This window comes from Pseudomonas sp. RIT411, assembly GCF_003057735.2.
Lineage (GTDB): Bacteria > Pseudomonadota > Gammaproteobacteria > Pseudomonadales > Pseudomonadaceae > Chryseomonas > Chryseomonas oryzihabitans.
This window is the reverse complement of the sequence record NZ_QBIZ02000017.1, coordinates 1-55,199: the sequence shown is the minus strand read 5'-3', so window position 1 is coordinate 55,199 and position 55,199 is coordinate 1. Positions and strand designations below refer to the sequence as shown.

The window sequence follows — 55,199 nt, the reverse complement described above, 5'->3', positions numbered from 1 at the left end:
CTGTAGCTGGCCAATGGGCCCTGCGCCGGCCACCAGCACGCTGTCGCCCGGCTTCACCCCGCCCCTGTGGGTGGCGTAGACGGTCACCGCCGTGGGCTCGATCAGCGCCGCATGCTCGGTGCTGAGGTTGTCCGGCATGGGAATGGCGTTGTAGTCCTCCACCAGGGAGTACTCGGCCATGCCGCCCCAGGGGTGTGACAGGCCGATGATGGCCAGTTGTTCGCTAAGCTGGTACTGGCCGCGACGACCGTAGTAGTCGTCCCGCGGCGAGACCATGGGCTGGATGGACACCCGGTCGCCGGGTTTCACCGCGGTCACCTGGCTGCCCACGGCCTCCACCACGCCCGAATACTCGTGGCCGAGGATCTGCGGCACCTGGCCGCCGGTGTAGCTGTGCGGCGCGGTGGGAATGAAGATAGGCCCGCCCAGGTATTCGTGCAGGTCGGTGCCGCAGATGCCGCAGAACTGGTTCCTGACCAGCACCTGGGTGGGGCCCGGCGCGCCGGGTGGCGGGACGTCTTCCACCCGGATGTCGCGGGCGGCATGGAAACGGGCTGCTTTCATGACGAGGCTCCTTTAGTGTTCGCAACGGGGCAGAAAGGCCTGGATCAGGGCGTTGACCCGGTCGGCGGCTTCCATCTGCACCATATGGCCCTGGCCCTCCAGGATCTCGACCTGGACGGCCGCGGGCAGGCCATCGGCATGCTGGACCGGAATGATGGCGTCGGCCTTGCCCCAGATCAGCAGCGCGGGAATTTCACCGCCCAGTACCTGGCGCATTACCTGGGCCTGCTGGCCATTGGGGAAGAGGTTGCCCGCCAGCTGGTGCAGCGCCTGGTCCACGCCTTCCAAGCGCTTGTACTTCAGCAGGTCCTCCAGCAACGGCCGGGTGACCAGGCCCGGATCGCTGAACAACAGGCTGACCGGGCCCTTTAGCTGGTTGCGGCTGGTGGCGGCGACGAAGCCTTCGAGGTAGTCACCGTTGATCTCCGCACCCAGCCCGGCACTGCCGATCAGCACCAGGCCGGCGACCCGCTGGGGCGCCGCCTGCGCCAGGTGCAGGGCCACGGCGCCCCCCATGGAGTGGCCGACCAGTACGGCGCGGGGGATGTCCAGGTGGTCGAGCAGCGCCAGCACCGCGGCGCCCAGCTCGGCGAGGTCGCCCGTGGCCAGCGTCTTGCCGGACTGGCCATGGCCGGGCAGGTCCAGGGCGATCACCCGGCGCTCGGCGGCCAGGGCTTCGTGGTTGAACAGCCAGTTGTCCAGATCACCGGAGAAGCCGTGGATCAGCACCACGGGCAGGCCGCCTTCACCGCGCTCCAGGTAGCGTAGCGGGCGACCATCGAGCTCGATGCGTTGGGCCTGGGGGCCGGCCTCGGCGGCGTCTTCGCCACCGGGCACGAAGTCTTCCTCGAACCGTGCGATCACGGCGTCGATCTCTTCGTCGCTGGCCTCGCCTTCCACCACGATGGCCAGCAGGGCGCCCACCGCCAGGGTCTCGTCCTCGCGCGCCAGGCAGCGGCGCAGGGTGCCGGAGAAGGGCGCCTCGACGCTGCTGCTGATCTTGTCGGTCTCGACGTCGAGCACCTCGTCGCCCTTGGCGATGGGGTCGCCTTCGGCCTTGAGCCAGGCGTTGACCCGGCCCTCGCTCATGGACAGCCCCCACTTGGGCATGGTCAGGGTATGGATCTGGCTCATGCGGCCTGCCTCCCTTGGGTGATCTTCAGCACGGCGCGCTCGATCTTGGCCGCGTCGGGGATATAGAGGTCTTCCAGGGCGTCGGAGAAAGGCACCGGAGTGTGCGGCGCGGTCACCAGCTGCACCGGGGCGCGCAGGTCGTCGAAGGCCTGTTCGGCGAGCAGGGCGGCGATGTCGGTGGCCACCGAGCAGCGCGGATTGGCTTCGTCGATGACCACCGCGCGACCGGTCTTTTCCACGCTTTCCAGGATGCTGTCGCGATCCAGCGGGCTGGTGGTGCGCAGGTCGAGCACCTCGCAGGACACGCCGTGGCGCGCCAGGTTGGCGGCGGCGTCCATGGCCAGGTGCACCATCCGGCCATAGGTGATGAGGCTGACGTCGTCGCCCTCGCGCAGGAAGCTGGCCTCGCCGAAGGGGATGGCATAGGACTCTTCCGGCACCTCGCCCTGCATGCCATAGAGCAGCTTGTGCTCGCAGAAGATCACCGGGTCGTTGTCGCGGATGGCCTGGATCAGCAGGCCCTTGGCGTCGTAGGGGGTGGCCGGGCAGACCACCTTGAGCCCGGGGATGTGGGTCCACCAGGAGGTGAGCATCTGCGAATGCTGGGCCGCGGCCCGCAGGCCCGCGCCGACCATGGTCCGCAGGACCAGGGGGGTGACCGCCTTGCCGCCGAACATGTAGCGGAATTTGGCCGCCTGGTTGAGGATCTGGTCCAGGCAGCAGCCGGCGAAGTCGACGAACATCAGTTCGCACACCGGGCGGGTGCCACGGGCGGCGGCGCCCACCGCCGCGCCGACATAGCCGATCTCCGACAGCGGGGTGTCCAGCACCCGCCCGGGAAACTTGTGATAGAGACCCTTGGTGACGCCGAGCACGCCGCCCCAGGCGTCCTGTTCGCCGGGTGCCCCGGCGCCGCCGGCGTTATCCTCGCCCATGAGGAAGACGGTGGGATCGCGGCGCATCTCCTGTTCCAGGGCTTCGTTGATGGCTTGCTGGTAGCTGATCTTTCTGGCCATGGTGGCGCTCCTTGTTGTTTTCCGATCAGGCGTAGGTGACGTAGACGTCGGTGAGCAGGTCTTCCGGGCCGGGCTTGGGATCGGCCTTGGCCTTGCGCACGGCGTCCTCGATGAGCTGCTCCACTTCTTGGTCGATGCTGTCGAGCAGGGCGGGCTGCAGCTGGCCGGAGCGCGTCACCCGCTCGCGGAATTGCATGAGGCAGTCGCGCTGCTCGCGGGCCTGCTTGACCTCATTGGGATCGCGATAGGTCTGGGCGTCGCCTTCGAAGTGGCCGAAGTAGCGGGTGAACTTCACCTCGATCAGCGAGGGGCCTTCGCCGGCCCGGGCGCGGGCCACGGCTGCCGCGGCGGCTTCATGGACGGCGAAGAAGTCGAAGCCGTCCACCGTCACCCCGGGCATGCCGAAGCCGGCGGCGCGGTCGGCGATGTGGTCGCAGGCCACCGACCAGTTGGAGGCGGTGGCCTCGGCATAGCCGTTGTTCTCGGCGACGAAGATGCAGGGGAGATTCCACACCGAGGCCAGGTTCATGGCCTCGAACACCGCGCCCTCGTTGGAGCCGCCATCACCGAAGAAGGCCACGGCCACGGCGTCGCTGCCCTTGAGCTTGGCCGCCAGGGCGGCGCCGGCGGCCAGGGGCGCGCCGGCGCCGACGATGCCATTGGCGCCGAGCATGCCCTTTTCCAGATCGGCGATGTGCATGGAGCCGCCCTTGCCCTGGCAGACCCCGGTCTTCTTGCCATAGATCTCGGCCATCATGCCGTAGACGTCCACGCCCTTGGCGATGCAGTGGCCATGGCCACGGTGGGTGGAGGCGATGCTGTCCTCGTGGCCCAGGTGCGCCATGACGCCGGCGGCCGAGGCTTCCTCACCGGCATAGAGGTGGACGAAGCCGGGAATCTCGCCGGTGGCGAATTCCACGTGCAGCCGCTCCTCGAAGGCGCGGATGGTGCGCATCACCCGGTAGGCATGGCTCAGGTTTTCGACGCTTGGGGTCTCGCTCATCTTATTGTTCTCCAGGATTGCCGAGGGCCGACGTGGGCCGGCGGCGGACCAGCAGGCGCTGCTGCGCCGCCAGCTCCAGCACCCGCTCCACGTCGATGCTCAGGGGGCCGTCGAGGTCCAGCGTCACCTGCGGACGCGCCTCGGGGCCGAATTCGATTTCCCGCTCGCCGTCCAGCGCCAGGGTGCCGGCGGCCAGCGACAGGGTGCGTGGCTCGCCTGGCAGCAGCAGGCCGCTGGCGGCGATCCCGGCCTGGGCCAGCACGCCGGGGGAGAGGGGGACGGTCAGTTGCGCCGGCGCCTCGGGCTGCAGCCGCACCCAGCCGCCATGGGGGGCGCTGCGGGCGACCGGATGCCAGAGGCCGCAGAGGGCCGACAGGCCGATGGCCCAAGGCTCGGCGAAGGTGGTGAAGACCTCGGCCAGATCCTCCACCCGGGTCACCGCCCGGGCGCCGAGATAGGCCTGGCGACAGACCGCCACGTCCACCAGCGCCCAGTCACGGATGCCGCGCTCCGGCACCTCCACCCGCAGTCGCTTGTTGCGCCGCAGCGCCAGCGCCGGATCGACCCGACCACTCGCCACCAGGCCGCCGGCCAGGCCCGCGCTGGTGGCCTCGCGCAATTCGGGAAAGGCGTTGTTGGTGCCGGTGGAAAGGGTCAAGAGCGGCAGGTCGCCCACCTCGGCGGCCACCGCCTTGTGGGTGCCGTCGCCGCCGAGCACGGCGATCACCGCCGCGCCCTGGGCCAGCAACAGCCGCGCGGCGCGGCGGGTGTCGTCCACGGTCTGGGTCAGCGGCAGATTGAGAAACACCAGCTCCGGCCAGCGCTGCTCGCGGGCCTGGCGACTGCCGCTGGCCTTGAGCACGGCGGCGGCGATACCGGTCATGTCCGGCGGCAGCAGTACCCGCTCCACCCCGGTGGCACCAAAGGCCGCCAGCAGGCGCATCACCACCCCGGCCTTGTCGGTGCTGGAGGTGAGGGCGGCATTGCCGGTCAGCCGGCGCAGGTCACGCCCCGAGGCGGGGTTGGGCAGGATGCCGACGGTTATGGGCATGGCTGACTCCCGAGGCCTGGACCATCGGTCAGGGCAGCCGTGCGGCGATGCCGGGGTGCGCTCATGGGTCTGGCCCTCTTGTCGTTGTCTTGGGAGCGTCGCAGAGCCCTGAGCAAGGCGGGTGCCAGGTCGCTATAGTTTCGCTGCAGGCCAGGCTGGGTGCGGCTTTGCGGGGGATGGCCAGGTCCGGCGGGAAGGCCGCGTCGCGCCGGGGCGTCTCAGGGCTGCGACGGCAGGGCGAGACGCTGAGACGATTCGTCTCAGGCCGCGGCGGACTTGAAGGCCGGGGCCAGGGGGCGCTAAATGAAGGGCAGAACAATGACCGGCCTTCCATGCCATGACCGGAATTCAGGGAGAGACGCCCATGTTGTCTACCCAGGCCCGCTATCACGCCCGCGCCATCGACCAGGCCCTGCGCGCGCCCTTGCGCACGGCCAGTCCGCCCGGGCGCATCCTCGATTCCTGGCGTCGTTCCTTCGAGCAGTATCAACTCGACCCGGGCAGCCTGCGCGGTCCGCGCATCCTCTCGCGCTACGAATTGCGCCAGCACCAGCAGGCGGCGGAAGACTTCCTGCGCGTCGCCGACGGCGAACTGGGCGCCCTGCATGCGCGGGTCGAGGCGGCCGACTACTGCGTGCTGCTGGCCGACGCCCAGGGCCATACCCTGGATTACCGGGTCAGCGATCGGCTGGACGACGAATGCCGCCGCGCCGGGCTCTACCTGGGCACCTGCTGGTCCGAGCAGGAGGAGGGCACCTGCGGGGTCGCCGCGGTGCTCACCGACCGGGCGCCGGTGACGGTGCACAAGGCCGATCACTTCCGCGTGGCCTTTACCGGCCTGACCTGCACCGCCGCGCCGGTGTTCGCGCCGAGCGGCGAGTTGCTCGGGGTACTGGACGTCTCGGCGCCGCGTTCGCCGGACGACCGCCGCAGCCAGCTGCTGATCCAGCAGTTCACCCGCGACAGCGCCCAGCGCATCGAGAATGCCTACTTCATGCACAGCGCCCGGGGTGACTGGGTGCTCTGCGGCCATGCCCAGGCCAGCTATCTCGACACCCAGCCGGAATTGCTGCTGGCCTGGGATCAGAGCGGACGCCTGACCGGTCTGAATCGCCCAGCCCGGCAACTCTGCCTCGCTCAGCTGGGCTATCTGCCGCAGCGCCTGGACGAGCTCTTCGGTCGCGATGCCCCGGCGCGGTTGCAGGAGGACCATGGCGAACCCCTGCGCCTGGGCGATGCGCATTTCCACGCCCGGGTACGGGCGCCGCGTCAGCGTCTTGGGATGGTGATCCCGCTGGTTCGCGAGCCGCGTGCGGCGGACCCCGAGGAAGAGCCCCGGGTCAGCCAGGCGCTCGCGACCGCCCTGCGGCTCTATCGCCATGGCCTGCCGATCCTGGTGACCGGCGAGACCGGCACCGGCAAGGAGGTCTTTGCCCGCGGCCTGCACCAGGGTGGCGATCGTGCCGGGCGGCCCTTCGTCGCCCTCAATTGCGCGGCGCTGCCGGAAAGCCTGATCGAGAGCGAATTGTTCGGCCATGCCGCGGGGGCCTTTACCGGCGCCCAGCGCCAGGGTCGCGATGGTCTGATCGTGGCGGCCGATGGCGGCACCCTGTTTCTCGACGAGATCGGCGACATGCCCCTGGCGCTGCAGACCCGGCTGCTGCGGGTGCTGGCCGAAGGCGAGGTGCTGCCGGTGGGCAGCGCCCAGCCGCGGCGAGTGGATGTGCGGCTGGTCTGCGCCACCCACCGCGACCTCCAGGTGCAGGTCGCCGCCGGGCTGTTTCGCGAAGACCTGCTCTATCGCCTCAATGGTGCCGTCTTCCAGCTGCCACCGCTGCGCACGCGTGCCGACCGCCTGGCGCTGGCGCGGCGGCTGCTCGAAGAAGAGTGCGGCAAGCGTCCGGCGCCAGAGCTGGCGCCCCAGGTGCAGGAGGCCATCCTGGCCCATGACTGGCCGGGCAATGTGCGCGAATTGCGCAATGTGCTGCGCTACGCCTGCGCCCTGTGCGATGGCGCCCTTATCACCCTCGATCATCTGCCGGTCAGTCTGCGGATGGGTGACGCGCCGGCCGCCGAGCCGCCACCCGAGATCGACAGCCCCGAGCGGCGGGCGATCCTGGCGGCCCTTGTCCGCCATCGCTGGAAGGCGATTCCGACCGCCCGGGCGCTGGGGATGTCCCGGGCCACCCTCTACCGGCGGCTCAAGTTGCACGGCATCGCGATGCCGCATCGCCAGTCCGAGGACTGAGGCGTTCCGCCGAACGGTCATGGCCAGCAGGGGCTGCCCTGGCACGGTGGTTACCGCAGACAACCGAAACGGCGGGCGCCGGCATCGCTGGCCCCGGTCGTCTCGCTGCGGGACGTCAGCGCGGTCGCCCAGGAGTCACACCTCAGACACAGACCCTGAGGAAGCCCCCCTGATGCGTACCCTGCCGCTGTTGCTTGCCCTGCCTGCCGCCCTGGCTCTGCTGAATCGCACCTCGTCCCGGCGTTCGCCGCAGATCGATCACCAGCAGCTGAATGGCCGGACTATCGTCGTGACCGGCGCCTCCAGTGGCGTCGGCCGCGGCGTGGCCCTGGCGCTGGCCCGGCACGGTGCCAACCTGGTGCTGGCCGCGCGGCGCAGCGAGGCGCTGGAAGCCCTGGCGGTCGAGGTCCAGGCCTTGGGCGTGGCCGCCCTGGCAGTGCCCACCGACGTGGCCGACGTGGCGCAGATGACCGCCCTGGCCGAGCAGGCCGAGCAGCGCTTCGGCCGCATCGACGGCTGGATCAACAATGCCGGCGTGGTCGCGGTCGGGCGTTTCGAAGAGGTGCCCCTGGAAGACCACCTGCGCCTACTGGATACCAATGTGAAGGGTGTGGTGATAGGTACCCACCTGGCCCTGCAGCGTTTCCGCCGCCAGGGCTACGGCCGGCTGGTCAACGTGGCCTCGGTGGACGGCGAGATTCCCCACGCCTACCAGGCGTCCTATTCGGCATCCAAGGCCGCGGTGCTCAGTCTCGGTCGGGTGCTGCAGCAGGAATTGCGCCGTGGCCGCCAGCCGAACATCCAGTTGTCGACGGTGCTGCCCTGGGCGCTGGATACGCCGATCTGGGGCCATGCCGCCACCTACACCGGCCACCGCGCCGACCTGCCCACCAAGGATTCGCCGGACAAGGCGGTGCAGGCCATCGTCGGCGCGCTGCTGCAGCCACAAAAGGAAATCACCGTGGGCTACAAGGCCAAGCTGGCCTACTGGGGGCATCGCCTGGCGCCGGAGCTCAACGAGCGCTTCACCGCGGCCGCGGTCCAGCGCGCCGAGATCGACTGGAATCCGGCCAAGGCCGCCACCTCGGGCAATCTGCAGCAGCCCGATCAGGCGGGACGGACTATCCGGGGTTCGAATTTCTAAGGCATGGACGTCCCAGCTAGTGCCAGGACGCGCTATGTGCTCCGGTACGCGCTTCGGGACCGGTGATGGTCAGCGAGGGTAGCGCGCCAGGGTATAGGGCGGTCTGGAGTGTCTGGGCCAGGATAGCCCGGGTGCAGAGCAGGGCGGTCGGAGCAGCGCCTTGCAGGCGGGTGGCGAGCTCGGGCCAGCACAGGATGGCTGCCGGATCGAGCTCCAGGCAGGGCAGCAGGGGCAACCCCTCCGCCAGCATGATCTGACTGTGAGCCTGCAAGTCGGCGATTGGCGGCTCCCCGGCGGTGACCAGCAGGATTCGCCGATGCCCGAGCACGATCAGCCGCTGGGTGGCCAGCGCGATGCACTGGCCGTGCGCCTCGGCGGAGCGGCAGTGGTCAAGGTCGTTAGCCAGCGCCAGCCTTTGCGATGGCGTGGCGAAAGGATCGAGCGGACGGATGGCGGGACGAGTATCCATGGATGGGCCTCTGCCACGGCGTGGTGGTCAAGAGGTCCAGCGTGCCGGTAGTGGATGGCAGCTTCGTGACAGCCTCGCATCCGTTGATGCCCCCGTGCCCAAGTGAACGGAGGGCACTTCCCGTCGGCGGACAGGTCCCGAGTAGAGGCCTTGCGTTCTCCACCGAGGCGGCTAGCCTGAACAGGGTGACGTTCCTCCGGGAGCCCTGCTGATGGACAGGTTGCATGAACGCTTGGCCCAACTCGATCCGCCCGTGCGCCACGAGCTGGAGCGGCGTAGCGACGGCTTGCTGATCACCCTCATCGAGGCCGATCACAATGTGCGGGTGTCGCGCCTGCTGAAGGCGGACGACATGCGTGAGGTGGAACAGGTCAATCTGATCCTGCTACACGCCATCAACGAACTCAGACGCAAGGGTGCCCAAGTGCCCCTCGACAAGGATACCGTTCTGCTGACGCGGCTGCCCTGCGCGGGGGTCGGTACTCCGGGTTGAGCGGCGTTTCTAGTCCTCCAGCTCCAGATCCAGCAGCGCCGCACCCAGGCCCTTGCCGTGGGCGTCCAGCGCCAGCGAGCGGGTGACGCCGCCGCGCAGGGCACCGGGCAGCACGAAGTTCAGCGCGCCCAGGGCCGGCAATTCGTAGCGGCGCACCGGCGCGGCATCGGCCGGGCGACTGTCGGCGAACCAGGCGGCGACCCGTTCCGCGGTAAGCGCCTGGCGCAGGCGGTCGAAGTCTTCGTGGCGATAGGCGATCACCGCCATGTTCGAAATGTCCCCCTTGTCGCCGGTACGGACGTGGGCGATCTCGCGCAATTTCATGGCAGCGTCTCCAGCTCCAGGGTAGGGGTGACGGCCGCACGCGGCCACAGCAGCGAGGCCACGGCGATCACCTCGCGGACCGCCTTGGTGGCGCCGCCGCCGCCGGCCGGACCATTGGTGTACAGGGTTTCCACCTCGTTGCCGATCTGCACCGCCGCCGCCCGGTTGGCGCAGCGGCCGACGACGCGCAGGCGCACCTCCCAGGGTTCGCCGCTGGCCCGGGCCGCTAAGGTGGCGCCGTGCAGGGCGTCGCAGCCGATCAGTTCGCAGCGCAGCTCTTCCACCGGTACCCCACAGAGTTGCAGGCGTTCGCGCACCACGTCAGCCGCCAGCCTGGCCCGGCCCACGGCGCCCGGGCCGGCGTAGGAGATCTGGCCTTCGCCATGCCAGCCGTCGCGATAGCCCACCGAGACCTTGAGCTGTTCCGGGCGCGGCTTGCCCCGGGCCCCGCTGACCGCGACCCGGTCGGGTGCGGACTGCTCCAGGGCGACGCCGGAAAAGTCGGCGGTCACGTCCGGCGTCAGGTAGGCCGCCGGGTCGTGGACCTCATAAAGCAATTGTTCGGTGCAGGTCGCCGGGGTCACGCAGCCGCCGGAGCCGGCGACCTTGGTCAGGGTCGCCTGGCCGTCGGCGTCCACCTCGGCCAGGGGAAAGCCCAGACGGGCGAGGTCGGGGACGTCCTTGTAGCCGGGATCGGCGAAGTAGCCGCCGGTGACCTGGCCGGCGCATTCCAGCAGATGGCCGACCAGGGTGCCGCGTCCGCGACGCTCCCAGTCATCTGCCGCCCAGCCGAATTCATGCACCAGCGGCGCCAGGAACAGCGAGGGATCGGCCACCCGCCCGGTGATGATGACATCGGCGTCCGCCTGCAGGGCCTGGACGATGCCTTCCACGCCCAGGTAGGCGTTGGCCGAGATCAATCGGTCGCCCAGTTCGGCCAGGGTCTGGCCGTTGTCCAGCCGGGCGTCGGCGGGCAACTGGGCCAGCACGTCGTCGCCGGCCACGGCGGCGATCTTCAGACCGGTTACGCCCAGCTCCCGCGCCAGGGCCGCGACCTTGCGCGCCGCGGCGGAGGGATGGGCGGCGCCCATGTTGGTGACTACCCGCAGGCGCGGCCGTCCGGCCTTATTCAGCAGCGGCAGGATACGGCGCATCCTGGCTTCCAGCAGCGGATCGAAACCGGCCTCGGGATCGGCCAGCCGCGCCTGTTGCGCCAGGGCGATGGTGCGTTCGGCCAGGCATTCGAAGACCAGGTAGTCGAGCCGGCCATGCTCGGCCAGTTCCACGGCGGGTTCGATGCGATCGCCGGAATAGCCGGCGCCGCAGCCGATGCGAAGAAGACGGCTCATCTAGAAGACTCCCAGGAGCAGGGCGGTCAGGGTCATCAGTACCGAGGCCGCGAACAGGAAGGGGATGGTGAAGCGCTGATGATCGGCCAGGTCCAGCTTGCACAGGCCCACCAGCAGGAAGGTCGCCGGGGTCAGGGGGCTGACCGGGAAGCCGGTGGTGTGCACCCCGAGCAGCGAGGCCTGGGCCACCTGCAGCGGATCGACTCCCAGGTTGCGGCCAACCTCGGCGATCACCGGCATGACGCCAAAGTAGAAGGAATCAGGATCGAACAGCAGGCTCAGCGGCATGGACAAAAAGCCAACCACCGCCGGGATCAGCTGGCCATGCCCGGCCGGGATGCCGGCCACCGCCACCTGGGCCATGGCCTTGAGCATGCCGCTGCCCTGCATGATGCCGGTGAAGACGCCGGCGGCAAAGAGGATGCTGGCCATGGTCAGGGCGGTCTTGGCGTGGGCGTCGATGCGCGCCTTCTGGGCGTCCACCGAGGGGTAGTTCAGACACAGCGCGGCCACGGTGCCGAGCATGAACATCACCACCGGATCGACCCAGCCGGCGATCATCACGCCCATCACCACCAGGGTCAGCAGCAGGTTGATCCAGAAGCGCTGCGGGCGACGCAGGGCACGCTCGGCGTCGCTGAGCACCCGCTCCGGCGCGGCACCGGCGCCACCGCCGGCCAGCCAGGGCGCCTGGCCGGCCAGGGTCAGGCGCTTCTCCTCGCGCCGCCCGAGCCACCAGGCGCTGGCGAAGACGAAGGCCAGGCCCACCAGCTGCACCGGGATCAGCGGCTGGAACAGATCGGCCACCGGCACGTGCAGGGCGGCCGACGAGCGCAGCACCGGCCCGGTCCAGGGCAGGAAGTTGACCCCGGCGGCCATGGCCGCCACGCAGGCGAGGATGCGCCGGTCCAGGCCCAGGCGGGTATAGAGCGGCAGCATGGCGGGAATGGTCACCAGGAAGGTCACCGCGCCGGAGCCGTCCAGGTGCACCAGCAGGGCGAGCAGGGCGCTACCGCAGACGATGCGCGTCGGCCGGGTGCCGACGGTGCGCAGGATGCGGTCGATGATGGGATCGAGCATCCCGGCGTCGGTCATGATGCCGAAGAACAGGATGGCGAAGACGAACATGCCGATCACCGGGGCGACACCCTTGATGCCGGCGATGATGAAGGCGCTGGTGCCCAGGCCGAAGCCACCGATCAGGGCCGCGGCGATGGGGATGACGATCAGGGCGACCAAGGGCGAGACGCGTTTGCTCATGACCGCGACGAGCAACGCGAGAATGGTGACGACACCGAGCAGGGCGAGCATGGCGGACTCCTTGGACCGTGGCGCGGCAGGCGGGCGCACGGGAGGTTTTGTTGTTGTGGGTCCAGTATTCGAAGACGTCCGATGTCCTGTAAATTGGAATCTTCCGAAGCAGCGTTCAGAAAAACAAAATGAAGAATCTGCTCCAGCACGTGCAGGCCTTTCTCGCCGTGGCCCGCCAGGGCTCCTTCGCCCGGGCGGCGGAGGAATTGCACCTGTCACCCCCGGCGCTCACCGTGCAGATCCAGCAACTCGAAGCCTGGCTGGAGGTGCAACTGCTGGAGCGCACCCCGCGGCGGGTCCAGCTGACCACCGCCGGGGAAGAATTGCGCGGCCCCCTGGAGCGCATCCTGGTGGACCTGGGCGATGTCCAGACCCACGCCCGGGACCTGGCCGGCCTGCGCCGCGGGCGGATCACCCTGGCGGCCTTGCCGTCCTTTTTCATGGGACCCTTTCCCGAGTTGCTGAAGACCTTCCAGGCGCGTCATCCGGCCATCGAGGTCCGCCTGCAGGACGTGGTGGCCGGCCGGGTCGAGGCGCTGGTCAGGGAAGGGCAGGTGGACCTGGGCATCGGCGTCCGCCCACGGGCCGTAGGCCTGGACTTCCAGCCGCTGTACGTCGATCACCTGCAGCTGTTCGTCCCCCGCGACCATCGCTGGGCAGGCCGCACCGAGATCACCCTGGCCGAACTCGACGCCGTGCCCCTGCTGCTCACGGGGCGTGACAGCAGCGTGCGCGAGTGCCTGGACTTCGCCTTCGCCGCCACCGGCCTGCGCCTGGTGGCGGCGCTGGAGGCCAACTACATGAGCACCCTGCTGGCCCTGGTGGCGGCCGGGCAGGGCCTGGCCCTGCTGCCGGAATCGGCGGGTGGCGAGGCCCCGGTGGTGGCCCTGCCGGTCCGCGGCGAGAGCCTGGCCCGGCCGCTGGGCATCCTGACCCCCACCGGCCGCAGCCTCACCCCGGCGGCTCAGGCCTTCGTCGCCTTGCTCCGGGAGCGGCTGCAGGCCGGCTAGTACTCGAAGGGCTGGCCCAGCTCCTGTTGCAGCCAGTCCAGAAAGCGCCGCACCCGGGCGTAGCGCGAGTGCGCCCGGGGAAACACCAGGTGGTGAGCGGCCACCGGCAGGTCGTCATCCTGGGGCAGCACCCGCACCAGATCACCGCGGGCCAGATAGTCCGCTGCCAGCACCGTGCTCTCCAGGGCGAAGCCCAGGCCATGGCGGGCGGCTTCCAGGGTCATGTACGAACGATCGAAACTCAGGGTGTAGGGGCGCTCCGGCAGCGCCAGGCCCTGCTGGGCGAACCAGTTGGGCCACTTCATCAGGGTGGCCTCGGACAGGATCAGCTCGCTGTGCAGCAGATCCGCCGGCGACTGGATCGGGCGTTTTTCCAGCAACTGCGGCGCGGCCAGGACCGCCAGGCGTTCGCGCTGCAGGGTGCGGATCTCCAGGTTCGGCCAGCTGGGCAGGCCGTGGCGGATGTCGATGTCGACCTTGTCGCGGCTGAAATGCAGGGATTCGTAGGAGCAGGAAAGATTGATCTGCAGGTCGGGATGGCTCTGGCGGAACTGTTCCAGCCGTGGCATCAGCCAGAGCAGGCCGAAGCTCGGCGCCGAGTGCAGGCGCAGGCATTCCAGGCCGGCATCGCTGGCGGCGCGATCCGTGGCCATGGCCAGCCGGTGCAGCACCTCGCTGACCTCTTCGAGGTATTGCTCCCCGGCCGGGGTCAGGGTCATGCCGCGCGCGCCACGGACGAAGAGGGCGCGCCCCACCAGGGCTTCGAGCTTGGCCAGCTGATGGCTGACCGCCGAGGGCGTCAGCGCCAGTTGCTCGGCCGCGCGGGCGACTTTGGCGAAGCGGGCGGTCTGCTCGAAGGCTTGAAGGGCTTTCAGGGGTGGCAGGGAAAGCGTCTTGCCGGAATCCATGAGTTACGGGTCCTGTGGCCAGTTCGAGATCGATTCTCAAGCTGTCAGACCCAGCTGCCAAGCCGCAGGCATGAATTTTATTCAGCACGGTCTGACGCAGGCTGCGTTGCTGGGGCCCTGGTGCGGGGGCACTCTGGCCCTCAGCGACAGCCCTCCACAACAACAAGAAGGATAGCGTCATGCCACTGCATTCCCTGCTGCTGCAAGACAAGATCGCCCTCGTCACCGGCGCCGCCTCCGCGCGCGGTATTGGCCGCGCCACCGCTCAGGCCTTCGCCGCCCAGGGCGCGCGGGTCATCATCCTCGACCTCGATGCCAGCGCCGCGCGGGATGCCGCTGCCAGCCTCGGCGAAGGTCACCTGGGCCTGGCGGCCAACGTGGCCGACGAGGCCCAGGTCAGGGCCGCGGTCGACCAGGCGCTCGCCCACTACGGTCGCCTCGACGTGCTGGTCAACAATGCCGGCATCACCCAGCCGGTGAAGACCCTGGAGATCGTTCGCGCCGACTACGACCGCATCCTCGACGTCAACCTGCGCGGCACCCTGCTGATGTCCCAGGCGGTGATCCCGGCCATGCGCGCGCAGGGCGGTGGCAGCATCGTCTGCCTGTCCTCGGTGTCCGCCCAGCGCGGCGGTGGCATCTTCGGCGGTCCCCACTACAGCGCTGCCAAGGCCGGGGTGCTGGGCCTGACCAGGGCCATGGCCCGTGAATTCGGGCCGGACGGCATCCGCGTGAATGCCCTGACTCCCGGCCTGATCCAGACCGATATCACCGGCGGGCTGATGCACGACGAGCGCCGCCAGTCGATCATCGACGGCATCCCCCTGGGTCGCCTCGGTGAGCCCAGGGACGTGGCCAATGCCGCGCTGTTCCTGGCCAGCGATCTCTCCGGCTACCTGACCGGCGTCACCCTGGACGTCAACGGCGGCATGCTGATCCACTGATCGCCCCCTCGTTTTCAACGCTCTGCATCGACAAGGGCGCCGCGTCTGCGGCGTCCATAACAACAAGAGATCAGACCATGACTACGCTCACCCTGGCAGCGGCCACCTCGGCGCGCGCCAACGCCTATCGCAAGACCGCCTGGCGGCTGATGCCCTTCCTCATGCTGTGCTACTTCTGCGCCTATCTGGACCGGGTCAACGTCGGCTTCGCCAAGCTGCAGATGATGAACGACCTGGCCCTGAGCGAAGCCGTCTACGGCCTCGGCGCCGGCATGTTCTTCATCGGCTACTTCCTTTGCGAGGTACCCAGCAACATCATCCTGCACAAGGTCGGCGCCCGCCGCTGGATCGCCCGCATCATGATCACCTGGGGCATCCTTTCCGGGATGTTCGCCTTCGTCGAGACGGCCTGGCAGTTCTACCTGCTGCGCTTCCTGCTCGGCGTAGCCGAGGCCGGCCTGGCGCCGGGCCTGCTGCTCTATCTCACCTACTGGTTTCCTTCCTACCGCCGCGCCCGCATGACGGTGCTCTGGTTCGTCGCCATCCCGCTGTCGGGCATGATCGGCGGACCGCTGTCGGGCTGGATCATGAATCAGTTCGCCGGGGTCCATGGCTGGGCCGGCTGGCAGTGGATGTTCGTCATCGAAGCCATCCCCACGGTGGTGGTGGGGCTGATGGTGCTCGGCTACCTCAAGGATGGCGTGCACCAGGCGACCTGGCTGGACGACGACGAAAAGGCGCTGATCCAGAAGGAGCTGGCCGAGGACAACCAGCACAAGACCGAGCACGCCAGCGTGCGCGACTTCATCCGTGATCGCCGGCTGTGGCTGCTGGCCGCCATCTACTTCTGCGTGGTCATGGGCCAGTACGCCATCACCTTCTGGCTGCCGACCCTGGTGCGCAATTCGGGGGTCGCCGATCCGCTGCACATCGGCCTGCTCACCAGCCTGCCCTATATGTGCGCCATCGTCGCCATGCTGCTGGCCGGGCGCAGTGGGGACAGGCACCGCGAGCGCCGCTGGCACCTGGTGATTCCCATGCTGCTGGGCGCCTGCGGCCTCAGCCTCGCGGCGGTGTTCGGCCACAACGTCACCCTGTCGATCCTCAGCCTGTGCCTGGCCGCGGCCGGCATCCTCTCCGCGTCCTCGCTGTTCTGGATGCTGCCCACCACGCTGCTGGGCGGGGTCACCGCCGCCGCCGGCATCGCCGCGGTGAACAGCTTCGCCAACCTGGCCGGCTTCTGCTCGCCCTACCTGATCGGCTGGATCACCACCAGCACCGGCTCCAGCGCCATCGGCATGTTCCTCATCACCGGGGTGCTGGTGATCGGCGCCACGCTGGTCCTGCGCATTCCCGCCGCCCTGGTCAATCGCTAATCGAGGTACAGATCATGACCGCTTCTTCGCCACAACCCACAACGCTCTCGTTGGCCGAGCGCGCCCACAACATCCGCCGCCATGCCCTGCGCATGGGCCAGATCCAGGGCCAAGGTTATGTCGGCCAGGCCCTGGGCGTCGCCGACGTCCTGGCGGTCGCCTACTTCCATGCTCTGAGCTACCAGCCGCAGGCGCCCGAATGGGAAGGGCGCGATCGCTTCTACCTGTCCATCGGCCACTACGCCATCGCCCTCTATGCCGCGCTGATCGAGGCCGGGATCGTGCCGCAGGAAGAACTGGAGACCTATGGCTGCGACGACAGCCGCCTGCCCATGTCGGGCATGGCCGCCTACACCCCCGGCATGGAGATCACCGGCGGTTCCCTCGGCCAGGGCCTGGGCATCGCCGTGGGCGCCTGCCTCGGCCTCAAGCGCAAGCAGTCGAAATCCTTCGTCTACAACCTGCTGTCCGATGGCGAACTCAACGAAGGCGCCACCTGGGAAGCGGCCATGTCGGCTTCCCACTGGCAACTGGACAATCTCATCGCCCTGGTGGACGTGAACAACCAGCAGGCCGACGGCCACTGCCGCGAGATCCTCGCCTTCGAGCCCCTCGCCGAGCGCTGGCAGGCCTTCGGCTGGTTCGTCCAGCGCGTCGACGGCAACGACCGCGCGGCGCTGGTCGCCGCCTTCGACCGGGCTCGCCAGCACCCGGGCGCGCAGCCCCGGATCATTCTCTGCGATACCCGCATGGGCAAGGGCGTGCCCTTCCTGGAAACCCGCGACAAGACTCACTTCATCCGCGTCGAGGCGCACGAATGGGCCCTGGCCCTCGACGCCCTGGATGCCGGGAGGGACTTCTGATGACTACCACCGCCACCAAGCCACGCCTGACCACCTCGGCGATGATCGCCAGCATCGCCGCCGAGGGCCAGCCCACGCGACCGGCTCCCTTCGGTCATGCCCTGGCGGCCCTGGCCGAACAGCGCCAGGACATCGTCGGCCTCACCGCGGACCTCGCCAAGTACACCGACCTGCACATCTTCGCCAAGGCCCATCCCGAGCGCTTCTACCAGATGGGCATGGCCGAGCAGCTGCTGATGAGCGCCGCCGCCGGTATGGCCCGCGAAGGCTGCGTGCCCTTCGCCACCACCTATGCGGTGTTCGCCTCGCGCCGCGCCTACGACTTCATCTGCATGGCCATCGCCGAGGAGAATCTCAACGTCAAGATCGTCTGCGGCCTGCCCGGGCTGACCACCGGCTACGGCCCCAGCCACCAGGCCACCGACGACCTGGCGATCTTTCGCGCCATGCCCAACCTCATGGTGATCGACCCCTGCGACGCCCTGGAGATCGAGCAGGCGGTGCCGGCCATCGCCGCCCACCAGGGACCGGTCTATATGCGCCTGCTGCGCGGCAACGTGCCCCTGGTGCTGGATCGCTACGACTACCGCTTCCAGCTGGGCAAGGCCCAGGTGGTGCGCCCCGGACGCGACGTGCTGGTGGTGTCCACCGGCCTGATGACCATGCGCGCCCTGGAGGCCGCCGAGGCCCTGGCCGCGGATGGCGTGGACGTCTCGGTGCTGCACGTACCGACCATCAAGCCACTGGACGAAGCCACCCTCCTGGCGGAAGCCCGCAAGCCGGGACGACTGGTGGTGGCGGCGGAGAACCATTCGCTGATCGGTGGCCTGGGCGAGGCCGTCGCGACCACCCTGTTGCGCAACGGCGTGACGCCCACCTTCCGCCAGATCGCGCTGCCCGACGCCTTCCTCGACGCCGGGGCGCTGCCAACGCTGCACGACCGCTACGGCATCTCCACCACGGCGGTCTGCCAGCAGATCAAGGGTTGGTTGTAGGGCGGGGAAAGGGCGCCTGGTTACCTCAGGGAGTGCACTGAGGAAGCCAGGCGCCGCCAGGGCGATTCGAAGACTCGACGCCGCCCGCCCATCCGGGCAAGGTGAGCAGCTGTCTCTCATCGCCCGCTGGCCGCCATGTCCGATACCGATGAACTCACCCTGCGCAAGCTGGAGATCTTTCTGGCCTTCATGCGCAGTCGCAATCTGGCGCGGGCCGCCGCCGAGCTGGGCACCAGCCATGTCAGCGTGCACCGCGCCATCCATTCACTGGAAAACGCCCTGCGCTGTCCGCTGTTCAAGCATGAGGGGCGTACCCTGACGCCGCTGGACGGCGCCTTCGTGCTGGAGGCGCGCGCCGAGCGACTGCTGCAGGACCTGGCGGAGACGGTGCGGCTCACCCGGCAGGCGGCGGGTTTTTCCGCCGATCGCTTTCGCCTGGGCGCGCTCTATTCGCTGACGGTCAAGACCGTGCCCCAGCTGATCATGGGCCTCAAGCTCAGGCGCAGCGAACTCAACATCGACCTGGTGCTGGGTTCCAACGCCGATCTCGCCGAGCAGCTACGCGACTTCAAGCTGGACGCCATGCTGGTGGCCCTGGACGACGCCGTGGTGGATGCCGATTGCGAGAGCGTCGAGCTGTTCAGCGACGACATCTTCCTGGCCGCGCCCAGCGACTCGCCCTTCGCCGACCAGGCCGAGGTGGACCTGCGCGACCTCGCCGGGGTGCCCTTCGTGACCCTGACCCAGGGCTTCGCCACCTTTCGCGACGGCCGGCAGGTGTTCGCCCAGGCCGGCTTCGAGCCGGAGGTGATCATGCAGGTCAACGACATCTTCTCGCTGATGAGCATGGTCAGCTCCGGGGTGGGCTATGCGCTGCTGCCGGGGCGGGTCGAGGCGGTCTACCAGAACCGCCTCAAGCTGCTGCCCCTGGCCCCGCGCTACCGCCTGCAGCAGCGCATCGGCGCGGTCTTTCTGCGCAGCCGCGAGCGCGATCCCAATCTGCTGGCCTTCGTCGCCGAGTGCCGGATGTACGCGCGCAACTAACCCACCAGCGCCCGCACGCAGAAAAACAGCAGCGACGGCCCCAACAGGCAGCCCAGACCCGTGTGGAAGGTGGCGGTGAGGGCGCCATAGGGCACCAGGCGGCGGTCGGTGGCGGCGAGCCCCGCGGTGACGCCGCTGACGGTGCCGGCCAGACCGCCGAAGACCATCGCCGAGCGCGGGTTGTCCAGCGCCAGCAGGCGCGCCGACGCGGGCGTCGCCACCATGACGATGATCGCCTTGATCAGGCCAGTGGCGATGGACAGCGCCATGACGTCGGAGCTGGCGCCCAGGGCGGCGCCGGTCACCGGGCCGACGATGTAGGTCACCGCGCCCGCGCCGATGGTTGTCATGCTCACCGCGTCGCGGTAGCCGAAGGCCCAGGCCACGGCGGCGCCGACGATGAAAGGCAGCACGGTGCCGAGCAGCAGGGCCACGGCGCCGATCATTCCGGCCTTGCGCGCCTCGGTGGCCTGGACCTCGAAGGCGGTGGCGACGATGGCGAAGTCGCGCAGCATGGCGCCGCCCATCAGGCCGATACCGGAAAACAGCGCGAGGTCGGCCAGGCCTTTCTGGCCCCCGGTGACGGTCCCGCCGACCCAGGCCAGCACCAGGCCGATGACGATGGCGATGGCCGAGCCGTGCACCCGGCCAAAGGTCAGCCGGCGCGAAAGGATCACCGAGATCCACATGATCAGGCCGATCAGCGCGAAGGCGGCGACCAGGCCGTTGTGTTGCAGGGCTTTGGTGACGATGTCGTTCATCCTAGCGACCTCCGACCGGTGCGGCATGAGTGACCGCTGTCGCGGGGGCCACGGCGGCGTCCGGCAGTGGCGGTAGCGGTTCGCCGCGATGGCTGCGGCTGATAAGAGCGATGGTCAAGCCGCAGATCCCCACGGCGCCCACGGCGGCCAGCACCGCCACCGGTCCGCCGTGCAGGGCGGTGACCACGTTCTGCTGGGCCGCCATGGCCACCACCACCGGGATGTACAGCGCGCCCCAGAAGCCGACGCCGAATTCGCATTCCTTGCTCATGCCGCCATGCCGCTCCATGTAGAGCCGGGCGCAGATCAGCAGGAGCATGGCGATGCCCACCCCGCCGACATTGGACCTGACCCCGAGCAGGACGCCCAGGAAGTCGCCGATGATGACGCCTGCAAGCATGCAGACGGCCAGGAGCGCTACACCGTAGATGATCATTGTTGTTGTCCTCGGTTGTGCTTGGGGTGGGGTGAAGCCTGGGGCAGCGCTCCCGCTCTTGCCCCCTCTCCCTGAGGGAGAGGGCTGGGGTGGGGGCAGCCGCCCTGTCTGAAGGTCTCCGTTGTTCCTGTAGGTTGGGTGTAAGCCTGGCACGGCTCCCGCTCTTACCCCCTCTCCCTCGGGGAGAGGGCCGGGGTGAGGGCGGCCGACTCGTGCGAAAAGCTCAGTCCAGTCGCGCCGCCTCCTCGCGCCGCAGCGCGTCCAGGGTGTCGGGGTGGGTATCCTGCCAGGCCAGAACGCCGCTGGCGGGTAGCACGCGCCTGGCCAGCTGGGTGAGCACGCTGCCCGGCGCCAGCTCGATGGCCAGGCGCACGCCGCGCTCGCGGGCGGCTTCCAGGGTGGCGTGCCATTCGATGGGCCGCGCCATGTTGAAGGCCAGGTCGTCGCGCAGCTGTTCGGCGCGCACCAGCCGCCGTGCCGAGGTACCGCTCAGATAGGCCAGGCGCGGCGCGCGCAGCTCGACGCCGGCGAAGGCCTGGGCAAGAGTTTTGGCGGCCTCCGCCAGCAGCGGGCAGTGGGACGGCACGCTCATGGCCAGGCGCTTGGCCGCCGCCGCGCCCTCGGTGCGCGCCGCCTCGGCCAGCATGACCAGGCCCGCGTCGCTCCCCGCCACCACGTATTGCTGCTCGGCATTGGCGTTGGCCAGGTACAACGGCGCGTCAGGACGCTGGTGGTCAGAGACCAGCTTCTCGACCGCGCCGCGCCCCAGGCCAAGGATCGCCAGCATGCCGTAGCCGGACGGGTAGGCCGCCTGCATCAATTCACCGCGGCGGGCCACCAGGCGCAGGGCATCGGCGAAGTCCAGGGCCTCGGCCACCACCGCGGCGGCATAGGCGCCGATGGACAGCCCGGCCACCAGTTGCGGCACCGGGCCGCGACTCAAGAGCAGGCGCGCCGTGGCGACGCCGGCGATCAGCAGGCAGAGCTGCACGGCGCGGGTGTGTTCCAGGGCCTGGGCTGAGTCCAGGCTCAGGGGGTCGGTGTCCAGCACCTCGGCGGCTTCCGCCAGCGTCCGCCGGATCTCGGCGTCGTCGGGCAGAGCGTGCAGCATGTCGGGCCGCTGGGCGCCCTGGCCGGGAAACTGGAAGAGGGTGCTCATGCGGCGCGCGCCTCCGGCCAGGGATCGCCTACCAGCCGGGGGCCGGCAGTGGTCTTGAGCAGCACGCGTGAGGCGTCTCCGGCCCAATCGGCCAGGGCCACGCCGCCGAGCGGAGTTTCCAGCAGGATGTCCAGACGACACAGCGCTTGCCCCTGCAGGGACGTCAGCAAGGCCCGGGCCTGGTCGCGCGACAGTGGAGCGGCGCAGCGGATCAGCAGATCCAGATCGCTCCCGGCATGCAGCGCCGGCCAGCCGGAGGCCAATTCATAACCCGCAGCGCCGGTGGGCCCCCAGGGCAGCCCCAGGTCATCCAATAGCGGTTCGATAAAGGCCAGGGTCGAGAAGACGGGCAGGTCACGGCAATCACTGGAGACTCTCAGCGCCTCGGGTGAGAGCTGGCGTCTCACGGCAGCAGGCTCCAGCCAGGCCGCCAGCCGTTCGGCGCGGGTGGTGCCGCGCAGGCCGACCGGGATGAGGTCTGTTTCGGGTACCGCACGGCGGACTACCACCGGCAGCCCGGCCTGGACAACCTCTGCCGCCCAGGCCGGGGCTTCCGGCGAGAGGCCATCCGGCGTCAGGCCCCAGAGCAGGTCGTGGGGTCTGTATTGGGCTCCCATCGACCGCCCGCCCATTACGCGCTCCATTCCGCTCTCAGGCGTTCGCGCACCTCGCGAGAGGCCGCGCGATTGGCGCCATCCAGCCGCAGCCTGAGATCGGTGGCTCCGCTGGCCAGGACATCCGCCTGGGCGTCGGCCAGGGCCTGGCGCACCTGCTGCACATCTTCGGCCGAGGGCTGGTCGGGCTGAGCCACTTCCAGCTGGCGCCAGAGCAGGCCCAGGGAGGCATAGCTGTCCAGATCATAGGCCATGGGTGGAATGTCGGCCGCCAGGCGTTCCAACTCCTCGACGCTACGCAAGGTGACCCGCGCCGCCGAGGCCTTGCCCATGGCATGCACCTGCACCTGGGGATCGCGCAGGGCCAGCAGGCGATTGGCCTGGTAGCCATGGGCGAGAAAGCCGCCGGACATGGCCTTGCCCACCAGCAGGCCCAGCACCGGGTGCCCGGCCAGACGCGCCTCGGCATAGGCCCCGGCGGCCCCGGCCAGGGCCTGGTGGATGCCAAAGGCTTCCTCGCGGCGCCCATAGGCCTGGCTGGGCACGTCCACCAGGGCGATCAGGGTGCGTTTCACCGCGGCGTCACGATCTTCGGCGATGGCCTGCTGGATGGCCCGGGCCAGGCCCCAGCCCTCCAGCAGGCCCACCTCGCCCTGGCGGGCGCGGGGAAAGGGATTTTCGGCATCCGCTACCACCGCCAGCCAGCGCGCGGGGCGTCCGGCCAGTTCGAGGTCGGCGACGCGCAGGGAGGCAGGCAGGCCGTTGACGGCCTCGCCCTGACCGGCCAGGGCCTGGAACCAGGTCAGGCCGCGTTGCGAAGGCTGGGTGCTCATGGCTGGTCTCCGGCATAGAGGTCACGGACCGCGGCGGCGTCCGCTTGGGGACGGGTGTCGAGATCGGCAAGACGCGTCAGATAGTGTTCGGCCTGCTGGCTGCGCAAGGCGCCGGCAACGCCCCGGGTGAAGCCCTGGCGGATGGCGGCGGTCACGGCGGCGCTGTCGTCGGCGACGAAGACATCGGCCAGGCCTGTGGCGACCCGTTGCTCGCCGCCGGTCAGGCTCCAGATGAACGGGCGGTCGCGGGAATCGTATTCCTCGATCCCGGCTTCCTGCTCGATCACCTGGGGCCCGTTGAGGCCCAGGCGGGCCTCGCGGGTGACGATCAGCTGACTGCACAGCCCCGCGACGATGGACATGCCACCAAAGCAGCCGACGCTGCCGGCGATGACACCGATCACCGGCTGGTGGCTGCGCAAGGCGACGATGGCCGCCTGGATCTCGGCGATGGCCGCCAGCCCCAGGTTGGCTTCCTGCAGCCGTACACCGCCGGTTTCCAGCAGCAGCACGGCGCGGGTCGGGGTGCCGGCGAGGTTGTCTTCCAGGGCCAATTCCAGCGCCCCGGCGATCTTGGCGCCGCCCACTTCGCCCATGCTGCCGCCCTGGAAGGCGCCTTCGATGGCGCACACTACAGCCGGCTGGCCGTCGATCAGCCCCTTGGCCAGCACCACGCCGTCATCGGCCTGGCAAACGATGCCCTGCCTGGGCAGCCAGGGCGACATCAGCCGCTCGAAGGGCCCGACCAGCTCGCGAAAGCTGCCGGCATCGAGCACCGTGCGCGCCCGTTCGCGGGCACCGAGTTCGACGAAGCTGCGGCTGTGCAGCAATTCCTGCACGTCGGGAAGGGTGGCTTCAGCCATGGGTGCTGTCCTCCAGGTCTAGGGTTTCCAGACCCTGCTCCAGGCGCAGGCGTACCACGCCCGGGGTGGCGCCGAAGTCGTGGATATCCAGGGTCAGGGCCGGCAGATCCTCGCGCGCGGCAAACAGCCGGTCGAAGAGGGCACGCCAGCGCGGTTCGCTGCCATTGACCGAGGTGGTCACCTTGAGGGTGAAGTCGGCGTTGGCGGGTTCGAGGAGGACTTCGAGATCCCCCGAGCCGACGCAACCCACCAGGGCCCGACCCCGGCGGCGCTGGCTGGCCGGATAGCTGCAGCTGAAATGTTCCATCAGAGGTCTCCAGGGAGCCGTGGCTCCAGGCGATCGACGAGAAGGGTGGCGGCCAGCAGATCGGCGGCCCCACCGGGCGAGGCATTGGCGGCCAGCAGCTCCCGGTCCAGGACCAGCAGCTGGCGGCGGCCGGCCAGACTGGCACTGCCACCGGCGTCCAGCACCGCCTGGGCGCCCTGTTGCATGGTCGCCAGGGCCACGGGGCCGCCGCGGTGCAGCACGCAGGTGTCGTCCAGCCGGGTCATGATCGCCAGCAGGGCATCCAGGCGGGCGCTCTGCTCGCCGGCGCCCGCCTGGCGGCTGGCGCGCAGTTGCGGCAGGCCGCGCTGGTGGATGGCGGGAAAGCCGGCGGCCGCCTCGGCCCGAGCGCCGCCGACGCCATAACGTTGGGCGACGCGCTGGCCATGGCTCGGCAGAGTGCTGGGAGCATCAGGATCCGGGAGGCTAGCCAGGCGACCTGCCGCAAGGCACAGGGCCTCAGCAGAGCCAGGACGCCCAGGCACGGCCGCCGTCACCAGCAGCCCCAGCGCCCAGATGGCGCCGCGATGGGTGTTGACGCCACCGGTCACGCTCAGCATCGCGGCTTCGCCATCGCGACCCAGGCGGCCGATCAGGCGGCGCAAGTCGGCCGCGGGCAGCCCCAGCTCGGCGGCTTCGGCCATGGCCTGGAAACAGGGCCTCAGCGCCTGGGCGGAGGTCAGCATCAGGCCAAGGCTGAGGTCCTGGTGGGCACCCTGGCCGCGACGATCCACCAGGGCCGGCTTGGGTGAGAGTTCGGCTTCGTCGACCAGGGCCGTCACGGCCAGGTCGGCCAGGCGTTCGGCGGGAGGCGGGGCAAGACGGGCGAGGGCGGGCATCACCAGCTCCTGAATTTGGCCGGGGGTTGATAGAGGCCGCCGGACCATTCCACCAGTTCGCCGATGCTCTTGGCGGCGAGCAATTCGCGACTGGCGTCGGTGCGGCGGATGCCGAGGTCCTCGGGCAGCGCGACCAGGCCTTCCTGGCGCAGCCGCCGCGCTTCGGCCGGATCGCTGCGCAGACCGATGGCGGTGACCCCGGCCACGGCGGCGATCATCGCCCGGCGCTCTTCCAGGGAGCGGGCGCGGTAGAGATAGGCGATGCCTTCCTCGGTGAGCAGGTGGGTCACGTCGTCGCCATAGACCATGATGGGCGCCAGCGGCATGCCGCTCTTGCGCGCCACCTCCACCGCATCCAGGGTGTCGACGAAGGTGGGTTTGCCGCCTTCCTGGAAGGTCTCGACCATCTGCACCACGAGCTTCTTGCCGCGCTCCAGCAGCGCCGGGGCGCTGTCGCCCGTCTGTTGGCGCATGTCCAGCCAGGCCGGGGTGGGATGCCGGCGGCCGCGGGGGTCATGACCCATGTTGGGCGCGCCGCCGAAGCCGGCCAGGCGCCCGCGGGTCACGGTGGAGGAATGGCCATCGCCATCCACCTGCAGGGTGGCGCCGATGAAGAGGTCGACGGCGTACTGACCGGCCAGCTGGCAGAGCAGGCGGTTGGAGCGGAGCGAACCGTCCCGACCGGTAAAGAAGACGTCCGGGCGCTGGGCGATGTAGCCCTCCATGCCCAGCTCGGTGCCGAAGCAGTGCACGCTTTCCACCCAGCCGCTCTCGATGGCCGGGATCAGGGTAGGGTGGGGATTGAGCGTCCAGTGCCGGCAGATCTTGCCCTTGAGTCCCAGGCGCTCGCCGTAGGTGGGCAGGATCAGCTCGATGGCCGCGGTGTTGAAGCCGATGCCGTGGTTGAGCGACTGCACCTGGTGGCGCTCGTAGATGCCGCGGATGGCCATCATCGCCATGAGCACGTGCACCGGCTTGATATGGCGAGGATCCCGGGTGAACAGGGGTTCGATATAGAAGGGCCGGTCGGCCACCACCACGAAATCCACCCAGTCCGCGGGGATGTCGACCCGCGGCAATTCGGACACGTCGTCCACCAGCTGGTTGACCTGGACGATGACGATGCCGTCGCTGAAGGCCGCCGGCTCGATCAGCGCCGGGCTGTCCTCGGTGCTGGGGCCGGTATAGATGTTGCCGGCGCGGTCGGCCATGAAGCCGGCACTGAGCACCACCTTGGGGATGAGGTCCACCAGCAGCCGGGCATAGAGTTCGATGTAGGTGTGGATGGCGCCCACTTCCAGCAGCCCGTCTTCCAGCAGCTGGCTGATCCTCAGGCTCTGGGTGCCGGCAAAGGAGAAGTCCAGCTTGCGGGCGATGCCGCGTTCGAAGAGATCCAGGTGCTCGGCGCGACCGACGCTGGGCATGATCATGTGCAGGTCATGCAGCCGGGCCGGATCGACCTGGGCGAGACTGCGGGAGAGGAAATCGGCCTGCTTCTGGTTGTTGCCTTCCAGCACCACCCGGTCGCCGGGGGCGAGCAGCTGTTCCAGGGCCGCGACGATGGATGCGGTGGGCAGCACCTTGCCTTCGGCCAGCGCGGCCACCCGGTCCAGGCGCTGCTGCTTGTCACGGCGGCGCCTGGCGATCCGAGCCGGTGGGTGGGATGTCGTTGTCATTGGAGTCTCCACGAATCACCTGTCGTGGAGTCACCCTAGACCTCGCCTCCCTGGCGTTCAATCAACCTGAAGGCGGAATCGTTACGCTGAAGTTAACGATCCTGCCTGCATCAGGCCGCCGCGACCGGCTCAGGTCTTGTCGACCGGAGTGAACACCGTGGTGGTCTTGGAGAACCAGCCGGTGGGGGTCACGTCGACGTTGGCGTTGTCATATCTCAGGCTGTTCTGCACCTGCTTGAGCGTCAGGTTGGCCTGCCAGTATTGCTCGTGGCCCAGCTCCTGATTGGCCCGGTGCACCAGATCCAGGGTTTCCTGGGCCGGCAGCACGGCGGTGGAGTAGTCGACGTCGACGCCGGCCACCTTGAGGATCTCGCCGGCGGCCTTGGTATCGCCCTGCTGGATCTTCTCGTTGGCCTGGACCACGGCCTGGTTCTTGGCCGGGGTGGCGACATAGTCGTCACGCAGCGCCATGCCGCTCCAGATCGGCAGCCAGGACGTGGCCTTGGCGTCCTGCGCGGAGACCTGCATGAGTTTGCCGTCCTGACCGCGCAGGTCCCTGGCCGACTTGAGGTAGGCGGTCTTGTCGGTCTGGGCGGTCTGCAGCGCGCTCTCGGCGGCGGCCAGGTGCTGCTTGGCCTGATCGACATGGGCCTCGAAGAGGTCCTGGCGGGCGGCGACCACGTCCATGAAGGCCTGCTGTCCCTGCTGGGAGATCGCCGGCAGGGTGGCGACCTGCTGGGTGGCGATGTCGGGTCGGGTGTCGGCCAGGGCGGCGGTGGAAAACACCGAGGCGATGGTCAGGACGAGGAGGCTCTTGGCGATACGACGATTGAGGTTCATGTGCTTCTCCCGGATACGAAAGTAACTGGAACCGCGGGGGTATCGGGCAGGGTTGCGAGATACCTTGGGGTCAGTGTCCATCCGGTGAGCTTAACGAACGCTTAGCAGGCTATCGGTAGGTGTAATTCCAGGTGTCGGACGCTGGAACGGAAACAGCGCCCGCCCCGGAGAGTCCGGAGCGGGCGCTGTTGGCGGGCCGAAGGGCCTAGCGCACCAGGCAGGGCTTCTTGTTATCGAAGGTCCAGTTGGGCGAGAGGAATTGCATGGCCATGGCGTCGTCGCGCGCACCGAGGCCCTTGGCCTTGTACAGCTCGTGGGCGCGGGCCAGGGCGTCCAGGTCCAGCTCCACGCCCAGGCCACCCTGCTGCGGCACCGCCACCAGGCCGCCCTTGATCTCCAGCGGTTGCCGGGTCAGGCGCTGGCCGTCCTGCCAGATCCAGTGGGTGTCGATGGCAGTGATCTTGCCCGGCGCCGCGGCGGCGACGTGGGTGAACATGGCCAGGGAGATGTCGAAGTGGTTGTTGGAGTGCGAACCCCAGGTCAGGCCCCAGTCGTTGCACATCTGCGCCACCCGCACCGAGCCCTGCATGGTCCAGAAGTGCGGATCGGCCAGGGGGATGTCCACCGATTGCAGCTGGATGGCATGACCCATCTGGCGCCAGTCGGTGGCGATCATGTTGGTGGCGGTGGGCAGGCCGGTGGCGCGGCGGAATTCGGCCATCACCTCGCGTCCGGAATAGCCGTTCTCGGCGCCACAGGGATCCTCGGCATAGGCCAGGACGTGGTGCTGGTCGCGGCACAGGCGGATGGCTTCCTTGAGCGACCAGGCGCCGTTGGGGTCCAGGGTCACGCGCGCCTCGGGGAAGCGCTCGGCCAGGGCGGTGACCGCCTCGATCTCGGCGTCGCCGCTGAGTACGCCGCCCTTGAGCTTGAAGTCCTTGAAGCCGTAGCGGTCGTAGGCCGCCTCGGCCAGGCGCACCACGGTCTCGGGGGTCAGGGCTTCCTCGTTGCGCACGCGAAACCAGGCGTCGTCGCTCTCGGCTTCGCTGCGGTAGTCCAGGGTGGTCTTGTTGCGGTCGCCGACATAGAACAGATAGCCGAGCATCTCCACGGCGTCGCGCTGCTGGCCTTCGCCGAGCAGGGCCGCCACCGGCACCTCCAGGTGCTGGCCGAGCAGGTCGAGAAGGGCGGCTTCCAGGGCGGTGACGGCGTGGATGGTGATGCGCAGGTCGAAGGTCTGCAGGCCACGGCCGCTGGCATCGCGACCGGCGAAGGCCTGGCGGACCTGGCCGAGGATGCGCTGGTACTGCCCCAGCGGCTGGCCGATGAGGAATTGACGGGCGTCTTCCAGCGTCTGGCGGATGCTCTCGCCGCCGGGCACCTCGCCGACGCCGGTGCGGCCGGCGCTGTCCTTGAGGATCAGCACGTTGCGGGTGAAGTAGGGGCCATGGGCGCCGCTCAGGTTGAGCAGCATGCTGTCCTGGCCGGCGACGGGCACGACTTCCAGCGAGGTGACCACCGGGGTGCCGGTGTGCAGGGCGGGGGTGGCGTTGAATTGGGTCATGGTCGGGCTCCTTGGCGATCAGCGAGAGGTTTCAGCGGCGAGCGGGGCTTCGGCAGGCGGCGTGGGCACGCCGCGCAACTCGACGCGCTTGATCTCGCCGACGACGAACAGGTAACTGATGGCGGCCACCAGGGCATTGGCACCGACGAACACCAGGGCCATCTTGAAGGAACCGGTGGCGGCGATGATGTAGCCGATGATGATCGGGGTGGTGATGGACGACAGGTTGCCGATGGTGTTGAACAGGCCACCGGAGAGGCCGGCGATCTGCTTGGGCGAGGTGTCGGAGACCACCGCCCAGCCCAGGGCACCGATGCCCTTGCCGAAGAAGGCCATGGCCATGAAGCCCACCACCATCCAGTCGGCGTCGACGTAGTTGCAGAGGATCATGCTCATCGACAGCAGCATGCCGGCGACGATGGGGGTCTTGCGCGCCACGCTCAGGCTGCTGCCGCGACGCAGTAGCCAGTCGGAGATCACCCCGCCGAGCACGCCGCCGATGAAGCCGCAGATGGCCGGCAGGGAGGCGATGATGCCGGCCTTGAGGATGGTCATGCCGCGTTCCTGCACCAGGTACACGGGGAACCAGGTCAGGAAGAAGTAGGTGAGGGCGTTGATGCAGAACTGGCCCAGGTAGATGCCGGCCATCATGCGATTGGTCAGCAACTGGCCGATGTAGCTCCACTTCGGACCTTCGCTCTTCTTGCCGGGGGTGTCCAGGTCGACCAGGCCGCCATTGCTGGCGATGTACTCGACCTCGGCGCTGTTGGCGCGGGGATGTTCGCGGGGGCTGTAGATCACCGCCATCCAGACCGCCGAGAAGGCGATGCCCAGGGCGCCCATCACCACGAAGACGTGCTGCCAGCCGAAGTGGTAGACGATCCAGCCCATCAGCGGCGCGAACAGCACGGTGGCGAAGTACTGCGCCGAGTTGAAGATGGCCGAGGCGGTACCGCGCTCCTTGGTGGGGAACCAGGCGGCGACGATGCGGGCGTTGCCGGGGAAGGAGGGCGCTTCGGCCAGGCCGACCATGAATCTCAGGGCGAACAGCAGGAACACCGCGGTGCCGATGCCGAATTCACCGATGTAGCCTTGCAGCATGGTGAACACCGACCAGGTGAAGATGCTCGCCGCATAGACCTTCTTCGAACCGAAGCGATCGAGCAGCCAGCCGCCGGGGATCTGGCCGAGCACATAGGCCCAGCCGAAGGCGGAGAAGATGTAGCCGAGGGAGACGGCACTGATGCCGAGGTCTTTTTGCAGGGCGGAGCCGGCGATGGAAATGGTGGCGCGGTCGGCATAGTTGATCGTGGTCACCACGAACAGCATGAACAGGATCAGATAGCGGACGCGCGTCTGCTTGGTTTCGTGCATGGAGAGCTCCCACTGGTTTGTTTTTGTGTGCGGGCTGACATCGTGTAGCGGGCTTAGGTTGTAAGTCGTCTGACAACGATAGCGCTATCATTAAACAGATAACGCTATCATTCAACCGTTAAATCTGTGGCCGGGCGCAAAAAGTGGCTAGGAGCTCTGCCGCTCGATCAGGGCGAAACCGGTGTCGAGGCTTACCGCAGTTTGATCGCCCGCGAGACGGTCGAGCAGCGCCTGGGCGACACGCTGGCCCATGGCATCGGCGTTGACGCTGACCGTGGACAGCGCCGGGGTGGCGAAGCGGCCGTTGGTGGTATCGCCGAAGCCGACCACCGCCAGCTGTTCGGGGATGCGCAGGCCGCGGCTGCTGGCTTCGGCGACCACACCCAGGGCCAGGGTGTCGGAGCTGCACAGCACCAGCTCCGGCGGCTCGGGGCGTTCCAGCAGGCGCGCCAGGCCGATGCGGCCGACTTCCCAGGTGGCGGGTAGGGGCAGCACCTCCATGGGCAATTCGGGGATGCCCAGCTCGACCAGGCGGGCCTGCAGAGCCAGGTTGCGGCGCATGGCGCGAGGATCGTCCACCGAGATCACCCCGAAGCGGCGATAGCCGCGGGCGACGAAGTGCTCCGCCAGGGCGACGCCGACCTGCTCGTGGGAAAAGCCCACCTGCATGTCCAGGGCCTCGGCGCTCAGGTCCCAGGCTTCCACCACCGGGATGTTCAGCGCCGCCAGCCGCGCGCGACTGGCCGGGGTGTGCAGGGTGCCGGTGAGGACGATGCCATCGGGGCGGCGGCCGAGGATGGCTTCCAGCAGTTCCTCTTCCTTTTCCGGCGAATAGCCGGTCGGACCGATCAGCGCCTGGTAGCCCGCCGCGGTGAGGCGATCCATGATCGCCTGCACCACGGTGGCATAGATGGAATTGGCGATGGTGGGCAGCAGGATGGCCACCAGCCGGCTCTTGCTGGAGGCCAGGCTGCCGGCCAGCAGATTGGGCACGTAGCCCAGTTCCTTGACCACGGCCAGGACATGCTCGCGGGTGGCGGCGCTCACCAGGCTCGGGCGGTGCAGTGCCCGGGACACGGTAATGGGCGACACCCCGGCGGCGAGGGCGACCTCGCGCACGGTGAGGGGCAGCTCGGTGGTGCCATCGAGCTGGGCGAGTTCGCGTCGGGACTTCCTGGCCAAAGCGGGTCCTTGGATGAGAGAGGCTGCCATTATGAGAGCAAGCCCCGGCGGTTGCCATGGGCGCCGGCCAGGGCCCCGGCTAGTTGACCGCTCGCGTTGCCCGGGCGCGGCCGACCCGCGATTGATTGGGGCGACCGAGCAGGGCGGAAACGTCCCGTCCGGCGCGGACCAGTCTCTCCAGGTCGACGCCGGACGCTATGCCCAGGCCATCCAGCAGATAGACCAGGTCCTCGCTGGCGACATTGCCGCTGGCGCCCTGGGCATAGGGACAGCCGCCGAGCCCGGCGACGGAGCTGTCGAACACCGCGACGCCTTCGAGCAGGCTGGCGTAGACGTTGGCCAGGGCCTGGCCATAGGTGTCGTGGAAATGCCCGGCCAGTTGGCTAAGGGGCACCTCCCGGTCCAGTCGCTGCCAGAGCGCCCGGGTCCGGCCCGGGGTGCCGACGCCGATGGTATCGCCCAGGGAGACCTCGGCGCAGCCCAGCTCCAGCAGTTCGCGGGTCACGCTCGCCACCTGGTCGGTTGCGACCTCGCCATCGTAGGGGCAGCCCAGCACGCAGGACACATAGCCGCGCACCCGGATGCCCGCCGCCCGCGCGCCCTCGACCACGGGCACGAAGCGCGCCAGGCTCTCGGCGATGGAGCAATTGATGTTGCGCTGGGAGAAGCCCTCCGAGGCGGCGGCGAACACGGCGATCTCGTCCACCCCCGCCGCCAGGGCGGCTTCGAAACCTTTCAGGTTGGGCACCAGTACCGAGCGCACCACGCCCTCGGGCCGGCCGAGTCCTGCCAGCACCTCGGCGGTCCCGGCCATCTGCGGCACCCAGAGTGGCGAGACGAAGCTGCCCACCTCCAGATGATGCATGCCACTGGCGATCAGCGCCGTGCACAGCTGGATACGCTCGGCGATGCCCAGCGCCTGGGGCTCGTTCTGCAGGCCATCGCGGGGTCCGACCTCGACCAGCCGCACCCGGGACGGCAGGGCATCGCTCATGGTGCCACCTCCTCCAGTTCCACCAGCGGGGCGCCCTCGGCCACCAGCTCGCCCGGGCTACAGAACAGCGCCGCCACCACGCCCGCACGGGGCGCGCGGATGCTGTGCTCCATCTTCATCGCCTCCAGCACCACCAGCGGGGCCCCGGCTTCCACGGCGTCGCCGACGGCCACCGAGACGGCTACCACACTGGCGTTCATCGGCGCGGTAAGACCACCGGCATCCGCCTGGCGCGCGACCTCGGCCAGCGGATCGGCCCAGATGACGGCTTCGAATCGGTCCTGCCATTCGACAAACAGCGTCGGCCCTCGGCGATGGAGGCGGGCGCTGTGGCGAACGCCGTCCACCTGCCAGTGGAGCCGATCACCGCTCAATGCGACGGCCAGCGGGTCGACCAGGCTCAGGCTGCGCACCTCGCCACGACAGGCCAGGCGCAGCGCGATGTGCGGTGGTCCACCCAGGCGCCAGCCCTGGCGGGACGCCCAGGGTGACGTGGGATCGGCAGCGGCGGGCAGCGTCGCCAGCCAGGCCTGGCCCGCCAGGGTCCAGAAGGCCTCCGGCAGTTCTGCGGGTGCGGGCAGCAAGGCCGCCTGATGCCGCTCGATGAAACCGGTGTCCAACTCCGCCGCGGCAAAGGCCGGATGGGCGAGCAGGCGCTGCAGGAAGGCGAGGTTGGTGGCGAAGCCGCCCACCGCGGTGTCCTGGAGCATGGCCAGCAACCGCTTGCGCGCCTGTTCGCGGCTGTCGCCCCAGGCGATCAGCTTGGCCAGCATGGGATCGTAGAAGGGCGACACCTCGTCACCTTCCTCCACGCCGCTGTCCACTCGCCGCCCGGGACCGGCCGCGGGCTCGTGATAGAGCTGCAGGGTGCCCGAGGCCGGCAGGAAGCCCTGGTCGGTGTCCTCGGCATAGAGGCGCACCTCGATGGCGTGGCCGTGCAGCGGCACCTGGGCCTGGGTGAGGGGCAGGGCTTCGCCTGCGGCCACGCGCAGCTGCCAGGCCACCAGGTCCAGGCCGGTGATGGCCTCGGTGACCGGGTGCTCCACCTGCAGCCGGGTGTTCATCTCCATGAAGAAAAAGTCGCCACGGGCGTCGAGCAGGAATTCCACGGTGCCGGCGCCGACATAGCCGATGGCCTGGGCCGCCTGCACCGCCGCCTCGCCCATGGCCCGGCGCAGGTCGGGCGTGAGACCCGGCGCGGGCGCCTCCTCGATCACCTTCTGGTGGCGGCGCTGGATGGAGCAGTCGCGTTCGTTGAGATAGAGGCAATGGCCGTGCGCATCGGCGAACACCTGGATCTCCACATGGCGCGGTTGCAGCACGTATTTCTCCACCAGCATCCGTGCATCGCCAAAGGCCGAGAGCGCCTCGCGCTGGGCCGAGGCAAGGCCTTCGGCCAGGTCGGCTTCGTGTTCGACGATCTTCATGCCCTTGCCGCCGCCGCCGGCGGTGGCCTTGAGCAGGACCGGATAGCCGATGCGCGCCGCGGCGTTACGAAAGGTGGCCAGGGACTGGTCCTCGCCGTGATAGCCCGGCACCAGGGGCACCCCGGCATCGGTCATCAGCGCCTTGGCCGCGGACTTGCTGCCCATGGCGCGGATCGCCGCGGCGGGAGGGCCGACGAAGACCAGCCCGGCCGCGGCCACCGCCTCGGCGAAGGCGGCATTCTCGGACAGGAAGCCGTAGCCCGGATGGATCGCCTGGGCGCCGGTGGCCAGGGCCGCGGCGACGATGCGCTCGCCCAGCAGATAGCTGTCGGCCGGCTTGGTCCCGCCCAGGTCCACTGCCTGATCGGCCTGGCGCACATGGCGGGCGTCGGCATCGATGGCGCTGTGCACGGCGACGGTACCCAGGCCGAGGGCCTTGGCCGTACGCATCACCCGGCAGGCGATCTCGCCGCGGTTGGCGACGAGCAGACGGTCGAAGGTCATGGCGAGGTCTCCTGCCAGGCGGGACGACGTTTCTCCAGAAAGGCCTGCAGGCCTTCCTGGGCCTCGGGGGTGACGCGTACCTCGGCGATCAGGCCCTCGGTGAAGGAGCGCACCTCGGCGCGGGGTGCGCCCGCGCCTGCGCCGTCCAGCAACCGCTTGCAGGCGCGCAATGCCTGGGGCCCGTTGTCCAGCAGCCGGGCGATCCAGGCCTCGACCAGGGTGTCCAGGTCGGCAGCCGGCGCCGTCTCGGCCACCAGGCCCAGCTCGGCGGCGCGTTCGCCGGAAAAGCGCTCCGCGCCGAGCATGTAGCGCCGCGCCATGCGCTCGCCAAGGGCGCGAGTCACGAAGGGCGCGATGACCGCCGGCACCAGGCCGATGCGCACCTCCGACAGGCAGAAGGTGGCGTCTCCCGCGGCCAGGGCCAGGTCGCAGCAGCTGACCAGTCCCACCGCGCCGCCGAAGGCCGCGCCCTGGACCACCGCCAGGGTCGGCATCGGCAAGGCCTGCAGGCGATACATCACCTCGGCCAGGCGCTCGGTGTCGGCGCGGTTGGCGGCGGCGTCCAGGCGGGCCGAGGCCTGCATCCAGGCGAGGTCGGCGCCGGCGCAGAAGTGCCGCCCGCGGCCACGCAGGAGCAGAAAGCGCAGCTCGCCATCGCTGGCGATCTCGGCGAGCACGCTGCCCAACTCCGCGATCAGCTGCGCATCCAGGGCATTGTGGCGATCCGGGCGATCGAGCCAGAGGGTGGCGAAGCCGCGTGGATCACGGATCAGTTCCAGGGTGTGGAAGTCAGTCATGGCCTACATCCGGAAGACGCCGAAGGTCGTCGGCTCGAGAGGGGCGTTGAGACTGGCCGACAGGGCCAGGGCGAGGACCTCGCGGGTCTGGGCCGGGTCGATCACCCCGTCGTCCCACAGCCGCGCGCTGGAATAGTGGGCATGGGCCTGGCGTTCGTACTGCTCGACGATGGGGGCCTTGATCCGCGCCGCCTCCTCGTCGTCGAAGGACTCGCCGGCGCGTTCGGCCTGCTCGCGCTTGACCTGCACCAGCACCCCGGCCGCCTGCTCGGCACCCATCACGCCGATGCGCGCGTTGGGCCACATCCACAGGAAGCGTGGATCGTAGGCGCGACCGCACATGCCGTAGTTGCCGGCGCCAAAGCTGCCGCCGATGATCACGGTGAATTTGGGTACCTGGGCGCAGGCCACCGCGGTGACCAGCTTGGCGCCGTGCTTGGCGATGCCGCCTTCCTCGTATTTCTTGCCGACCATGAAGCCGGTGATGTTCTGCAGGAACAGCAGCGGGATGCGACGCTGGCAGGCCAGTTCGATGAAGTGCGCGCCTTTCTGCGCCGATTCGGCGAAGAGGATGCCGTTGTTGCCGAGGATGGCCACCGGATGGCCGTGCAGGTGGGCGAAGCCGCAGACCAGGGTGGTGCCGAATTGCGCCTTGAATTCATCGAAGACGCTGCCGTCCACCAGCCGCGCGATCACCTCGCGCACCTCCAGCGGCTGCCTGGGATCGGCCGGCACCAGACCGTGCAACTCCTCGGCCGGGTAGAGGGGCGGCATAGGCGTCTTCAGCTGCAAGTCGCCCAGCTTGCGCCAGTTGAGGTTGGCGATGCAGCGCCGGGCCAGGGCCAGGGCATGGGCATCGTCTTCGGCGTAGTGATCGGCCACGCCGGAGGTCCGGCAATGGACATCGGCGCCGCCCAGTTCCTCGGCGCTGACCACCTCGCCGGTGGCGGCCTTCACCAGCGGCGGACCGGCGAGAAAGATGGTGGCCTGCTGGCGCACCATGATGGTCTCGTCGCTCATGGCCGGCACATAGGCGCCACCGGCGGTGCAGGAGCCCATCACCACGGCGATCTGCGGGATGCCCTGGGCGCTCATGGTCGCCTGGTTGAAGAAGATCCGCCCGAAGTGCTCGCGGTCAGGAAAGACGTCCTCCTGGCGCGGCAGGTTGGCGCCGCCGGAATCCACCAGATAGAGGCAGGGCAGCCGGTTCTGCAGGGCGATGGCCTGGGCGCGCAGGTGCTTCTTCACCGTGAGCGGATAGTAGGAGCCGCCCTTCACCGTGGCGTCGTTGGCGATGATCATGCACTCGACGCCCTCGATGCGGCCGATGCCGGCCACCACCCCGGCGGCCGGTACCTCTTCCTCGTAGACGTCGAGGGCGGCCAGGGCGCCGATTTCCAGGAAGGGCGAGCCTGGGTCCAGCAACAGATCGATGCGCGCGCGGGGGAGCAGCTTGCCGCGCGCGGTATGGCGCGCCTGGGCCTTGGCCCCGCCGCCTTCGCGGATGCGCGCCAGCAGCCCGTCGAGCCGGGCCAGTTGTTCGGCCATGGCGGCGGCGTTGCGCTGGTAGTCCGGGGTGCGCCGGTTCAGCGTGGAGGTCAGCACGGTCATGAAGGCGTCCTCACCGGGTTTCGTTGAACAGCTCGCGGCCGATCAGCATGCGGCGGATCTCGCTGGTGCCGGCGCCGATCTCGTAGAGCTTGGCGTCGCGCAGCAGGCGGCCGGTGGGGTATTCGTTGATGTAGCCGTTGCCACCGAGGATCTGGATGGCTTCCAGGGCCATCTGGGTGGCCTTCTCGGCGGTGTAGAGGATCACCCCGGCGGCGTCCTTGCGGGTGGTCTCGCCGCGGTCGCAGGCCTGGGCCACGGCATAGAGATAGGCGCGGCTGGCGTTGAGGCCGGTGTAGAGATCGGCCACCTTGCCCTGGATCAGCTGGAATTCGCCGATGCTCTGGCCGAATTGCTTGCGGTCGTGGACATAGGGCAGCACCACGTCCAGGCAGGCCTGCATGATGCCCACCGGGCCGCCGGCGAGGACCACCCGCTCGTAGTCCAGGCCGCTCATCAGCACCTTGACCCCGCCATTGACCTGGCCCAGCACGTTGTCCTCCGGCACCTCCACGTCGTCGAAGAACAGCTCGCAGGTGTTGGAGCCGCGCATGCCCAGCTTGTCGAACTTGCTGCCACGGCTGAAACCCTTCCAGTCACGCTCGACGATGAAGGCGGTGATGCCATGGGCCGCCTTTTCCGGTTCGGTCTTGGCGTAGATCACATAGGTGTGGGCATCGGGTCCGTTGGTGATCCAGGTCTTGCTGCCATTGAGCACATAGCGATCGCCGCGGCGTTCGGCGCGCAGCTTCATGGAGACCACGTCCGAGCCGGCATTGGGTTCGCTCATGGCCAGGGCGCCGACGTGCTCGCCGCTGACCAGGCTGGGCAGGTAGCGGGCCTTCTGCGCGGCGCTGCCATTGCGGTGGATCTGGTTGACGCAGAGATTGGAGTGGGCGCCATAGGACAGGGCCACCGAAGCCGAGCCGCGGCTGATCTCTTCCATGGCCACCGCATGGGCCAGGTAGCCGAGTCCTGCGCCGCCGTATTCCTCGCCCACGGTGATGCCGAGCAGCCCCAGGTCACCAAAGGTGCGCCAGAGATCCATGGGGAAGCTGTTGCTGGCATCGATCTCGCCCGCGCGGGGCGCCACCTCGCGGGCGACCAGGGTGCGCACCTGATCGCGCAGCAGGTCGAGGGTCTCGCCCAGGGCGAAGTTGAGACTCGGGTAGCTCATGGGGTCACCTGTTGTTGGGATTGTCGGGTGCGAGCGGTCAGCCGAACAGGCGTGCGCAGGGCGGCCGCCAGGCACGGTGCGGAGCGGAAAGGGACAGGGCGGGGCTGTTTCATCGGCCAGGCGCGGGCGTGGCCCGAAAGCGATAGCCGCAAGGACGTCGGGCAGGGCCGCCGACGGCGGGGCAAGGGTGCGCTCGACGCGCGGGTGCGGAACGCGGGCGCCAGGGCGCTCATGGTCCGTCCTCCTGTTCATTGTTCTTGTCATGGCGACCGCGAGAGGAAGGCGGCGCGCCTGTGCCTCTGAGTCTAGGAGGAGAAATGCGCTATCGTGAAACGATAAAAATAGAATCCAGGTATTGGAAAATCAGATGGCACTGCTCAAGGACATCTCGATGCGGCAACTGCGCTATTTCGTCGCCGCCGCCGAGAACAGCCAGTTCTCCCTGGCCGCCAGCGCGGTCAACGTCAGCCAGTCGGCGGTCACCACGGCGGTCAGCCAGCTGGAGGCGATGCTCGCCGTGCGGCTGTTCGAGCGCCTGCCCCACGGCGTCAAGCTCACCGCCGAGGGCCACCAGTTCTATCACCATGCCCGGCACATCCTCGACACCCTGCAGGACGCCGTCAGCCAGCCGCTGTTCCAGAGTCATGCCCTGACTGGCCAGGCGCGCGTCGGCGCCTCCTATGCAGTGCTCGGCTACTACCTGCCGACCCTACTGGCGCGCTTCAAGCGCAGCTATCCGCAGATCGACATCGACCTGCGCGACATGGACCGACCCAGCATCGAAGCCGGCATCACCGACGGCACCCTGGAGCTGGGCCTCACCGTCATCTCCAACGTCGACGCCACCCAGCCCTTCGAGCGTCATCTGCTGATGCGCTCGCCGCGTCAGCTCTGGCTGCCCAGCGCCCATCCGCTGCTGGCGCCGGAGCGCGTCACCCTGGCCGATATCGCCCCCTATCCCTACATCCTCGCCACGGTGGACGAAGGCGAGACCTCCACGTTGCGCTATTGGCGCGCGGCAGGCCTGGAACCCAACGTGGTGTTCAAGACCTCGTCCATGGAATCCCTGCGCGGCCTGGTCGCCCACGGCTTCGGCGTGACCATCCTCTCCGACATGCTCTATCGCGGCTGGTCGCTCGAAGGCCGCAAGCTGGAAGCCCGCCCGGTGGCCGATACCATCCCGCCCATGGAGCTGGGCCTGATCTGGAGTCCCGAGGAGCGCCTGGGCCCTGGGGCCCAGGCGTTTCGGCAGTTCCTCTGCTCCGCGAGCGGCGAGGCACGCGACCGCTAGGGTGGTGTTGCAGACCCTGTCTGCACGCTGTTGGCGACGGTTTCTGGTCCTTGGCGGCGCTGCCACTCTTCGCCATGGCCGTGCGCGGACGCGTCTTCACGCCTTGCCCGGTTGGAGCGCCGAATCGCCAAAGCGTCATTCGCCTTACACGAACGTCTGCGACGCCACATCGGGAATGCCGTGGTAGAGCGTCGTGGGCGAATCGGATGAACGAGGCGCGGCACGGGACGAAGGACGGGAGCCTAGTTGTATTCTGGTATACCATAATGTGTCAGTTGAACATTGTTCGATGGCTTCCCAAGACGCCTCGCTTCGATACGGAGATGCTTATGCGTACCTGGTTCAAGGATCTGAGGACGAATCACAAGCTGGCGTTGGGCTTTGGCAATGTCCTGCTGTTGACCCTGGCTATCGCGGCGACCGGCTGGAACACCATCGGCATGCTGGGGCGCAGTAGCGATCGGCTGGTTGCCATTGGTGAACTCACCGAAGCCGCCAAAGACCTGCGTATCGCCCGCCTGGATTACTCCCATCAAGCGAGCGAGACCGCCGCCAACCAGCTGGCCGCGCGCCTCAGGACCTTCAGTGACCAGCAGGGTGAACTGCAGCGGCTGGGCCTCGATCCGACCACTGAGCGATTGCTTGGCCAGCAGAGCGAACTGACCGGCAAATACGGCCAGACCTTGACCGCCCTGGTGGCGGCCTATGAGCGCCAGGGGCAGGCGGCGGGGCTGCTCGGCACCAGGGCCGACCAGGCCCTGCAGGCGGTGAGCGAGATCGAGAAGAACCTGGCCAGCAGCGATGCGCCGGAGTTCTATCCAGGCCAGCGCCTCGGGCAATTCCGCGCCATCGGGGTACTGGATCGGCGGCTGCGCGATGTAAGGTACAGCCTGCAACGTTACTTGCTCACCGGCGATGCCGACCAGCAAGCCAAGGCGGATGCCGACATGGCGGCCACACTGGCTGAACTGAAGCGCCGCCTAGTCAGCGCATCAGCCCGCGACAAGCCCAGCCTGGATCTGGCCGAACAGGCCCTGGTGCATTACCAGCGATCCATCGGCGACTTCCAGCAGGCGCGGCACCAGGCCGAGCAGGCTGCCAAGACCCTGCGCGGCCTGGAAGACCAGATTCTCCTCAAGGGTCGCGAACTGGCTACCCAGACCGTCGCTCAGCGCGACACGGATAGCCGGCAGGCCTACCGTTGGCTTGCCGTCATCACCGCCCTGGCGCTGCTGGCCGGGCTGCTCGCCGGCTGGCTCATCACCCGCCTGTTGATGCAGCCGCTGCGGGCTTCGCTGCTGCAGGCACGCCGCATCGCCGGTGGCGATCTGTCGTCGGTGCCCGCGGTGACGCGACGCGATGAACTGGGTCAGCTGCAAGCCAGCATGGGCGAGATGACCGCCGGGTTACGCGGCCTGGTTGGCCAGGTCCAAGAGGGCACGGCGCAGCTGCAGGGCGCAGCTCAGGGCCTCACCGCCAGTGCCGAGCGGACCCGTGAAGGGGTGGAGCGGCAAGGCCAGGAAACGCGGCAGGTGGCCACCGCCATCGTGCAGCTGACCGCGAGCGCCCAGGAAGTCGCCAGCCATGCCGAAATGGCGTCGCAGACCTCGCAGCAGGTCGAGCGGGCGGCGGGGGATGGTGATGCTCGGGTGCGCCAGGCGATCGCCGCGGTGGACACGCTCGCCCAAGAGATGCTGCAGGCCGCCACGGCGATGGATGCGCTGCTACGCGAGAGCGAACGCATCGGTGCGGTCACTGGGGTGATCAAGGCGGTCGCAGAGCAGACCAACCTGCTGGCGCTGAATGCCGCCATCGAAGCGGCGCGTGCCGGAGAAGCCGGGCGCGGTTTCGCGGTGGTGGCCGACGAGGTGCGCAATCTTGCCCGCAGTACCCAGCAGTCGGTCACCGAGATCGAGCGCAGCGTTGCCGATCTGGGTGACCGTGCCACCCAGGCTGCCGCCTGCATGGGTACCAGTCGCTCGCAGACCGGCCATGCGGTGACCCTGATCCAACATGCGGGTGAAGCCTTGCAGCTAATCGGCAACCAGGTCACCACCATGCAGGCGATGAATCTGCAGATCGCGGCGGCCGCCGAAGAACAGAGCCGGGTCGCTGGCGAGGTGGGGCGAAGCGTTGCCGTCGTCGAGGCGCTGGCCGAGGCCAGTGTCACCGCCAGCCAGGAAATGTCCACGGCCAGCATGGAGCTGGGACAGCTGGGGGAGGAATTGACGGCTCGGATCAGTCGCTTCCGCCTGTAGGCGGTCAAGGGCCTCGTCCGTCCGGCTGGCGGATGAGGTGCGTTCTCCTGGTCAACGTCCCTGATGTCCTGGATGGTAGCCAACACGCGAACACCGGCTCGCGCTAGTACCTGCGCACGCCTGGCTGGGCCGTTCCGCGGCCCAGCTTACAGCCAGACGCGCGACGTCCCGTGCTGACCAAACGACTGGTGCGGCGAGCTCAGGCGAGGTCGTCGGCTGAGCGCTTGCCCCGTTCAGGTGTTCTCCTTGGTCTGCCTTTTGCCGAACACCGCTACGCGCTGCCCGCGAGAACTGGCGCCTGGTAGAGGCAAGGCGTTCGAGGTATGCCGGGGTACGCCTTGCCGGGTCGACCCTCCGGGGGATCGCGCAGCGGTAGGGGGCTCGCGCCCGCTGGGGCCAAACGGATCTGAGGCCAGGGCAGCGACTGGCGCTGCCCTGGCTCAGTGAGCGGCCGCCTTGCTCAGGTCGGCGTCGTTCCATTCGGTGTAGACGCAGGCGTCGCTGGCGGCCCAGCGCAGCCGCACCACCTGACCGGGCTGCAGGCCCTGGGCATGGGCCAGCGACTTGATCATCAGCTGGGCACCTCCTGCGGTCTGCAGCGTGCAGCTCTGGCTCTCGCCCAGGAACAGTGCCTCGCCGACCCGTGCCGGGATCTCGTTCCAGCCCGCCGGCATGGGCAGGGTCGCCGCCTGTTCGGTGGTCAGCAGTTGCAGCTTTTCCGGTCGCAGCATCAGCAGCAACGCCTGCTCCGGTCTGACGCCGGCGGTCGGGCGCATCGCCAGCTCCTGGCCTTCGAAGGTGCAATGGGCCTGGGCCCGGGCGGTGATCTTGAGAAAGTTGGAGTTGCCAAGAAAGGCCGCGACGAAGGCATTCGGCGGATTCTGGTAGAGGTCGTAGCCACTGCCCAGGCCGACGACGCGGCCATGGCTGAAGATGGCGATACGCTGCGACAGCCGCAGCGCCTCTTCCTGGTCGTGGGTCACGTAGACGATGGTGATCCCCAGCCGGCGGTGCAGCTGGCGCAGTTCGTCCTGTAGGTCTTCACGCAGCTTCTTGTCCAGGGCGCCGAGGGGCTCGTCCATCAGCAGGATGCGCGGTTCATAGACCAGCGCCCGGGCGATGGCCACCCGCTGCTGCTGGCCGCCGGAGAGCTGCGCCGGCCGCCGATGGGCGAAGGCGTCGAGCTGCACCAGGCGCAGCATGGCGTCGACCTTCTTGTTGCGCTCCGCCGCGCCGACCTTGCGGATATCCAGGGGGAAGCCGATGTTGTCGCGCACCGACAGGTGCGGAAACAGCGAATAGCGCTGAAACACCATGCCGATGTCGCGCTGGTGCGGCGGTACTCGCAGCAGCGAGCGGCCGGCGACGCTGATGGCCCCCGAGCTGGGTGTCTCGAAGCCCGCCAGCATCGACAGGGTGGTGGACTTGCCCGAGCCGCTGGAGCCCAGGAAGGTGAGGAATTCGCCCTCCTGGATGTCCAGCGAAAGATCGTCCACGGCGGTGAAATCGCCATAATGCTTGTTGAGGTTCTGCAGGCGGACCAGGGGGGCCGCGGCGGCGGTGTTCTGAAGGACGGCGCTCATGGCAGGGCTCCGGGTATCAGCGGGATTGGGGTTGGCGGCGGCGCAGCAGGGCAGCGGCGAGCATCACCAGCAGGGAAAGACCGATCAGCACGGTGGAGGCCACGGCGATCACCGGGGTCAGGTCCTGGCGCAGGGTGGACCACATCTTTACCGGCAGGGTCTGCAGGTTGGGACTGGCCATCATCACGCTCAGCACCACCTCGTCCCAGGACACCAGGAAGGCGAACAGCGCCCCGGCGAAAACGCCCGGCCAGATACCTGGCAGGGTCACCCGGTAGATCGCCTGCAGGCGCGAGGCACCGCAGATCACCGCGGCATCCTCGATGGACTGATCGAACAGCTTGAGCGAGTTGATGATGGCGATCAGCGCGAAGGGCAGGGCGACGATCACGTGACTGACTACGAAGGCCAGCAGGGTGCCGGTGTAGCCCAGGCGCAGGAACAGCGCGTAGATGGCCACGGCGATCACCACCAGCGGCACGATCATCGGCAGGGTGAAGATCGCATAGAGCGTCTTGCGTCCGGGAAACTTGCCGCGCACCAGGGCGAAGGCGCAGGGCAGCGCCAGGGCCACCGAGACCAGGGTGGTCAGCAGTGCCACCTTGAGGCTGGCCAGGGCGGCCTGCATCCATTCCGGGTTGGCGAAGAACTGGTGGTACCACTTCAGCGTCCAGCCCGGCGGCGGGAAGACCAGCCACTGGGAGGAGCCGAACGACAGCAGCACGATGAAGACTATGGGCAGCAGCAGCACCGCGGCGATGGCGCCGGTGATCAGCAGCAGGCCGCCGCGCAGGCGCCAGCCGATGGCGTTGGGAGTCAGCAGCATGGGTCACCTCGCGTTCTGGGGGTCGACCGGGGATTCCGGTTGCAGTCTGAGATAGAGGGCGAACAGCACCAGGGCGATGACGATGAGCAAGGCCGCGGCGGCGCTGGCCAGTCCCCAGTTCAGGAAGGACTGCACCTGCTGGATGATGAATTCTGGCAGCATCATGTTCTGCGCCCCGCCCAGCAGCGCCGGGGTCACGTAGTAGCCGAGCGACATGACGAACACCATCAGCGCCCCCGAGCCCAGGCCGGAACGGCACATCGGCAGGAACACCTTGCGGAAGTTGGTCCAGGGACTGGCGCCGCAGATGGCGCCGGCCTGCAGCACCATGGGGTCCATGGCCTGCAGGGTCGCCTGCAGCGGCAGCACGATGAAGGGGATCATGATGTAGGTCATGCCGATCACCACCCCGGTCAGGTTGTTCACCAGCGCCAGGGGCTCGTCGATCAGTCCCATCGCCATGAGCAGCTTGTTGATTACCCCCGAGCCCTGCAGCAGTACCAGCCAGGCGTAGGTGCGGGCGAGCAGGCTGGTCCACATCGACAGCAGCACGATGTTGAACAGCCACCGGCCCCAGCCCCGCGGCATCAGGGTGATGGTCCAGGCCAGTGGAAAGCCGATCAGAACGCTGAACAGGGTCACCAGGGCGGCGACCCCGAAGGTGTTGAGCAGCACCTGGGCGTAAGCGCCGTTGGCGAACAGGGTCTGGTAGTTGCCGAGGCCCGGCGTGGGTTCGAGAACGCCCCGCAGCAGCAGGCCGATCAGCGGAATCAGGAAGAACAGGCCGAGGAACAGCAGGGCAGGGACGAGATGACTCGCCCCCTTCCAGCGTACGGCCCTCTCACCCCGGTTCCGCGCCGGGTCGCTCACCCGGCGCTTGGGGTCCGTGGCGGTGCCGAGCACCGCCCGGCTGGAGCTCGAGGCGGACATGTCATTTCACCAGCCATTCGTTCCAGCGACTGGCGATCTCGCCACCGTGCTGGGCCCAGTAGGCGAAGTCCAGGGTCACCTGCTCGCTGGCGTAGGCCGTGGGCAGGTTCTTGGCCAGGTCGGGCGTCAGCTTGGCGACGCTGTCGACGTTGACCGGGGCGTAGGCGGTGAGGTTGGCGAAGTCCGCCTGGCCCTTGGCACCACTCGCCTCGGCGAGAAACTTCATGGCCGCGTCCTTGTTCTTGGCGCCCTTGGGCACCACCAGCATGTCGGCCATGACCAGATTCTGCTTCCAGCTCACGCCGACCGGCGCGCCGTCCTGCTGGAGGGCATAGACCCGACCGTTCCAGAACTGGCCCAGGGTCGCTTCACCCGAGGCGAGCAACTGCTGGGACTGGGCGCCACCACCCCACCAGACGATGTCCTTCTTGATGGTGTCGAGCTTCTTGAAGGCTCGGTCCAGGTCCAGCGGATAGAGCTTGTCCTTGGGTACGCCATCGGCCAGCAACGCGAGTTCGAGCACGCCGGGGCTCGGCCACTTGTAGAGGGCGCGCTTGCCGGGGTAGGTGGCGGTATCGAACAGCGCCGACCAGTCCTGGGGCTGCTTGCTACCCAGCTTGCCCTGGTTGTAGCCGAGCACGAAGGAGAAGAAGAAGGAGCCCACGGCATGGTCGTTGACGAAGCGTGGATCGATCTTGCTGCGGTCGATGGTCTTGAAATCCAGGGGCTCGAGCAGCCCCTGCTGGGCGGCGCGCAGGGCGAAGTCCGCCTCCACGTCGACCACGTCCCACTGGACGTTGCCGCTCTGCACCATGGCCTGCAGCTTGCCGTAGTCGGTGGGGCCATCCTGCACCACCTGAATGCCGGTCTGCTGGGTGAAGGGCTCGGCCCAGGCTTTCTTCTGGGCGTCCTGGGTAGTGCCGCCCCAGCTGGTGAAGTTGAGGCTTTCCGCCTGGGCTTGAGCGCCCAAGGTGGCGAGCAGGCCGGCGACGACCACGGATACGACTTTGCGCTTCAGCAACATCTTGATGCCCTCTCTGTTATTGGATCGACGCGGCCAGAAGACCTTGTCAGTTCTAAGAGCAGTGCGGCCAGGGGCCAGAGAAAAGAGGCCTTGGTCTTGTTCTGTCGGGCCCGTCTGATCCGGGCCTTGGCGTAATTCGATATTATGGTATTCCAAACCTTTTGCAAGCTTTCCCGCATGACGTTTTGCCATCATCCGGGGAAGGGTACGGTCTCGACGATCTCCAGTTCGTAGCCGGTCAGGCCGGCATAGCGCAGCGGCAGACCGAGGTGGCGAATGCGGCCGACACCCAGGTCCTGCAGGATCTGGGCCCCGGTTCCCACTTCGGCGTAGATGCGCGACTGGGAGCGCTCGAACAGGCGCTTGGGCTGGGTCAGCGAGGGCACCCGGGCGAGCAGCGCCTGGGAGGATTCGTGGTTGGCCAGCACCACCACGATGCCATGGCCTTCCTCGGCGACGCGTTGCAGGGCGGCCCATAGGGTCCAACTCGGCGGACCGCTGTATTCGGCGCCGACCAGGTCGCGCAGCGGGTCCAGGGCATGGACGCGGACCAGGGTCGGGGTCTCGCGATCGAGCTCGCCCATCACCATGGCCAGGTGGACGCCACCCTCGATGCGGTCTTCGTAGGTCAGCAGGCGGAAGGTGCCGTGCACGGTGGGCAGTTCGCTTTCGCCGATGCGGACCACGGTGTGCTCGTGGCGCAGGCGATAGTGGATGAGGTCGGCGATGGTGCCGAGCTTGATGCCATGGCGCTCGCCGAAACGCTCCAGGTCCGGTCGGCGGGCCATGCTGCCATCGTCGTTCATCACCTCGACGATCACTGCCGAGGGATCGCGCCCGGCCAGGCGGGCCAGGTCGCAACCGGCCTCGGTGTGGCCGGCACGGGTCAGCACGCCACCGTCACGGGCGCGCAGCGGAAAGATGTGGCCGGGCTGGACCAGGTCGCGCGGGCTGGCATCGGGCGCCACCGCGGCTTCGATGGTACGGGCCCGGTCCGCCGCCGAGATGCCGGTGGTGACGCCGATGGCCGCCTCGATGGAAACGGTGAAGGCGGTGCCGTGGACGGTGCCGTTGTCGCTGACCATCTGCATCAGGTTGAGCTGGCGGCAGCGCTCTTCGGTCAGCGTCAGGCAGATCAGACCGCGGGCTTCCCGGGCCATGAAGCTGATCGCCGCCGGGGTGCAGGCATCGGCGGCGAGCAGAATGTCGCCTTCGTTCTCGCGGTCTTCGTCATCGACCAGGATGACCATCTTGCCTGCCCGGAAATCCTCGATGATCGCTTCGATGGGGTGGATGGCCACGGTAACCTCACGGATAGGCTGGATTGCTCTGTAATCTGGTATACCATGAGACAAATTGTAGCGAAAGAGGTGAGACTCCATGAAAGGCTATTGGATCGCCCAGGTCGACGTGACCGATCCCGAGGCATATCGCGGCTACACCGAACGCGCCCCGGCGGCATTCGCCCGCTATGGCGGTCGCTTCCTCGCCCGCGGTGGAAGGGCAGAGCAACTGGAAGGCGAAGGCTGGGCGACGCGCCGGGTGGTGATCGAATTCGATACCTACGACCAGGCGCTGGCCTGCTATCGCTCGGCGGAATATCAGGAAGCCTGCGGTCACCGCCAAACGGCGGCACGGGCCGAGATATTCATTGTCGAGGGACTGTAAGGTAGGCACCCGACCCGGCGTCTGCCGGGTCCGGGTGAAGGCGGACTAGCGCTCGATGCGCGGTTCGTCCTGCACGCGGGGTACGAAGAGTTCGCGGGCCACTTCGCCTTCGTGCTCCTGTTGCCGCTGGAGATAGTCGAGGGCCACCTTGGCGGCCGAGCGCACGTGGTCGACCGAAGCCTGGTGCGCCGCCAGGGCATCCCCGCTGCGGATCGCCGCGACGATGCGTTCCATCTCGGCATTGCTCGCCTGGCGGCGATTGGCCTGGGACACCGAGGTGGCTCTCAGGTAGCTGACGCGCGCCTGCAACTGGCGCAACTGGGTGGCGGCGACGCGATTGCCGCAGCCCTCCATGAGCACGTCATAGAAATTCTGTACGGACTCGATAACCTCCGGCAGCTCGGCGCCTTCCAGGGCTTCGCGGTTTTCCGCCAGGGCCTGTTCCAGCGCGGCGATCTCTTGGGGACCGGCGCGCAGGGTGAACAGTTGGACGATCATGCCCTCCAGCACGCAGCGCAACTCATAGAGGTCGCAGGCGTCCTGCAGGGTGATGATGGCCACCCGCGGTCCGCGGGCATCGGCAAATTCCACCAGGCCTTCGGATTCGAGGTGGCGCAGGGCCTCACGCACCGAGGTGCGGCTAACGCCCAGGCGGTCGCAGAGATCGCGCTCCACCAGGCGATCGCCCGGCAGCAACTGGAAGTTCAGGATCGCCTGGCGCAGGCGATTGCAGACCATTTCACGCAGGGTGACCGGGCTACGGGTGATCTTGAAGCTGTCGTCTAGTTGCGCGCGTCTCATGGGGCTCTCTGGCGGACCGGTTCTACAGGCGACGACGAGGCACGCGACTGGATGGAACCTGCGTGCTCGCCCGGGCGGAAGAGGGCAAGTCTAGCATGCCCCCTGCAGGCGTTCATGGGCCCGTCCGCTCAGGCATAGATCGGCGCCGCACCCATCCGGCCGCGGTGATAGAGCATGGGGATCACCTCCTGCTCCGGCACGATGAGATTCTTTACCGCGCCGACGATTATGGCGTGGTCGCCGCCATCGTATTCGCGCCACAGCTCGCACTCGATGACCGCGGTGGCATCGGCCAGCAGCGGATTGCCGAGGGCGCTGCGCGTCCACTCGATGCCCTGGGTCTTGTCCTTGCCCTTGCTGGCGAAGGCGTAGGCGATGCGCTGCTGCTCCGCGCTCAGCAGGTGGATGGCGAAGCCCTTGCCATCGCGCAGCAGGGGATAGGTGTCGGAGCTGTAGTTGGGGCAAAACAGCACCAGCGCCGGATCCAGCGACAGGGCGCTGAAGGCACTGGCGGTCAGGCCGGCGAGGTTGCCCTCGGCATCCAGGGTGGTGACCACGGTAACGCCGGACGGAAAGGCGCCCATCACTTGCTTGTAGATTGTCGGATCGATCATGACTGCCAACCTCGTTCAACGCATCACAAAGGGATCGGGCATCGGTGCCTGGGACAGGTTGATCCATACCGTTTTGGTTTCGGTATAGGCCAGTACCGAGTCGATGCCGCTCTCGCGGCCGTAGCCGCTGTTCTTGAATCCGCCGATCGGCGCCATGGCCGAGACGGCGCGATAGGTGTTGACCCAGATGATGCCGGAGCGGATGTCCCGCGCCAGGCGATGGGCGCGGCCCAGGTCGCGGGTCCAGATGCCGGCGGCGAGCCCCAGCTCGCTGTCGTTGGCCAGGCGCAGGGCCTCGGCCTCGTCCTTGAAGCGGATCACCGCGGCCACCGGGCCGAAGACTTCCTCCTGCATGATGCGCAGCGAGTGCCGGTCGCATTCCAGCAGGGTGGGTTCGTAGTACCAGCCGGCGCTGCCGGTGTCGGGACGCTTGCCGCCCAGGCGCAGGGTGGCGCCTTCGGCCAGGGCGTCTGCCACCAGCCGCTCAACGATGGCGAGCTGCTGCGCGGTGGCCATGGGGCCCATCTCGCTGGCGTCGTCCTGGGGATTGCCGATGCGGATGCGCTGGGCACGTTCCACCAGGCGGGCGACGAATTCGTCGTAGATCTCGTCCTGTACCAGCAGCCGCGAACCGGCCACGCAACTCTGCCCGGAGGCGGCGTAGATGCCGGCTACCGCGCCATTGACGGCGCTGTCCAGGTCGGCGTCGGCAAAGATGATGTTGGGTGACTTGCCGCCCAGCTCCAGACTCAGCTTGGCGAAGTTCTCAGCGCTGGCGCGGACCACGTGGCGGGCCGTGGCGGCACCGCCGGTAAAGGCGATCTTGCGCACCAGCGGGTGGCGGGTCAGGGCCGCACCGGCGCCCGGGCCATAGCCGGTCACCACGTTGAACACGCCGGGCGGAATGCCGGCTTCCAAGGCCAGTCGCGCCAGCTCCAGGATGGTGGCGGAGGCGTGCTCGGATGGCTTGATCACCACGGTGTTGCCGGCGGCCAGGGCCGGGGCGACCTTGATGGCGGTAAGGTACAGCGGACTGTTCCAGGGCACGATGCCGGCGATCACGCCCAGGGGTTCATGCACCGTGTAGGCGAAAAGGTCGGTCTTGTCGAGGGGCAGGGTGCCGCCTTCGAGCTTGTCGGCCAGCCCCGCGGTGTAGTGGAAGAATTCCGGCAGGTAGCCCACCTGGCCGCGGGTCTCGCGGATCAGCTTGCCGTTGTCGCGGCTTTCCAGCTGGGCCAGGGCTTCCTTGTTGGTGGCGATGAGATCGCCCAGGCGGCGCAGGAGCTTGCCGCGGGCACTGGCTGTCAGACCGCGCCAGGCCGGTGCCTCGAAGGCCCGCTGGGCCGCCTGGACCGCGCGGTCGACGTCGTCGGCGTCGGCATCGGGCAGCTCCGCCCAGGGCGTCGCGGTGGCCGGATCGAGACTGGTGAAGGTACGGCCCGAGCGGGCCGCGGTCCATTCACCGTCGATGCACATCTGAAAGGCTTGCAGGGTCATGCCACGTATCCCTTGATGGAGGTGGAAGGGGCCTTGCCCAGGGCGTCGTCGATAAAGTCCAGCAGCAGGGCGTTGACCAGCTTGGGTGACTCGACCGGCATCATATGGCGTTGATCGGCTAGCACGGCAGTGCGGGCCCGAGGAATGCGCGCGGCCAGCTGGCGCGCCATCTCCGGGGTCGAGCCGCTGTCGAGCTCGCCGGTGGCCACCAGGGTGGGCACCTGGATGCTGTCCAGGCGCTCGGCGCCATAGCGGTCCTGGGTCGCGAACAGCGCATAGGTGGTCAGATAGCCCTGGGGGTCGTTGTTGGCGAAGGCCTGCCGCAGCGCCTGGATCTGCGCCGGATTGGCACCCTGGTATTCGCGGCTGAACCAGCGGGCCAGGGCACTATCCAGGTTGGCGTCGGGGCCTTCGAGTTCGGCCTGGCGGGTCCGCTCCAGGACCCCGCTGCGTTGCTCCACCGAGCGATTGAACACGCTGTTGAGGATCACCAGCGCGTCCAGTCGCTGCGGATGGCCGAGGGCGAAGGCCCGGGCAACCAGGCCGCCCATGGAGAAGCCGACCACCACCGCCGTCTCCAGCGCCAGGTGATCGAGCAACTCGGCGAGCTGCCCGGCATAGTCGTCGAGCGTCGCTTCCGCCGCCGGACGCCGGCTGGCGCCGTGCCCGAGCATGTCGTAGGCGATCACCTGGTAGCGTGGGGCGAGGCCCGCGAGTTGACCGCCCCACATCTCCTTGCTGAGCCCCACGCCATGGATCAGGACGAGCGGGCTGCCATCGCCGGCGATGCTGTAGGCGGTGCCGGCGGGGGTCTTGGCGTCTGTAGACCGGATCATTCGCGGATTCTCCTCAGCGCGCCTTTTCAGCCGCGAGTTCCTCGAGGTCGATGTAGCGGTTGCCGATGCGCGGATGCAGGCGGCCACCGTCGGCGGCGCCCAGTACTACCACGATCTCGTCGGCGCGCGGCGCGTCCTCGATGCGCATTTCCAGGGTGATGTAGTGCGATCTCAGGCCCTCGTCGTCCTTGTGCATCATGGGGATCTGGATGGAGGTGCCCGGCGCGCCGCGCTTGTTGGTGAAGCTCAGGTAGCTCTTGGCCTGGACCGCCTCGCGGTAGTGGTTGCCGAATCTGAGGGTGTGGATGACCGCCGAGGCGTGTTCGATCTCGCCGTCGGCGCCGACCACCGCCGCCTTGCCGTAGGCCTCGATGCGCTCGGCGCCGCCGATGGCACGGGTCAGGCGCTCGACGATGAAGGCGCCGAGGTCGGAGCAGTGGGCCTTGATCTCGGGCTTGAGGTCTTCGACGAAGCCCTTGCCGGCCCAGGGGTTGCGGATCACCACGGCGACGCCGGCCATGGTCACCGGCTTGTCGGTGGCCTTGCCGCCTTCGATGTGGGTCTCTTCGAGGTAGGTGACGACCTTGCGGATTTCGAAACTCATGCTGACTCCAGAGATGTCTGTTGGATGATGGTATGCCAGGCGCTTGGGCGTGTTGGAGGTCTGCGTCTCGGCGCAGACCGCGGATCAGGCGAAGGCCGGCGCAACCTGGTCGATGAACAGCTGCAGCGACTTCTTCTTCTCGGCGAAGGGCAGGCTGTTGTCGCACCAGAAGCTGAATTCGTCGACGCCCAGTTCCTCGTAGTGCCGCAGGCGGGCAATGACTTCTTCGGGGGTGCCGATCATGGTGTTCTTGCGGATGTTTTCCAGCTCGAACTCCGGGCGGCCGGCGAATTTCTCTTCCGGACTCGGCGCGAGAAAGCCGTTGACCGGGGTTTCCTTGTTGCCGAACCAGGCATCGAAGGTGCGGTAGAAGCGGCCGATGGCCTGGGCGCCGATCTTCCAGCCCTCGGGCTCGGCGGCGGCGTGCACATGGGTGTGGCGCAGCACCATCAGCTTGGGCCGGGGCACCCCGGGATTGTTGGCCAGGGCGCTGTCGAACTTGTGCTTGAGGTCGACCACCTCCTCGTCGCCCTTCATCAGCGGCGTGACCATGACGTTGCAGCCGTTGGCCACGGCGAAGTTGTGCGAATCCGGATCCCGTGCGGCGATCCAGATCGGCGGAGTGCCGACCGGCTTGGGCACACTGGTGGAGGTGGGGAATTGCCAGACCTCGCCGTCGTGGGCGTAGTCGCCTTCCCAGAGCTTGCGCAGCGCCGGCACCAGTTCGCGCAGGTGCTTGCCACCGGCGGTGGCGGGCAGGCCGCCGGCCATGCGATCGAATTCCACCTGGTAGGCGCCACGCGCCAGGCCCACTTCCATGCGGCCTGCGCTGATGACATCGAGCAGGGCGCATTCGCCGGCGGCGCGCAGCGGGTGCCAGAAGGGCGCGATCAGCGTCCCTGCGCCCAGGCGGATGGTCGAGGTCCGGGCAGCCAGGTTGGCCAGGATCGGCATGGGGCTGGGGGAAATGGTGTATTCCATCGCATGATGCTCACCGACCCAGACGGTGCAGAAACCACCGGCCTCGGCCATCAGGGTCAGTTCGGTCAGCTCTTCGAACAGCTGCCGATGGCTGACGCTTTCGTCCCAGCGTTCCATGTGCACGAACAGGGAAAATTTCATAGCAGCCTACCTCTTGTCTTCCACCCCGGCACAGGGGCTCGGGTGTCTCTTGTTGGCGGTACGCGACGGCTCGGCCAGTCGATGTTTTTATTGGTATACCATAATACGCGAACTGGCAAGCAGAGATGTAGCGAGATCTGGTGGCCGTAATTGACCGGCCCGACTACCGGCGCGGGGGTTGTTGTGTAATCTGGTATACCGTAATACTTTCTGCTCACCAGGACGACCTGTCCAGCAGGCGTCTTCCACAACTACAACAATGGAATTCCTGGATGTCCGCAGCCCCTCGCTCCGCCGTCGCCATCGAAACCCATACCGTGGATCACGTCGCTCCGGCCGAACGCCACGGCCATAGCCGCGATCTCTTCACCCTCTGGTTCAGCACCAATATCGCGCCGCTGCCCATCGTCACCGGGGCCATGGTGGTCCAGACCTTCCACCTGAATCTGGCCTGGGGCCTGCTAGCCATCGTGCTCGGGCATCTGCTCGGCGGGGTGGTGCTGGCCCTGGCCTCGGCCCAGGGCCCGCGCCTGGGCATTCCGCAGATGGTGCAGAGCCGCGGCCAGTTCGGCCGCTATGGCGCGCTGTTGATCGTCTGCGTCACGGCGCTGATCTACGTGGGCTTCTTCACCTCCAACGTGGTGCTGGCCGGCAAGTCGATCCAGGGCCTGGTGCCGGCGGTGCCCATGCCGGTGGCCATCGTGCTCGGCGCCCTGAGCGCCACCGCCATCGGGGTGATCGGCTATCGCTGCATCCATACGCTCAATCGCTGGGGCACCTGGGTGATGGGCGCCGGACTGCTGGCCGGCTTCGCGATGATGCTTAGCCAGCCCCTGCCGGCGGACTTCCTCACCCGCGGCGGCCTCAACGCCAGCGGCTTCATCGCCACCCTGTCGCTGGGGGTGATCTGGCAACTGAGCTTCTCGCCCTACACCAGCGACTATTCGCGCTATCTGCCGGAATCCGTCGGCATCGCGCGCCCCTTCTGGGCCACCTATCTCGGCGCCACCCTGGGCACCATCCTGGCGTTTTCCTTCGGTGTGGTGGCGGTGCTGGCGGTGCCAGCCGGCGGCGACGCCATGGCCGCCGTGGCCCAGGCCACCGGCTGGCTGGGCCCGGTACTGATGGTGCTGTTCCTGCTCAACATCATCAGCCACAACGCCCTCAACCTCTATGGCGCGGTGCTCGCCATCATCACCTGCGTGCAGACCTTTGCCGCCGGCTGGACGCCGGGCGTCAAGGTCAAGGTGGTGTTGTCGAGTCTGGTGCTGGTGGGCTGTTGCGGCGTGGCGCTGATGGCCTCCGCCGATTTCATCGAGAGATTCATCGGCCTGGTGCTGGCCATGACCATGATCCTGGTGCCCTGGGCCGCCATCAATCTGATCGACTTCTATCTGATCAAGCGCGGCGACTATCACATTCCCTCGCTGTTCGCCGCCGAGGGCGGCCGCTATGGCCGCTTCAACCGCCATGCCATCGCCGCCTATGCGGTCGGCATCCTGGTGCAGCTGCCGTTTGCCAACACCGCGCTGTTCAAGGGGCCCTATGCCGACCTGGTGGCGGGCGCCGATCTGTCCTGGCTGTTCGGGCTGCTGGTGACCTGCCCGCTGTATTTCTGGCTGGCCTACCAGGGCTCGCCGGCCCAGGCCGCCCGGCTGCAGGGCGCCTCTGCACAATGACCGGCACCGCTGCTGCCCGCCACCTTCAATCCCCTCCCGAGGAATCCCGCTCATGTTGCAAGACGCTTCCCTGTTTCGCCAGCAAGCCTATGTCGACGGCGCCTGGATCGACGCCGACAGCGGCGCCACCGTCAAAGTGGACAACCCGGCCACCGGAGAGACCCTGGGCACCATTCCCAAGCTCGGCCGCGCCGAGACCAAGCGCGCCATCGACGCCGCCAACCGCGCTCTGCCGGCCTGGCGCGCA

General features: G+C 68.3%; 53 protein-coding genes (1 of these 53 running past the window's edge). 14 read left to right on the top strand and 39 right to left on the bottom strand.

Annotation, left to right across the window (positions count from 1 at the left end):
* The 5 genes in view from DBY63_RS19840 to DBY63_RS19820 are tightly spaced (at most 25 nt apart) and all read right to left on the bottom strand, a layout consistent with a single transcriptional unit that may run on beyond the window.
* Window positions 1-564 carry the 5' portion of a 2,3-butanediol dehydrogenase gene (locus tag DBY63_RS19840; protein WP_108582644.1) on the bottom strand. It extends 501 nt beyond the left edge of the window, so 564 of the gene's 1,065 nt are visible here — the first part of the coding sequence; it begins with the start codon at window positions 562-564; its stop codon lies off the left edge, out of view.
* A gap of 12 nt (window positions 565-576) precedes the next feature.
* A complete protein-coding gene (locus DBY63_RS19835; RefSeq protein ID WP_108582643.1) occupies window positions 577-1,698 on the bottom strand; it encodes an acetoin dehydrogenase dihydrolipoyllysine-residue acetyltransferase subunit in 1,122 nt (373 codons plus the stop codon).
* On the bottom strand, window positions 1,695-2,714 hold the full coding sequence (locus tag DBY63_RS19830) for an alpha-ketoacid dehydrogenase subunit beta (protein WP_108582642.1): 1,020 nt from the start codon (window positions 2,712-2,714) through the stop codon (window positions 1,695-1,697). Before DBY63_RS19830 ends, DBY63_RS19835 begins: the two co-directional genes overlap by 4 nt.
* A gap of 25 nt (window positions 2,715-2,739) precedes the next feature.
* A complete protein-coding gene (locus tag DBY63_RS19825) occupies window positions 2,740-3,717 on the bottom strand; it encodes a thiamine pyrophosphate-dependent dehydrogenase E1 component subunit alpha (protein WP_007158560.1) in 978 nt (325 codons plus the stop codon).
* Window position 3,718: 1 nt separating this feature from the next.
* The gene (locus DBY63_RS19820; RefSeq protein WP_108582641.1) at window positions 3,719-4,768 is read right to left on the bottom strand and encodes an NAD(+)/NADH kinase; all 1,050 of its coding nucleotides are present in this window, start codon (window positions 4,766-4,768) and stop codon (window positions 3,719-3,721) included.
* A 364-nt stretch (window positions 4,769-5,132) separates the two neighbouring features.
* Between DBY63_RS19820 and DBY63_RS19815 the strand changes: the two genes are divergently transcribed.
* Entirely contained in the window at window positions 5,133-7,016 is a 1,884-nt protein-coding gene (locus DBY63_RS19815; protein ID WP_108582640.1) for a sigma-54-dependent Fis family transcriptional regulator, read from the top strand.
* 172 nt (window positions 7,017-7,188) lie between these two features.
* A complete protein-coding gene (locus tag DBY63_RS19810) occupies window positions 7,189-8,160 on the top strand; it encodes an SDR family NAD(P)-dependent oxidoreductase (RefSeq protein ID WP_108582639.1) in 972 nt (323 codons plus the stop codon).
* Window positions 8,161-8,176: 16 nt separating this feature from the next.
* Here DBY63_RS19810 and DBY63_RS19805 read toward each other — a convergent pair whose 3' ends face one another.
* Window positions 8,177-8,629 (bottom strand): hypothetical protein, encoded by a 453-nt coding sequence (locus DBY63_RS19805; RefSeq protein ID WP_108582638.1) that lies wholly within the window; start codon window positions 8,627-8,629, stop codon window positions 8,177-8,179.
* A 211-nt stretch (window positions 8,630-8,840) separates the two neighbouring features.
* On the opposite strand from DBY63_RS19805, the gene DBY63_RS19795 reads away from it, so the two are divergent.
* Window positions 8,841-9,122 carry a hypothetical protein gene (locus DBY63_RS19795; protein ID WP_042133866.1) on the top strand — a complete coding sequence of 94 codons (282 nt, stop codon included), beginning with the start codon at window positions 8,841-8,843 and terminating at the stop codon, window positions 9,120-9,122.
* 9 nt (window positions 9,123-9,131) lie between these two features.
* Here the strand turns inward: DBY63_RS19795 and DBY63_RS19790 are convergent, their stop codons facing one another.
* From DBY63_RS19790 to DBY63_RS19780, 3 genes are read right to left on the bottom strand one after another with little or no spacing between them, the layout of a single operon-like run.
* Complete coding sequence (locus DBY63_RS19790; protein ID WP_077172710.1) at window positions 9,132-9,446, bottom strand: hypothetical protein; 315 nt, start codon at window positions 9,444-9,446, stop codon at window positions 9,132-9,134.
* Window positions 9,443-10,795, bottom strand: a complete 1,353-nt coding sequence (locus DBY63_RS19785) for an acyclic terpene utilization AtuA family protein (protein ID WP_108582637.1) — start codon at window positions 10,793-10,795, stop codon at window positions 9,443-9,445. Before DBY63_RS19785 ends, DBY63_RS19790 begins: the two co-directional genes overlap by 4 nt.
* Window positions 10,796-12,106: a citrate:proton symporter gene (locus tag DBY63_RS19780; RefSeq protein ID WP_108582636.1), complete on the bottom strand. Its 1,311-nt coding sequence runs from the start codon at window positions 12,104-12,106 to the stop codon at window positions 10,796-10,798.
* A 128-nt stretch (window positions 12,107-12,234) separates the two neighbouring features.
* On the opposite strand from DBY63_RS19780, the gene DBY63_RS19775 reads away from it, so the two are divergent.
* Window positions 12,235-13,116 carry a LysR family transcriptional regulator gene (locus DBY63_RS19775; RefSeq protein ID WP_042133873.1) on the top strand — a complete coding sequence of 294 codons (882 nt, stop codon included), beginning with the start codon at window positions 12,235-12,237 and terminating at the stop codon, window positions 13,114-13,116.
* Here the strand turns inward: DBY63_RS19775 and DBY63_RS19770 are convergent.
* Complete coding sequence (locus tag DBY63_RS19770; RefSeq protein WP_108582635.1) at window positions 13,113-14,024, bottom strand: LysR substrate-binding domain-containing protein; 912 nt, start codon at window positions 14,022-14,024, stop codon at window positions 13,113-13,115. The genes DBY63_RS19775 and DBY63_RS19770 overlap by 4 nt on opposite strands.
* A 194-nt stretch (window positions 14,025-14,218) precedes the next feature.
* On the opposite strand from DBY63_RS19770, the gene DBY63_RS19765 reads away from it, so the two are divergent.
* The 5 genes from DBY63_RS19765 (at window position 14,219) to DBY63_RS19745 (ending at window position 19,246) form a co-directional block, all read left to right on the top strand.
* Complete coding sequence (locus DBY63_RS19765; RefSeq protein ID WP_108582679.1) at window positions 14,219-14,968, top strand: SDR family NAD(P)-dependent oxidoreductase; 750 nt, start codon at window positions 14,219-14,221, stop codon at window positions 14,966-14,968.
* Between the two features lie 77 nt (window positions 14,969-15,045).
* Window positions 15,046-16,344, top strand: coding sequence for an MFS transporter (locus tag DBY63_RS19760; RefSeq protein WP_042133875.1), 1,299 nt, complete (start codon window positions 15,046-15,048; stop codon window positions 16,342-16,344).
* A gap of 14 nt (window positions 16,345-16,358) precedes the next feature.
* On the top strand, window positions 16,359-17,207 hold the full coding sequence (locus tag DBY63_RS19755) for a transketolase (RefSeq protein WP_108582634.1): 849 nt from the start codon (window positions 16,359-16,361) through the stop codon (window positions 17,205-17,207).
* Window positions 17,207-18,202 carry a transketolase family protein gene (locus DBY63_RS19750; protein WP_007158546.1) on the top strand — a complete coding sequence of 332 codons (996 nt, stop codon included), beginning with the start codon at window positions 17,207-17,209 and terminating at the stop codon, window positions 18,200-18,202. The genes DBY63_RS19755 and DBY63_RS19750 overlap by 1 nt, the downstream gene beginning before the upstream one ends.
* Window positions 18,203-18,337: 135 nt before the next feature.
* Entirely contained in the window at window positions 18,338-19,246 is a 909-nt protein-coding gene (locus DBY63_RS19745; protein WP_108582633.1) for a LysR family transcriptional regulator, read from the top strand.
* On the opposite strand, the gene madM is transcribed toward DBY63_RS19745, so the two are convergent.
* The 18 genes from madM to DBY63_RS19655 form a co-directional block, all read right to left on the bottom strand.
* Window positions 19,243-20,007: a malonate transporter subunit MadM gene (madM, locus tag DBY63_RS19740; RefSeq protein ID WP_027602155.1), complete on the bottom strand. Its 765-nt coding sequence runs from the start codon at window positions 20,005-20,007 to the stop codon at window positions 19,243-19,245. The genes DBY63_RS19745 and madM overlap by 4 nt on opposite strands.
* 1 nt (window position 20,008) lies before the next feature.
* Complete coding sequence (gene madL / locus DBY63_RS19735; RefSeq protein ID WP_074582601.1) at window positions 20,009-20,443, bottom strand: malonate transporter subunit MadL; 435 nt, start codon at window positions 20,441-20,443, stop codon at window positions 20,009-20,011.
* Between the two features lie 223 nt (window positions 20,444-20,666).
* Entirely contained in the window at window positions 20,667-21,602 is a 936-nt protein-coding gene (gene mdcH, locus DBY63_RS19730) for a malonate decarboxylase subunit epsilon (RefSeq protein WP_108582632.1), read from the bottom strand.
* Window positions 21,599-22,219, bottom strand: a complete 621-nt coding sequence (locus DBY63_RS19725) for a malonate decarboxylase holo-ACP synthase (RefSeq protein WP_244950565.1) — start codon at window positions 22,217-22,219, stop codon at window positions 21,599-21,601. The genes mdcH and DBY63_RS19725 overlap by 4 nt, the downstream gene beginning before the upstream one ends.
* A 14-nt stretch (window positions 22,220-22,233) precedes the next feature.
* Window positions 22,234-23,049, bottom strand: a complete 816-nt coding sequence (gene mdcE, locus DBY63_RS19720) for a biotin-independent malonate decarboxylase subunit gamma (protein WP_108582630.1) — start codon at window positions 23,047-23,049, stop codon at window positions 22,234-22,236.
* Window positions 23,046-23,912, bottom strand: a complete 867-nt coding sequence (locus tag DBY63_RS19715; protein ID WP_108582629.1) for a biotin-independent malonate decarboxylase subunit beta — start codon at window positions 23,910-23,912, stop codon at window positions 23,046-23,048. The genes mdcE and DBY63_RS19715 overlap by 4 nt, the downstream gene beginning before the upstream one ends.
* Complete coding sequence (locus tag DBY63_RS19710) at window positions 23,905-24,219, bottom strand: malonate decarboxylase subunit delta (protein ID WP_108582628.1); 315 nt, start codon at window positions 24,217-24,219, stop codon at window positions 23,905-23,907. Before DBY63_RS19710 ends, DBY63_RS19715 begins: the two co-directional genes overlap by 8 nt.
* Window positions 24,219-25,076 (bottom strand): triphosphoribosyl-dephospho-CoA synthase, encoded by an 858-nt coding sequence (locus DBY63_RS19705; protein ID WP_108582627.1) that lies wholly within the window; start codon window positions 25,074-25,076, stop codon window positions 24,219-24,221. The genes DBY63_RS19710 and DBY63_RS19705 overlap by 1 nt, the downstream gene beginning before the upstream one ends.
* Window positions 25,076-26,752: a malonate decarboxylase subunit alpha gene (gene mdcA, locus DBY63_RS19700; protein WP_108582626.1), complete on the bottom strand. Its 1,677-nt coding sequence runs from the start codon at window positions 26,750-26,752 to the stop codon at window positions 25,076-25,078. The genes DBY63_RS19705 and mdcA overlap by 1 nt, the downstream gene beginning before the upstream one ends.
* Before the next feature lie 129 nt (window positions 26,753-26,881).
* Window positions 26,882-27,592: a YfdX family protein gene (locus tag DBY63_RS19695; protein WP_027599545.1), complete on the bottom strand. Its 711-nt coding sequence runs from the start codon at window positions 27,590-27,592 to the stop codon at window positions 26,882-26,884.
* 205 nt (window positions 27,593-27,797) lie between these two features.
* Entirely contained in the window at window positions 27,798-29,156 is a 1,359-nt protein-coding gene (gudD, locus tag DBY63_RS19690) for a glucarate dehydratase (protein WP_077172725.1), read from the bottom strand.
* An 18-nt stretch (window positions 29,157-29,174) separates the two neighbouring features.
* A complete protein-coding gene (locus DBY63_RS19685) occupies window positions 29,175-30,530 on the bottom strand; it encodes an MFS transporter (RefSeq protein ID WP_027602164.1) in 1,356 nt (451 codons plus the stop codon).
* Between the two features lie 147 nt (window positions 30,531-30,677).
* Window positions 30,678-31,712: a LacI family DNA-binding transcriptional regulator gene (locus DBY63_RS19680; RefSeq protein WP_108582625.1), complete on the bottom strand. Its 1,035-nt coding sequence runs from the start codon at window positions 31,710-31,712 to the stop codon at window positions 30,678-30,680.
* 79 nt (window positions 31,713-31,791) lie between these two features.
* Window positions 31,792-32,706: a hydroxymethylglutaryl-CoA lyase gene (locus DBY63_RS19675; protein ID WP_108582624.1), complete on the bottom strand. Its 915-nt coding sequence runs from the start codon at window positions 32,704-32,706 to the stop codon at window positions 31,792-31,794.
* Complete coding sequence (locus tag DBY63_RS19670) at window positions 32,703-34,637, bottom strand: acetyl/propionyl/methylcrotonyl-CoA carboxylase subunit alpha (protein WP_108582623.1); 1,935 nt, start codon at window positions 34,635-34,637, stop codon at window positions 32,703-32,705. The genes DBY63_RS19675 and DBY63_RS19670 overlap by 4 nt, the downstream gene beginning before the upstream one ends.
* Window positions 34,634-35,434 (bottom strand): enoyl-CoA hydratase-related protein, encoded by an 801-nt coding sequence (locus DBY63_RS19665; RefSeq protein ID WP_027602168.1) that lies wholly within the window; start codon window positions 35,432-35,434, stop codon window positions 34,634-34,636. The genes DBY63_RS19670 and DBY63_RS19665 overlap by 4 nt, the downstream gene beginning before the upstream one ends.
* Window positions 35,435-35,437: 3 nt before the next feature.
* Window positions 35,438-37,045, bottom strand: coding sequence for a carboxyl transferase domain-containing protein (locus DBY63_RS19660; protein ID WP_108582622.1), 1,608 nt, complete (start codon window positions 37,043-37,045; stop codon window positions 35,438-35,440).
* Window positions 37,046-37,055: 10 nt separating this feature from the next.
* Window positions 37,056-38,219, bottom strand: coding sequence for an isovaleryl-CoA dehydrogenase (locus DBY63_RS19655; protein WP_027602170.1), 1,164 nt, complete (start codon window positions 38,217-38,219; stop codon window positions 37,056-37,058).
* A 367-nt stretch (window positions 38,220-38,586) separates the two neighbouring features.
* Here DBY63_RS19655 and DBY63_RS19650 point away from each other — a divergent pair, with 367 nt between their 5' ends.
* Together DBY63_RS19650 and DBY63_RS19645 are read left to right on the top strand one after the other, a co-directional pair.
* On the top strand, window positions 38,587-39,510 hold the full coding sequence (locus DBY63_RS19650) for a LysR family transcriptional regulator (RefSeq protein ID WP_108582621.1): 924 nt from the start codon (window positions 38,587-38,589) through the stop codon (window positions 39,508-39,510).
* A 329-nt stretch (window positions 39,511-39,839) separates the two neighbouring features.
* Window positions 39,840-41,768 carry a methyl-accepting chemotaxis protein gene (locus DBY63_RS19645; RefSeq protein WP_158541738.1) on the top strand — a complete coding sequence of 643 codons (1,929 nt, stop codon included), beginning with the start codon at window positions 39,840-39,842 and terminating at the stop codon, window positions 41,766-41,768.
* Between the two features lie 440 nt (window positions 41,769-42,208).
* Here DBY63_RS19645 and DBY63_RS19640 read toward each other — a convergent pair whose 3' ends face one another.
* The 5 genes from DBY63_RS19640 to ribBA form a co-directional block, all read right to left on the bottom strand.
* Window positions 42,209-43,351 (bottom strand): ABC transporter ATP-binding protein, encoded by a 1,143-nt coding sequence (locus DBY63_RS19640; protein WP_108582619.1) that lies wholly within the window; start codon window positions 43,349-43,351, stop codon window positions 42,209-42,211.
* A gap of 16 nt (window positions 43,352-43,367) precedes the next feature.
* A complete protein-coding gene (locus DBY63_RS19635; RefSeq protein ID WP_108582618.1) occupies window positions 43,368-44,177 on the bottom strand; it encodes an ABC transporter permease in 810 nt (269 codons plus the stop codon).
* A gap of 3 nt (window positions 44,178-44,180) precedes the next feature.
* Window positions 44,181-45,107: an ABC transporter permease gene (locus tag DBY63_RS19630; protein WP_108582617.1), complete on the bottom strand. Its 927-nt coding sequence runs from the start codon at window positions 45,105-45,107 to the stop codon at window positions 44,181-44,183.
* Between the two features lies 1 nt (window position 45,108).
* Window positions 45,109-46,131, bottom strand: coding sequence for an ABC transporter substrate-binding protein (locus tag DBY63_RS19625; RefSeq protein WP_108582616.1), 1,023 nt, complete (start codon window positions 46,129-46,131; stop codon window positions 45,109-45,111).
* Window positions 46,132-46,322: 191 nt separating this feature from the next.
* On the bottom strand, window positions 46,323-47,432 hold the full coding sequence (ribBA, locus tag DBY63_RS19620) for a bifunctional 3,4-dihydroxy-2-butanone-4-phosphate synthase/GTP cyclohydrolase II (protein WP_108582615.1): 1,110 nt from the start codon (window positions 47,430-47,432) through the stop codon (window positions 46,323-46,325).
* Between the two features lie 79 nt (window positions 47,433-47,511).
* On the opposite strand from ribBA, the gene DBY63_RS19615 reads away from it, so the two are divergent.
* Complete coding sequence (locus DBY63_RS19615) at window positions 47,512-47,799, top strand: DUF1330 domain-containing protein (protein ID WP_108582614.1); 288 nt, start codon at window positions 47,512-47,514, stop codon at window positions 47,797-47,799.
* Window positions 47,800-47,844: 45 nt separating this feature from the next.
* On the opposite strand, the gene DBY63_RS19610 is transcribed toward DBY63_RS19615, so the two are convergent.
* The 6 genes from DBY63_RS19610 to DBY63_RS19585 form a co-directional block, all read right to left on the bottom strand.
* The gene (locus DBY63_RS19610; RefSeq protein ID WP_108582613.1) at window positions 47,845-48,600 is read right to left on the bottom strand and encodes a GntR family transcriptional regulator; all 756 of its coding nucleotides are present in this window, start codon (window positions 48,598-48,600) and stop codon (window positions 47,845-47,847) included.
* 128 nt (window positions 48,601-48,728) lie between these two features.
* On the bottom strand, window positions 48,729-49,214 hold the full coding sequence (locus tag DBY63_RS19605; RefSeq protein WP_108582612.1) for a flavin reductase family protein: 486 nt from the start codon (window positions 49,212-49,214) through the stop codon (window positions 48,729-48,731).
* Between the two features lie 15 nt (window positions 49,215-49,229).
* Window positions 49,230-50,711: an aldehyde dehydrogenase gene (locus DBY63_RS19600; protein WP_108582611.1), complete on the bottom strand. Its 1,482-nt coding sequence runs from the start codon at window positions 50,709-50,711 to the stop codon at window positions 49,230-49,232.
* Window positions 50,708-51,547 (bottom strand): alpha/beta fold hydrolase, encoded by an 840-nt coding sequence (locus DBY63_RS19595; protein ID WP_108582610.1) that lies wholly within the window; start codon window positions 51,545-51,547, stop codon window positions 50,708-50,710. Before DBY63_RS19595 ends, DBY63_RS19600 begins: the two co-directional genes overlap by 4 nt.
* Window positions 51,548-51,560: 13 nt before the next feature.
* Window positions 51,561-52,151 (bottom strand): amino acid synthesis family protein, encoded by a 591-nt coding sequence (locus DBY63_RS19590; RefSeq protein ID WP_108582609.1) that lies wholly within the window; start codon window positions 52,149-52,151, stop codon window positions 51,561-51,563.
* Window positions 52,152-52,235: 84 nt separating this feature from the next.
* Window positions 52,236-53,273, bottom strand: a complete 1,038-nt coding sequence (locus tag DBY63_RS19585; protein WP_108582608.1) for an LLM class flavin-dependent oxidoreductase — start codon at window positions 53,271-53,273, stop codon at window positions 52,236-52,238.
* A gap of 272 nt (window positions 53,274-53,545) precedes the next feature.
* Here DBY63_RS19585 and DBY63_RS19580 point away from each other — a divergent pair, with 272 nt between their 5' ends.
* Together DBY63_RS19580 and DBY63_RS19575 are read left to right on the top strand one after the other, a co-directional pair.
* On the top strand, window positions 53,546-54,952 hold the full coding sequence (locus DBY63_RS19580; protein WP_108582607.1) for a cytosine permease: 1,407 nt from the start codon (window positions 53,546-53,548) through the stop codon (window positions 54,950-54,952).
* Between the two features lie 52 nt (window positions 54,953-55,004).
* The coding region (locus DBY63_RS19575) for an aldehyde dehydrogenase family protein (RefSeq protein WP_146750265.1) at window positions 55,005-55,199 on the top strand (195 nt) is incomplete at its 3' end.

Coding starts and splice junctions, on each gene's coding strand:
- DBY63_RS19835 (WP_108582643.1), bottom strand. CDS start 1,698: ATGAGCCAGATCCATACCCTGACCATGCCCAAGTGGGGGCTGTCCATG.
- DBY63_RS19830 (WP_108582642.1), bottom strand. CDS start 2,714: ATGGCCAGAAAGATCAGCTACCAGCAAGCCATCAACGAAGCCCTGGAA.
- DBY63_RS19825 (WP_007158560.1), bottom strand. CDS start 3,717: ATGAGCGAGACCCCAAGCGTCGAAAACCTGAGCCATGCCTACCGGGTG.
- DBY63_RS19820 (WP_108582641.1), bottom strand. CDS start 4,768: ATGCCCATAACCGTCGGCATCCTGCCCAACCCCGCCTCGGGGCGTGAC.
- DBY63_RS19815 (WP_108582640.1), top strand. CDS start 5,133: ATGTTGTCTACCCAGGCCCGCTATCACGCCCGCGCCATCGACCAGGCC.
- DBY63_RS19810 (WP_108582639.1), top strand. CDS start 7,189: ATGCGTACCCTGCCGCTGTTGCTTGCCCTGCCTGCCGCCCTGGCTCTG.
- DBY63_RS19805 (WP_108582638.1), bottom strand. CDS start 8,629: ATGGATACTCGTCCCGCCATCCGTCCGCTCGATCCTTTCGCCACGCCA.
- DBY63_RS19795 (WP_042133866.1), top strand. CDS start 8,841: ATGGACAGGTTGCATGAACGCTTGGCCCAACTCGATCCGCCCGTGCGC.
- DBY63_RS19790 (WP_077172710.1), bottom strand. CDS start 9,446: ATGAAATTGCGCGAGATCGCCCACGTCCGTACCGGCGACAAGGGGGAC.
- DBY63_RS19785 (WP_108582637.1), bottom strand. CDS start 10,795: ATGAGCCGTCTTCTTCGCATCGGCTGCGGCGCCGGCTATTCCGGCGAT.
- DBY63_RS19780 (WP_108582636.1), bottom strand. CDS start 12,106: ATGCTCGCCCTGCTCGGTGTCGTCACCATTCTCGCGTTGCTCGTCGCG.
- DBY63_RS19775 (WP_042133873.1), top strand. CDS start 12,235: ATGAAGAATCTGCTCCAGCACGTGCAGGCCTTTCTCGCCGTGGCCCGC.
- DBY63_RS19770 (WP_108582635.1), bottom strand. CDS start 14,024: ATGGATTCCGGCAAGACGCTTTCCCTGCCACCCCTGAAAGCCCTTCAA.
- DBY63_RS19760 (WP_042133875.1), top strand. CDS start 15,046: ATGACTACGCTCACCCTGGCAGCGGCCACCTCGGCGCGCGCCAACGCC.
- DBY63_RS19755 (WP_108582634.1), top strand. CDS start 16,359: ATGACCGCTTCTTCGCCACAACCCACAACGCTCTCGTTGGCCGAGCGC.
- DBY63_RS19750 (WP_007158546.1), top strand. CDS start 17,207: ATGACTACCACCGCCACCAAGCCACGCCTGACCACCTCGGCGATGATC.
- DBY63_RS19745 (WP_108582633.1), top strand. CDS start 18,338: ATGTCCGATACCGATGAACTCACCCTGCGCAAGCTGGAGATCTTTCTG.
- madM (WP_027602155.1), bottom strand. CDS start 20,007: ATGAACGACATCGTCACCAAAGCCCTGCAACACAACGGCCTGGTCGCC.
- madL (WP_074582601.1), bottom strand. CDS start 20,443: ATGATCATCTACGGTGTAGCGCTCCTGGCCGTCTGCATGCTTGCAGGC.
- mdcH (WP_108582632.1), bottom strand. CDS start 21,602: ATGAGCACCCTCTTCCAGTTTCCCGGCCAGGGCGCCCAGCGGCCCGAC.
- DBY63_RS19725 (WP_244950565.1), bottom strand. CDS start 22,219: ATGGGAGCCCAATACAGACCCCACGACCTGCTCTGGGGCCTGACGCCG.
- mdcE (WP_108582630.1), bottom strand. CDS start 23,049: ATGAGCACCCAGCCTTCGCAACGCGGCCTGACCTGGTTCCAGGCCCTG.
- DBY63_RS19715 (WP_108582629.1), bottom strand. CDS start 23,912: ATGGCTGAAGCCACCCTTCCCGACGTGCAGGAATTGCTGCACAGCCGC.
- DBY63_RS19710 (WP_108582628.1), bottom strand. CDS start 24,219: ATGGAACATTTCAGCTGCAGCTATCCGGCCAGCCAGCGCCGCCGGGGT.
- DBY63_RS19705 (WP_108582627.1), bottom strand. CDS start 25,076: ATGCCCGCCCTCGCCCGTCTTGCCCCGCCTCCCGCCGAACGCCTGGCC.
- mdcA (WP_108582626.1), bottom strand. CDS start 26,752: ATGACAACGACATCCCACCCACCGGCTCGGATCGCCAGGCGCCGCCGT.
- DBY63_RS19695 (WP_027599545.1), bottom strand. CDS start 27,592: ATGAACCTCAATCGTCGTATCGCCAAGAGCCTCCTCGTCCTGACCATC.
- gudD (WP_077172725.1), bottom strand. CDS start 29,156: ATGACCCAATTCAACGCCACCCCCGCCCTGCACACCGGCACCCCGGTG.
- DBY63_RS19685 (WP_027602164.1), bottom strand. CDS start 30,530: ATGCACGAAACCAAGCAGACGCGCGTCCGCTATCTGATCCTGTTCATG.
- DBY63_RS19675 (WP_108582624.1), bottom strand. CDS start 32,706: ATGAGCGATGCCCTGCCGTCCCGGGTGCGGCTGGTCGAGGTCGGACCC.
- DBY63_RS19670 (WP_108582623.1), bottom strand. CDS start 34,637: ATGACCTTCGACCGTCTGCTCGTCGCCAACCGCGGCGAGATCGCCTGC.
- DBY63_RS19665 (WP_027602168.1), bottom strand. CDS start 35,434: ATGACTGACTTCCACACCCTGGAACTGATCCGTGATCCACGCGGCTTC.
- DBY63_RS19660 (WP_108582622.1), bottom strand. CDS start 37,045: ATGACCGTGCTGACCTCCACGCTGAACCGGCGCACCCCGGACTACCAG.
- DBY63_RS19655 (WP_027602170.1), bottom strand. CDS start 38,219: ATGAGCTACCCGAGTCTCAACTTCGCCCTGGGCGAGACCCTCGACCTG.
- DBY63_RS19650 (WP_108582621.1), top strand. CDS start 38,587: ATGGCACTGCTCAAGGACATCTCGATGCGGCAACTGCGCTATTTCGTC.
- DBY63_RS19645 (WP_158541738.1), top strand. CDS start 39,840: ATGCGTACCTGGTTCAAGGATCTGAGGACGAATCACAAGCTGGCGTTG.
- DBY63_RS19640 (WP_108582619.1), bottom strand. CDS start 43,351: ATGAGCGCCGTCCTTCAGAACACCGCCGCCGCGGCCCCCCTGGTCCGC.
- DBY63_RS19635 (WP_108582618.1), bottom strand. CDS start 44,177: ATGCTGCTGACTCCCAACGCCATCGGCTGGCGCCTGCGCGGCGGCCTG.
- DBY63_RS19630 (WP_108582617.1), bottom strand. CDS start 45,107: ATGTCCGCCTCGAGCTCCAGCCGGGCGGTGCTCGGCACCGCCACGGAC.
- DBY63_RS19625 (WP_108582616.1), bottom strand. CDS start 46,131: ATGTTGCTGAAGCGCAAAGTCGTATCCGTGGTCGTCGCCGGCCTGCTC.
- DBY63_RS19615 (WP_108582614.1), top strand. CDS start 47,512: ATGAAAGGCTATTGGATCGCCCAGGTCGACGTGACCGATCCCGAGGCA.
- DBY63_RS19610 (WP_108582613.1), bottom strand. CDS start 48,600: ATGAGACGCGCGCAACTAGACGACAGCTTCAAGATCACCCGTAGCCCG.
- DBY63_RS19605 (WP_108582612.1), bottom strand. CDS start 49,214: ATGATCGATCCGACAATCTACAAGCAAGTGATGGGCGCCTTTCCGTCC.
- DBY63_RS19600 (WP_108582611.1), bottom strand. CDS start 50,711: ATGACCCTGCAAGCCTTTCAGATGTGCATCGACGGTGAATGGACCGCG.
- DBY63_RS19595 (WP_108582610.1), bottom strand. CDS start 51,547: ATGATCCGGTCTACAGACGCCAAGACCCCCGCCGGCACCGCCTACAGC.
- DBY63_RS19590 (WP_108582609.1), bottom strand. CDS start 52,151: ATGAGTTTCGAAATCCGCAAGGTCGTCACCTACCTCGAAGAGACCCAC.
- DBY63_RS19585 (WP_108582608.1), bottom strand. CDS start 53,273: ATGAAATTTTCCCTGTTCGTGCACATGGAACGCTGGGACGAAAGCGTC.
- DBY63_RS19580 (WP_108582607.1), top strand. CDS start 53,546: ATGTCCGCAGCCCCTCGCTCCGCCGTCGCCATCGAAACCCATACCGTG.